General features: G+C 38.1%; 67 protein-coding genes and 1 riboswitch (1 of these 68 cut by a window edge). Of the genes, 44 read left to right on the top strand and 23 right to left on the bottom strand.

The features are described 5' to 3' along the window. The 3 genes in view from V3Z67_RS15140 to V3Z67_RS15130 are tightly spaced (at most 11 nt apart) and all read left to right on the top strand, a layout consistent with a single transcriptional unit that may run on beyond the window. Positions 1-664 carry the 3' portion of a phytoene desaturase family protein gene (locus V3Z67_RS15140; protein WP_330444112.1) on the top strand. The gene continues 848 nt to the left of window position 1, outside the view, so 664 of the gene's 1,512 nt are visible here — the last part of the coding sequence; its start codon lies beyond the left edge, outside the window; it ends in the stop codon at positions 662-664. After that, positions 648-1,487: a phytoene/squalene synthase family protein gene (locus tag V3Z67_RS15135; RefSeq protein ID WP_330444111.1), complete on the top strand. Its 840-nt coding sequence runs from the start codon at positions 648-650 to the stop codon at positions 1,485-1,487. Before V3Z67_RS15140 ends, V3Z67_RS15135 begins: the two co-directional genes overlap by 17 nt. Before the next feature lie 11 nt (positions 1,488-1,498). After that, complete coding sequence (locus V3Z67_RS15130; protein WP_330444110.1) at positions 1,499-1,942, top strand: sterol desaturase family protein; 444 nt, start codon at positions 1,499-1,501, stop codon at positions 1,940-1,942. Between the two features lie 61 nt (positions 1,943-2,003). On the opposite strand, the gene V3Z67_RS15125 is transcribed toward V3Z67_RS15130, so the two are convergent. Genes V3Z67_RS15125 through V3Z67_RS15105 form a run of 5 tightly spaced genes read right to left on the bottom strand, consistent with a single transcriptional unit; the run spans position 2,004 to position 4,502 of the window. Beyond that, the gene (locus V3Z67_RS15125; protein ID WP_330444109.1) at positions 2,004-2,561 is read right to left on the bottom strand and encodes a DUF4252 domain-containing protein; all 558 of its coding nucleotides are present in this window, start codon (positions 2,559-2,561) and stop codon (positions 2,004-2,006) included. A 5-nt stretch (positions 2,562-2,566) separates the two neighbouring features. Next, complete coding sequence (locus V3Z67_RS15120) at positions 2,567-3,091, bottom strand: DUF4252 domain-containing protein (RefSeq protein WP_330444108.1); 525 nt, start codon at positions 3,089-3,091, stop codon at positions 2,567-2,569. 33 nt (positions 3,092-3,124) lie between these two features. Further along, positions 3,125-3,565: a DUF4252 domain-containing protein gene (locus V3Z67_RS15115; protein ID WP_330444107.1), complete on the bottom strand. Its 441-nt coding sequence runs from the start codon at positions 3,563-3,565 to the stop codon at positions 3,125-3,127. Positions 3,566-3,568: 3 nt separating this feature from the next. After that, positions 3,569-4,006 carry a hypothetical protein gene (locus V3Z67_RS15110; RefSeq protein WP_330444106.1) on the bottom strand — a complete coding sequence of 146 codons (438 nt, stop codon included), beginning with the start codon at positions 4,004-4,006 and terminating at the stop codon, positions 3,569-3,571. Then, positions 3,987-4,502: an RNA polymerase sigma factor gene (locus tag V3Z67_RS15105; RefSeq protein WP_330444105.1), complete on the bottom strand. Its 516-nt coding sequence runs from the start codon at positions 4,500-4,502 to the stop codon at positions 3,987-3,989. The genes V3Z67_RS15110 and V3Z67_RS15105 overlap by 20 nt, the downstream gene beginning before the upstream one ends. Before the next feature lie 115 nt (positions 4,503-4,617). On the opposite strand from V3Z67_RS15105, the gene V3Z67_RS15100 reads away from it, so the two are divergent. Further along, positions 4,618-6,081 carry a S41 family peptidase gene (locus V3Z67_RS15100; protein ID WP_330444104.1) on the top strand — a complete coding sequence of 488 codons (1,464 nt, stop codon included), beginning with the start codon at positions 4,618-4,620 and terminating at the stop codon, positions 6,079-6,081. 75 nt (positions 6,082-6,156) lie between these two features. Here the strand turns inward: V3Z67_RS15100 and V3Z67_RS15095 are convergent, their stop codons facing one another. After that, positions 6,157-7,194, bottom strand: a complete 1,038-nt coding sequence (locus V3Z67_RS15095) for a YncE family protein (RefSeq protein WP_330444103.1) — start codon at positions 7,192-7,194, stop codon at positions 6,157-6,159. Positions 7,195-7,213: 19 nt separating this feature from the next. Next, a complete protein-coding gene (locus tag V3Z67_RS15090) occupies positions 7,214-9,046 on the bottom strand; it encodes a TonB-dependent receptor plug domain-containing protein (protein ID WP_330444102.1) in 1,833 nt (610 codons plus the stop codon). 32 nt (positions 9,047-9,078) lie between these two features. Then, positions 9,079-9,281, bottom strand: a riboswitch (cobalamin riboswitch). Between the two features lie 48 nt (positions 9,282-9,329). On the opposite strand from V3Z67_RS15090, the gene V3Z67_RS15085 reads away from it, so the two are divergent. The 6 genes from V3Z67_RS15085 (at position 9,330) to V3Z67_RS15060 (ending at position 13,644) form a co-directional block, all read left to right on the top strand. Next, positions 9,330-10,469, top strand: coding sequence for an ABC transporter substrate-binding protein (locus V3Z67_RS15085; protein ID WP_330444101.1), 1,140 nt, complete (start codon positions 9,330-9,332; stop codon positions 10,467-10,469). Between the two features lie 5 nt (positions 10,470-10,474). Continuing rightward, positions 10,475-11,506: an iron ABC transporter permease gene (locus tag V3Z67_RS15080; RefSeq protein WP_330444100.1), complete on the top strand. Its 1,032-nt coding sequence runs from the start codon at positions 10,475-10,477 to the stop codon at positions 11,504-11,506. Between the two features lie 12 nt (positions 11,507-11,518). After that, the gene (locus V3Z67_RS15075) at positions 11,519-12,298 is read left to right on the top strand and encodes an ABC transporter ATP-binding protein (RefSeq protein ID WP_330444099.1); all 780 of its coding nucleotides are present in this window, start codon (positions 11,519-11,521) and stop codon (positions 12,296-12,298) included. A gap of 100 nt (positions 12,299-12,398) precedes the next feature. Then, on the top strand, positions 12,399-12,659 hold the full coding sequence (locus tag V3Z67_RS15070) for a hypothetical protein (protein ID WP_330444098.1): 261 nt from the start codon (positions 12,399-12,401) through the stop codon (positions 12,657-12,659). Position 12,660: 1 nt separating this feature from the next. Continuing rightward, positions 12,661-13,170, top strand: a complete 510-nt coding sequence (locus tag V3Z67_RS15065; protein ID WP_330444097.1) for a hypothetical protein — start codon at positions 12,661-12,663, stop codon at positions 13,168-13,170. A 78-nt stretch (positions 13,171-13,248) separates the two neighbouring features. After that, positions 13,249-13,644, top strand: a complete 396-nt coding sequence (locus V3Z67_RS15060) for a hypothetical protein (RefSeq protein ID WP_330444096.1) — start codon at positions 13,249-13,251, stop codon at positions 13,642-13,644. Between the two features lie 30 nt (positions 13,645-13,674). On the opposite strand, the gene V3Z67_RS15055 is transcribed toward V3Z67_RS15060, so the two are convergent. Then, a complete protein-coding gene (locus tag V3Z67_RS15055) occupies positions 13,675-14,211 on the bottom strand; it encodes a YceI family protein (protein WP_330444095.1) in 537 nt (178 codons plus the stop codon). Positions 14,212-14,513: 302 nt separating this feature from the next. On the opposite strand from V3Z67_RS15055, the gene V3Z67_RS15050 reads away from it, so the two are divergent. Then, a complete protein-coding gene (locus V3Z67_RS15050; protein ID WP_330444094.1) occupies positions 14,514-14,660 on the top strand; it encodes a hypothetical protein in 147 nt (48 codons plus the stop codon). Positions 14,661-14,696: 36 nt separating this feature from the next. After that, complete coding sequence (locus V3Z67_RS15045) at positions 14,697-14,933, top strand: hypothetical protein (protein ID WP_330444093.1); 237 nt, start codon at positions 14,697-14,699, stop codon at positions 14,931-14,933. Positions 14,934-15,042: 109 nt separating this feature from the next. Here the strand turns inward: V3Z67_RS15045 and V3Z67_RS15040 are convergent, their stop codons facing one another. The 6 genes from V3Z67_RS15040 to V3Z67_RS15015 form a co-directional block, all read right to left on the bottom strand. After that, positions 15,043-15,474, bottom strand: a complete 432-nt coding sequence (locus V3Z67_RS15040) for a DUF6526 family protein (RefSeq protein ID WP_330444092.1) — start codon at positions 15,472-15,474, stop codon at positions 15,043-15,045. Positions 15,475-15,480: 6 nt separating this feature from the next. Further along, positions 15,481-16,095 carry an N-acetylmuramoyl-L-alanine amidase gene (locus V3Z67_RS15035; RefSeq protein ID WP_330444091.1) on the bottom strand — a complete coding sequence of 205 codons (615 nt, stop codon included), beginning with the start codon at positions 16,093-16,095 and terminating at the stop codon, positions 15,481-15,483. An 89-nt stretch (positions 16,096-16,184) separates the two neighbouring features. After that, on the bottom strand, positions 16,185-16,745 hold the full coding sequence (locus V3Z67_RS15030; protein WP_330444090.1) for a YdeI/OmpD-associated family protein: 561 nt from the start codon (positions 16,743-16,745) through the stop codon (positions 16,185-16,187). Between the two features lie 10 nt (positions 16,746-16,755). After that, positions 16,756-17,445 carry an HAD family hydrolase gene (locus tag V3Z67_RS15025; RefSeq protein WP_330444089.1) on the bottom strand — a complete coding sequence of 230 codons (690 nt, stop codon included), beginning with the start codon at positions 17,443-17,445 and terminating at the stop codon, positions 16,756-16,758. Between the two features lie 56 nt (positions 17,446-17,501). Beyond that, positions 17,502-18,059, bottom strand: a complete 558-nt coding sequence (locus V3Z67_RS15020; protein ID WP_330444088.1) for a putative glycolipid-binding domain-containing protein — start codon at positions 18,057-18,059, stop codon at positions 17,502-17,504. A gap of 96 nt (positions 18,060-18,155) precedes the next feature. After that, positions 18,156-19,154: a hypothetical protein gene (locus V3Z67_RS15015; RefSeq protein ID WP_330444087.1), complete on the bottom strand. Its 999-nt coding sequence runs from the start codon at positions 19,152-19,154 to the stop codon at positions 18,156-18,158. A gap of 199 nt (positions 19,155-19,353) precedes the next feature. On the opposite strand from V3Z67_RS15015, the gene V3Z67_RS15010 reads away from it, so the two are divergent. Genes V3Z67_RS15010 through V3Z67_RS14990 form a run of 5 tightly spaced genes read left to right on the top strand, consistent with a single transcriptional unit; the run spans position 19,354 to position 24,309 of the window. Then, complete coding sequence (locus V3Z67_RS15010; RefSeq protein ID WP_330444086.1) at positions 19,354-19,977, top strand: TetR/AcrR family transcriptional regulator; 624 nt, start codon at positions 19,354-19,356, stop codon at positions 19,975-19,977. Next, positions 19,967-21,316: a TolC family protein gene (locus V3Z67_RS15005; protein WP_330444085.1), complete on the top strand. Its 1,350-nt coding sequence runs from the start codon at positions 19,967-19,969 to the stop codon at positions 21,314-21,316. Before V3Z67_RS15010 ends, V3Z67_RS15005 begins: the two co-directional genes overlap by 11 nt. An 11-nt stretch (positions 21,317-21,327) precedes the next feature. Continuing rightward, positions 21,328-22,407: an HlyD family secretion protein gene (locus tag V3Z67_RS15000; RefSeq protein WP_330444084.1), complete on the top strand. Its 1,080-nt coding sequence runs from the start codon at positions 21,328-21,330 to the stop codon at positions 22,405-22,407. A 1-nt stretch (position 22,408) separates the two neighbouring features. Next, entirely contained in the window at positions 22,409-23,998 is a 1,590-nt protein-coding gene (locus tag V3Z67_RS14995) for a DHA2 family efflux MFS transporter permease subunit (RefSeq protein WP_330444083.1), read from the top strand. A gap of 20 nt (positions 23,999-24,018) precedes the next feature. Then, a complete protein-coding gene (locus V3Z67_RS14990) occupies positions 24,019-24,309 on the top strand; it encodes a DUF3861 domain-containing protein (RefSeq protein WP_330444082.1) in 291 nt (96 codons plus the stop codon). 105 nt (positions 24,310-24,414) lie between these two features. On the opposite strand, the gene V3Z67_RS14985 is transcribed toward V3Z67_RS14990, so the two are convergent. The 4 genes from V3Z67_RS14985 to yaaA form a co-directional block, all read right to left on the bottom strand. After that, positions 24,415-24,858 carry a hypothetical protein gene (locus tag V3Z67_RS14985; RefSeq protein WP_330444081.1) on the bottom strand — a complete coding sequence of 148 codons (444 nt, stop codon included), beginning with the start codon at positions 24,856-24,858 and terminating at the stop codon, positions 24,415-24,417. Between the two features lie 61 nt (positions 24,859-24,919). Continuing rightward, positions 24,920-25,366 (bottom strand): hypothetical protein, encoded by a 447-nt coding sequence (locus tag V3Z67_RS14980; RefSeq protein WP_330444080.1) that lies wholly within the window; start codon positions 25,364-25,366, stop codon positions 24,920-24,922. A gap of 61 nt (positions 25,367-25,427) precedes the next feature. Then, positions 25,428-25,880, bottom strand: a complete 453-nt coding sequence (locus tag V3Z67_RS14975; RefSeq protein WP_330444079.1) for a hypothetical protein — start codon at positions 25,878-25,880, stop codon at positions 25,428-25,430. Between the two features lie 6 nt (positions 25,881-25,886). Continuing rightward, positions 25,887-26,645, bottom strand: a complete 759-nt coding sequence (yaaA, locus tag V3Z67_RS14970; protein WP_330444078.1) for a peroxide stress protein YaaA — start codon at positions 26,643-26,645, stop codon at positions 25,887-25,889. A gap of 112 nt (positions 26,646-26,757) precedes the next feature. Here yaaA and V3Z67_RS14965 point away from each other — a divergent pair, with 112 nt between their 5' ends. The 8 genes from V3Z67_RS14965 to V3Z67_RS14930 all read left to right on the top strand — a co-directional run bounded on the left by V3Z67_RS14965 (position 26,758) and on the right by V3Z67_RS14930 (position 33,769). Next, positions 26,758-27,663, top strand: coding sequence for an ABC transporter ATP-binding protein (locus tag V3Z67_RS14965; protein ID WP_330444077.1), 906 nt, complete (start codon positions 26,758-26,760; stop codon positions 27,661-27,663). A gap of 26 nt (positions 27,664-27,689) precedes the next feature. Next, on the top strand, positions 27,690-29,903 hold the full coding sequence (locus tag V3Z67_RS14960; RefSeq protein ID WP_330444076.1) for a redoxin family protein: 2,214 nt from the start codon (positions 27,690-27,692) through the stop codon (positions 29,901-29,903). 17 nt (positions 29,904-29,920) lie between these two features. Continuing rightward, a complete protein-coding gene (locus tag V3Z67_RS14955; RefSeq protein WP_330444075.1) occupies positions 29,921-30,397 on the top strand; it encodes a response regulator transcription factor in 477 nt (158 codons plus the stop codon). Between the two features lie 122 nt (positions 30,398-30,519). Next, positions 30,520-31,041, top strand: a complete 522-nt coding sequence (locus V3Z67_RS14950; RefSeq protein ID WP_330444074.1) for a DUF4199 domain-containing protein — start codon at positions 30,520-30,522, stop codon at positions 31,039-31,041. 2 nt (positions 31,042-31,043) lie between these two features. After that, positions 31,044-31,421, top strand: a complete 378-nt coding sequence (locus V3Z67_RS14945; RefSeq protein ID WP_330444073.1) for a VOC family protein — start codon at positions 31,044-31,046, stop codon at positions 31,419-31,421. 183 nt (positions 31,422-31,604) lie between these two features. Further along, entirely contained in the window at positions 31,605-32,195 is a 591-nt protein-coding gene (locus tag V3Z67_RS14940) for a Crp/Fnr family transcriptional regulator (protein WP_330444072.1), read from the top strand. A gap of 116 nt (positions 32,196-32,311) precedes the next feature. Further along, complete coding sequence (locus tag V3Z67_RS14935) at positions 32,312-33,187, top strand: pirin family protein (RefSeq protein ID WP_330444071.1); 876 nt, start codon at positions 32,312-32,314, stop codon at positions 33,185-33,187. 51 nt (positions 33,188-33,238) lie between these two features. Beyond that, positions 33,239-33,769, top strand: coding sequence for a YceI family protein (locus V3Z67_RS14930; RefSeq protein WP_330444070.1), 531 nt, complete (start codon positions 33,239-33,241; stop codon positions 33,767-33,769). 199 nt (positions 33,770-33,968) lie between these two features. Here the strand turns inward: V3Z67_RS14930 and V3Z67_RS14925 are convergent, their stop codons facing one another. Next, complete coding sequence (locus V3Z67_RS14925; protein ID WP_330444069.1) at positions 33,969-35,009, bottom strand: RluA family pseudouridine synthase; 1,041 nt, start codon at positions 35,007-35,009, stop codon at positions 33,969-33,971. A gap of 37 nt (positions 35,010-35,046) precedes the next feature. Then, positions 35,047-35,637 (bottom strand): PASTA domain-containing protein, encoded by a 591-nt coding sequence (locus V3Z67_RS14920; protein ID WP_330444068.1) that lies wholly within the window; start codon positions 35,635-35,637, stop codon positions 35,047-35,049. Between the two features lie 104 nt (positions 35,638-35,741). On the opposite strand from V3Z67_RS14920, the gene V3Z67_RS14915 reads away from it, so the two are divergent. From V3Z67_RS14915 to V3Z67_RS14900, 4 genes are all read left to right on the top strand, one after another. Beyond that, positions 35,742-36,719 carry a D-alanine--D-alanine ligase gene (locus tag V3Z67_RS14915; protein ID WP_330444067.1) on the top strand — a complete coding sequence of 326 codons (978 nt, stop codon included), beginning with the start codon at positions 35,742-35,744 and terminating at the stop codon, positions 36,717-36,719. Between the two features lie 4 nt (positions 36,720-36,723). Next, complete coding sequence (gene coaD, locus V3Z67_RS14910; protein WP_330444066.1) at positions 36,724-37,179, top strand: pantetheine-phosphate adenylyltransferase; 456 nt, start codon at positions 36,724-36,726, stop codon at positions 37,177-37,179. Between the two features lie 5 nt (positions 37,180-37,184). Beyond that, positions 37,185-38,912 (top strand): hypothetical protein, encoded by a 1,728-nt coding sequence (locus V3Z67_RS14905; RefSeq protein ID WP_330444150.1) that lies wholly within the window; start codon positions 37,185-37,187, stop codon positions 38,910-38,912. Positions 38,913-38,983: 71 nt separating this feature from the next. After that, a complete protein-coding gene (locus tag V3Z67_RS14900) occupies positions 38,984-39,688 on the top strand; it encodes a hypothetical protein (protein ID WP_330444065.1) in 705 nt (234 codons plus the stop codon). Here V3Z67_RS14900 and V3Z67_RS14895 read toward each other — a convergent pair. Beyond that, complete coding sequence (locus tag V3Z67_RS14895) at positions 39,675-40,283, bottom strand: NUDIX hydrolase (protein WP_330444064.1); 609 nt, start codon at positions 40,281-40,283, stop codon at positions 39,675-39,677. The two genes, V3Z67_RS14900 and V3Z67_RS14895, sit on opposite strands and share 14 nt — an antisense overlap. 7 nt (positions 40,284-40,290) lie before the next feature. Here V3Z67_RS14895 and pyrE point away from each other — a divergent pair, with 7 nt between their 5' ends. The 5 genes from pyrE (at position 40,291) to V3Z67_RS14870 (ending at position 43,495) form a co-directional block, all read left to right on the top strand. Continuing rightward, entirely contained in the window at positions 40,291-40,932 is a 642-nt protein-coding gene (gene pyrE, locus V3Z67_RS14890) for an orotate phosphoribosyltransferase (RefSeq protein ID WP_157482476.1), read from the top strand. A 33-nt stretch (positions 40,933-40,965) separates the two neighbouring features. Next, complete coding sequence (locus V3Z67_RS14885) at positions 40,966-41,358, top strand: SRPBCC family protein (protein WP_330444063.1); 393 nt, start codon at positions 40,966-40,968, stop codon at positions 41,356-41,358. 86 nt (positions 41,359-41,444) lie between these two features. Continuing rightward, positions 41,445-41,984, top strand: coding sequence for a hypothetical protein (locus tag V3Z67_RS14880; RefSeq protein WP_330444062.1), 540 nt, complete (start codon positions 41,445-41,447; stop codon positions 41,982-41,984). Continuing rightward, complete coding sequence (locus tag V3Z67_RS14875; RefSeq protein ID WP_330444061.1) at positions 41,984-42,730, top strand: metallophosphoesterase family protein; 747 nt, start codon at positions 41,984-41,986, stop codon at positions 42,728-42,730. The genes V3Z67_RS14880 and V3Z67_RS14875 overlap by 1 nt, the downstream gene beginning before the upstream one ends. Before the next feature lie 66 nt (positions 42,731-42,796). Next, entirely contained in the window at positions 42,797-43,495 is a 699-nt protein-coding gene (locus V3Z67_RS14870; protein WP_330444060.1) for a DUF4241 domain-containing protein, read from the top strand. Here V3Z67_RS14870 and V3Z67_RS14865 read toward each other — a convergent pair. After that, complete coding sequence (locus tag V3Z67_RS14865) at positions 43,492-44,220, bottom strand: biotin--[acetyl-CoA-carboxylase] ligase (protein ID WP_330444059.1); 729 nt, start codon at positions 44,218-44,220, stop codon at positions 43,492-43,494. The genes V3Z67_RS14870 and V3Z67_RS14865 overlap by 4 nt on opposite strands. A gap of 95 nt (positions 44,221-44,315) precedes the next feature. On the opposite strand from V3Z67_RS14865, the gene rsfS reads away from it, so the two are divergent. From rsfS to V3Z67_RS14825, 8 genes are all read left to right on the top strand, one after another. Then, the gene (rsfS, locus tag V3Z67_RS14860; protein ID WP_035135710.1) at positions 44,316-44,687 is read left to right on the top strand and encodes a ribosome silencing factor; all 372 of its coding nucleotides are present in this window, start codon (positions 44,316-44,318) and stop codon (positions 44,685-44,687) included. A 12-nt stretch (positions 44,688-44,699) separates the two neighbouring features. Then, positions 44,700-46,634 (top strand): ATP-dependent zinc metalloprotease FtsH, encoded by a 1,935-nt coding sequence (gene ftsH, locus V3Z67_RS14855; protein WP_330444058.1) that lies wholly within the window; start codon positions 44,700-44,702, stop codon positions 46,632-46,634. Positions 46,635-46,739: 105 nt separating this feature from the next. Then, on the top strand, positions 46,740-47,342 hold the full coding sequence (locus tag V3Z67_RS14850) for a lactate utilization protein B/C (RefSeq protein ID WP_330444057.1): 603 nt from the start codon (positions 46,740-46,742) through the stop codon (positions 47,340-47,342). Between the two features lies 1 nt (position 47,343). Beyond that, entirely contained in the window at positions 47,344-48,156 is an 813-nt protein-coding gene (locus V3Z67_RS14845) for a phosphatidate cytidylyltransferase (RefSeq protein WP_330444056.1), read from the top strand. Next, positions 48,146-48,799, top strand: coding sequence for a phosphatidylserine decarboxylase family protein (locus V3Z67_RS14840; RefSeq protein WP_330444055.1), 654 nt, complete (start codon positions 48,146-48,148; stop codon positions 48,797-48,799). Before V3Z67_RS14845 ends, V3Z67_RS14840 begins: the two co-directional genes overlap by 11 nt. After that, on the top strand, positions 48,799-49,062 hold the full coding sequence (locus V3Z67_RS14835; RefSeq protein WP_035135699.1) for an acyl-CoA-binding protein: 264 nt from the start codon (positions 48,799-48,801) through the stop codon (positions 49,060-49,062). Before V3Z67_RS14840 ends, V3Z67_RS14835 begins: the two co-directional genes overlap by 1 nt. 133 nt (positions 49,063-49,195) lie before the next feature. Continuing rightward, positions 49,196-49,840: a superoxide dismutase gene (locus V3Z67_RS14830; RefSeq protein WP_231749077.1), complete on the top strand. Its 645-nt coding sequence runs from the start codon at positions 49,196-49,198 to the stop codon at positions 49,838-49,840. A 123-nt stretch (positions 49,841-49,963) separates the two neighbouring features. After that, positions 49,964-51,034, top strand: coding sequence for an RHS repeat domain-containing protein (locus V3Z67_RS14825; protein ID WP_330444054.1), 1,071 nt, complete (start codon positions 49,964-49,966; stop codon positions 51,032-51,034). An 80-nt stretch (positions 51,035-51,114) separates the two neighbouring features. Here the strand turns inward: V3Z67_RS14825 and V3Z67_RS14820 are convergent, their stop codons facing one another. After that, the gene (locus tag V3Z67_RS14820; protein WP_330444053.1) at positions 51,115-53,745 is read right to left on the bottom strand and encodes a valine--tRNA ligase; all 2,631 of its coding nucleotides are present in this window, start codon (positions 53,743-53,745) and stop codon (positions 51,115-51,117) included. Between the two features lie 165 nt (positions 53,746-53,910). Between V3Z67_RS14820 and V3Z67_RS14815 the strand changes: the two genes are divergently transcribed. Both V3Z67_RS14815 and V3Z67_RS14810 read left to right on the top strand, forming a co-directional pair. Then, positions 53,911-54,339: a DUF1573 domain-containing protein gene (locus V3Z67_RS14815; RefSeq protein ID WP_330444052.1), complete on the top strand. Its 429-nt coding sequence runs from the start codon at positions 53,911-53,913 to the stop codon at positions 54,337-54,339. A gap of 161 nt (positions 54,340-54,500) precedes the next feature. Continuing rightward, the gene (locus V3Z67_RS14810) at positions 54,501-55,691 is read left to right on the top strand and encodes a pyridoxal phosphate-dependent aminotransferase (protein WP_330444051.1); all 1,191 of its coding nucleotides are present in this window, start codon (positions 54,501-54,503) and stop codon (positions 55,689-55,691) included. Positions 55,692-55,894 lie beyond the last annotated feature (203 nt).

Below are 55,894 nucleotides of genomic sequence, written 5' to 3'. Positions count from 1 at the left end.
TTTAGATAAAAAACACAGGCAATACAGTGAGGGTTACTGGAAAAGGAAAACCTTCGCCCCCTCTTCCCTACTGTTTTATGTTGGTTTCAACAAGCCTGTGGAAAATGTAGAACATCACACTCTGTTTTTTGACACAGAATTTGATCAACATGCTTCTGATATTTATGACATACCAAAATGGCCTGAAAAACCCTTGTTTTATGCCAGTTTTTCGGCAAAAACCGACAGTGATGCTGCCCCACAGGGAATGGAAGCCGGAACTTTTTTAATTCCGCTTGCCCCCGGGCTAGATGACACTCCTGAGTTAAGAGAACAATATTTTGAAAAAATAATGACAAGGCTTGAACAACTTACACAACAAAGCCTTAAAGACAGTATACTTTTTAAAGAGTCGTTTTGTGTAAACGATTTTGTGAACGATTATAATTCCTACAAAGGAAACGCATATGGCCTTGCCAATACCCTGTTGCAAACCGCCTTTTTAAGGCCGGGGCTTAAAAGCAACAAAGTAAAAAACCTGTTTTTTACGGGACAGCTTACCGTTCCCGGACCGGGTGTTCCCCCTGCATTAATATCGGGGAAACTGGTAGCGGGACTCATAGAAAAACAATTATACAAACAATCCAAACAAACTTTTACCAAACGTTATGAAATCAATATTTGATAAAGTTTCCTTTGATTGCAGCAAGAATGTAACAAGGTCATACAGTACCTCGTTCTCCTCTGCCGTTAAAATGCTGTCACCCCGCATAAGACAGGATATTTATAATATTTATGGCTTTGTACGCTTTGCCGATGAAATTGTAGATACCTTTCACGACTACAATAAGGAAGAGCTTTTTGAGCTTTTTGAAAAAGACCTTAATAACGCCCTGCGTGATAAAATTAGCCTGAACCCTGTACTGAATTCTTTTCAGCATACGGCTAACCAGTACAATATACCTAAAGAACTGATTAATGCTTTTATGAAAAGTATGAAACAGGATTTGGTTAAAAAAGAGTATAGCTCACTTGCCGAATACAACGAATACATTTATGGATCTGCAGATGTGGTGGGATTGATGTGCCTCAAGGTTTTTGTGAATAATGATGATGCCCGATATGAAGAACTGAAAGGTCCGGCTATGCGATTAGGTTCGGCATTTCAAAAGGTAAACTTCTTAAGAGATATTAAAGCTGATACCGAAGAACTGGGCAGAAGTTATTTCCCTTCGCTAAACCTTACAGAAATTACAGACGATGTAAAACAACAGATAGTAGAGGAAATTGAAGCCGATCTAGCCGAAGGTTATAAAGGTATTTTAATGTTGCCCGTAGAAGCTAAGTTTGGTGTATATACTGCTTATGCCTACTACAAAAAACTGCTTAAAAAGCTAAAGGCTACTCCTTCTCCCGAAATTAAAACCCGAAGAATAAGAGTACCTAATTATCAAAAATTTGGCTTACTGGCACAGTGTTATTTAAATTATCGTTTTAACTTTATATAAAATTCAAAACCATGTTAGTTTATATACTGGTATTTATATTAACCTTTTGCATTATGGAGTTTATGGCGTGGTTTACTCATAAATACATTATGCATGGTTTTTTATGGAGTCTGCACAGGGATCATCACCGCAAAGATCACGACTCGTGGTTTGAGCGTAACGATGCCTTTTTTATATTTTATGCCTTAGTAAGCATTGGGTTCTTCCTTTTATGGAAATATCAAATACTGGATATCGGGCTTGCTATTGGGCTTGGTATACTAGCCTATGGTATAGCTTACTTTTTTGTCCACGATATTTTTATACACCAGCGATTTAAGTTTTTGCGCAATGCCAACAACCGTTATGCAAAAGCGGTAAGGAGAGCACATAAAATGCACCACAAACATTTAGGAAAAGAACACGGCGAATGTTTTGGTATGCTCATTGTTCCGTTTAAATATTTCAGGAAATAAAAAAATCCGCTGCAAGAGCGGATTTTTCGTTTTAAGAACTATTATTTATATCAAATTAACCTTAATTATTATTATTTACATTCATTGCATTAAGAGCCGGTTGCAACTGCGCTATATCCAATCCTGATTTTTGTATCAGCTGTACTACAGTAAACACATCACCTGGAGTCATATCGTCACCTAAAACCCTTATAAGCCCAAAACTGTCTCCGTTTTGATGTAGGTAAACCACAAACTCATCTATATCATCATTTTCACCAAGCATGCTTATACTGCCTCCGCTTTTACCCGAACCGAAACGTATAAGCTCCTCATAGCCTCCTGTTTTAAGCAGTCCTTTTACATTTTTAGCTTCGGCTGTATACAGTTGGTCGTTCTCATTCCCGCTTTTAAAAATCAGGATATTGAGTTTTTTAACTGCATCGAGCGCTTTTGTCTCCTTTTGTGATAAATCAAATTTATCCCCTTTTATAATACTGGTCCCTAAATCAAAGGCAAGGAAATCCTGAGACTCTGATTTTTCAACAAAGTATTTTTGTAATGACGGACCCGAATCGCAAGACACTAAGCTTAGCATAAGGGCAAGCATGATCCCGAAAAGATAATGAATGGTTTTCATGATTTTTATTTTTTACCTGAAGCTTTTTTTAGTTTATCACCTCCCGGTATCTTCATATAATCGGTAAGGAAAGATATTTCCTTAAGATCAAAAGTACCTGTAAGCGACATTAAAACGGTATCATCACCTTCTCCGCCGTTGATAAACATAAGCAGTTCTTTAACTTCAGATGCTGTTGCTCCGGTTTTTACATAAATCTTAATGGTTTGCCCGCCTTCGCTAATACGCATTAGTTCTTCTAACGGATATTTTTTAAGGTAAGCATCCACTGTTTTTTTCATTTCTCCTTTGAACTTAGCATTTTCGGTAGTGAATACCTTTAGGTTATCCAGTCTTTTTATAAGACTGAAAAGCTGTTTGGTATTCGGATCACTTGAGTCGGCTTTCACCTCACTCATAAGTTCAAACATTTTTTTATTAACCAATATAGATACTATCTCATCTTCATCCTCAAACTTGTCAAACATTGACTGTGCGAAGAACAAAGTAGGCATTAGCACTAATACAAAGGTTATAATCAGCTTTTTCATTTTGTGGTAATATATTAAGTTTATGGTACTTTATTACAATTTTACTTTGCCGGTAAAGGTAACAACTAATGTCTCATCACCATCACCGCCGTCAACAAATACGAGTACTTCATCTAAAGTATCTGAAGATGTTTGTTTAGCATACACTTTTACTTCCTCGCCGTCGTCTTTTACGCTTATCAGCGTTTTCATGTTATTATCCCTAAGATAATCTTTTACCGCAGCTTTAAGTTGTTTTTTATACTTTTTCACTTCGGTACTGTATACTTTCAGGTTATCAAGCCCTTCGGTAAATTTAGTTACCAGATCCTGTTCATCCTTACCTACTTTCATTTCTCCGGCAAGGTCTATCATACTTTTATCAACAACAATAACATCTATACCGTCTACGTCGTCAAATTTATCAAATGCTCCCTGTGCATAAAACAACACCGGTACCAGCATTACTACTAAGGTTACTATAAGCTTTTTCATTTTTTACTTTTTAAAGATTGTTTTTCTTGATGATTCATACTCTTCGAGATACCCTATAGTGCTTGCCCCTTTATTTACATTTTGCGACAGTAAGTTTAATGCCTTTTGTGTTTCCCTTAAAGCCACTTCGGGATCATCAAAGGTACCAAGGTCATTATCATTAGGCTGCCTGTCAATAAAGGTAAACACCCCAAATAAAATCACCACGCTTGCAGCAACCGATAGCCATGCAACATTTCGTTTTCTGGTTTTTAATGGTATCGTTTTTTCAAAGCGCTGGTTTTTCTCATGGGCAAAATACCCAAACATTGACCTGTATTGCTCCAGATGAGGCGCCACATCGTGTGAAGAAAAGTACATCTTAAGCTGGTTTTCTTCAGCAATACTGGTTTCTGCGTCAAAGTATTTATCTATAAGTATTTCAATTTCTCTTAATTCCATAATTGTGCATTTTTGTTAATTCGTCCCTCAGTGCTTTCCTGGCACGGGATAAGGCTACCCTCACTGCTGTTTCGTTCATTTCCATTATTTTGGCAATCTCTTCAAATTCGTATTGCTCTACATCCCGCATTTGCAAAATAAGCCGCTGCTGCTCGGGGAGCGTATTCATTATTTTTTCTGCCCACTGCCAGGTATCACGGTCTTCGGTTTGCTTTTGCAGTCCCGGTTCACGATCACTGTAGTTGGAGTGTACTAACCGAAGCTCGGTAGCCCTTTTAGACTTTAACTGATCCAGGCAGTAGTTTTTTGTTATGGTCATGGCCAGGGCTTCCACACTCGAATAGTTATCCAACTTAGCCTTGTTTTTCCATAATCTTACCAAAACTTCCTGAGTGGCATCTTCGGCTTCTTCGTTACTAACTAACAGCCGTTTTGCCAGCCTGAAAACACGGTCTTTAAAAGGAGTAATAATATTTACGAACTCCGTTTGATTCATAATAATTTGCTATCGTTGTTTGCGGTTTTATAATAGGAAGACGAATACCCCTGTTTTTTGTTACAAATAATATTAAAAATATTAAATTTACGTTTTATACTTAAAACTGCTATACATGAAAAAGATAAGTATTGCCATTTGCTTACTGCTCATTTCTGCTTTTGCCCTGCAAAGCTGTGAAGATATGGACGATAATGCCGTTCCGGTAAACGATTTTATATGGAAAGGACTTAACCTGTATTATTTGTGGCAACCGGAAATTCCAAACCTTGCAGACAACAGATTTGGTAACCAGGGAGAACTAAATGCCTTTTTACAAAGCTACTCCAGTCCCGAAGCCCTTTTTAACAGCCTTTTGTATGTAGACCCTACAAACCCTGCAAAAAGTGATAGGTTTAGTGTTTTGGTTTCCGACTATAACGTACTGGAGGCTACCCTACAGGGTGTAGCTAAAAGTAACGGTGTGGAATTTGGACTTGTGTATACCGATGCTTCACAAACCAGCATATTTGGATATGTGCGTTATATATTACCCGATAGTGATGCCTCTACTAAAGATATTCAGCGTGGTGATATATTTTATGCTGTAAACGGAACTCCGCTTACACCTTCTAACTATAGAGGGCTTTTAGCTGCCGACACTTATACTCTAAACCTTGCCGATTATAATGATGGAACTATTACCCCAAACGGTGAAGAGGTTAGCCTTACCAAGTTTCAATATGGTGAAGACCCGGTTTATTTTGCCGATGTGGTATATAACGAGGGAGGAAAAACTATTGGTTACCTTATGTACAATGGTTTTTTTAGCAGCTATGACAACGAGCTGAACACTGCTTTTGGTAATCTTGCCGCACAGGGGGTTAACGAACTAGTACTTGACCTGCGTTATAACGGAGGCGGATCTGTACGTACAGCGACCTATCTTGCCAGTATGATTACAGGGCAGTTTGAGGGACAGCTACTGGCTAAAGAACAATGGAACCCTAAACTACAGGATTACTTTGAAAACAATAACCCAAATGCACTGGTAAATAATTTTGCAGGAGCATTAAACGACGGAACAGGCATTAATCACCTTAACCTTAATAAAGTATATATACTTACAACAGGTAGTACGGCTTCTGCCAGCGAACTGGTAATTAACTGCCTTAAACCCTATATTGATGTGGTGCAGATAGGTACTACTACCATTGGTAAAAATGCAGGATCGGTTACATTATATGATTCTGCTGATTTTTCTAAAAATGATGTAGACCCAAGCCATCGCTATGCTATGCAGCCACTGGTACTTAAAATAGTAAACAAAAATAACTTTGGCGACTATGAAGAAGGCATTAACCCTGATATTGAAATGCCTGAAGATTATGATAACCTTGGCCAAATAGGAAACCCAAGTGAGCCTTTACTGGCAACTGCAATTGGCCAGATTACAGCAAACGGAAGAATGATGCCGCAACAGCCTTCAAGGGAACATAAAATATTTAAAACATCTAAAACCATGCAGCCATTTGGCGATGAAATGTATATTGAAGAGGTACCGCAAAATTTAGGTCATCTTATAAAAGAGTTACCATAATAAAATTCGAAAGGCTTCCCTAGGGAAGCCTTTCTTTTAAACATAAACAAAATTACTTTATTTTTAGCTAGTAATTTAATTGTTAAAGTAGAAACTGTTTGGTCCAACTCCTACTACGTGTGTGTTTACTAATGTACCATCGGTACTGTAAATATAAATCTCGCTGTCTGAAGCAAAATCACCGCCATCAGCAATGTATACCTTACCTTCACTTACATTAAACCCATACATTGCACCATATTGAGAATCTGACTCATAGCTAAATAAAGCTTCTGTAGGTAATGTATTTGAGTTCAAAGGTAAGCTATAAACGCTGGTTCCAACAGTATAGTATATAGAATTATCAGAAATTGTAAGATTTTTTGCACCAGACATCTCAGCAGTAAGCTCAATAGTACCGCTAACGGTATTGTTTGCAAGGTTTATTCTGCTTATTTGAGTATCACCCATTACATATAAAGCGCCATCTTCTTCATCAAATGAATTTGGAGAATCACCAAGTTCAATAACTGCCTCAACAGTATTGTTTGCCGGGTTGAATACAGTTACCGATGTTCCGCTACCGTAGTATCCGTTAGCAATGTAAAGCTTACCGTTTTCTGTAAGTACCCTTTCAGCATAGTTATTAAGTTCTACTGTAGATGTAGTAAAGCTTGTAAGATCAATCACTGTTAGGAAATCATCCGGATCTGTATAATCAGATGTGTTAGTGATATAAGCTTTACCGTTAATAACCGCACCATAACGAGGGTTACTGAAACCTGTTTCGATACTTGCAACAAACTCAAAAGTATTTCTGTTTACTACAGTTACTTTATTTGCCTGACCAGAGATGATAAATGCATAATCATCACTAAAAAACATTGACTGCAGGTAAGTACCTATAGCAGGAGCATCAGGGTTTACAGCAGTAAATATATCCTGTTCTACAGTACCGTCGTTACCAATAAAAGAAACAGTACCTGTAGACGGGTTGCTGTTACCTTCGTTTAGTACAAAAGTTCCGTTCTCATAAGCACCCGAAGCAACAGATACGTTATCGTCGTCACTGCTACAGGATACAAAAAATAAAGAACCGGCCAATAGGGCAAATAATGAATTCTTAAGTTTCATAATAGTTGTTAAGTTTAAGTTAGAGTTTTAAAGTGAAATAAAAATTAAAGTTTCTGCCTGGCATTTGCCTGCTGTCTACACTAACATAATCAGCATTCCAAATATTAAGCACCTGTGCTCCCAGTTTATAAGTAGTCGTTTTTCCAAAAGTATATTCGGCACCAAAGTTACCTGTAGTATAGGCATCTATATTGTACCTCGAGTTGTTGTCCGATCTTGTAAACACCTCTCCGGTATATAAAAACTGATAGTAGGCAGTAAGTTTTTTATACCCGTAAGACAATGCCCCCGATGCCTTGTGGTAAGGCACATAAATAAGCTGATTGCCTGTATCTTCGTTCTCACTACGGGTATAACCATACACTGCGGTAAGCCCCAGTTTGTGTGCATTAAACTCCCTGTTGTATTTAAATACCGTTTCTATACCGTAGGTTTTAACCCTATCGGTATTTTGTGGTCGCCACACACTACCTGTAGGCAGCCAGCGCAGCATATCCTTAAGTTTTATATAATAGCCAGTTACGCTTAGGCTAGCATTTTTAATGGTAAACTCGTTACCTATTTCTCCCTGTATTGAACTTTCGGGTTTCAAATCGGTATTACCGCTACCCTGCCAGTATAAATCCTGAAAGGTAGGTATCCTGAAGTTTTTAGATCCGTTTACCCTTAGCATATAAAAATCGGAAAAACGGTATTTTGCTCCTGCCGAATACAAAAACGGACTCTCATAATTATTTGTAGCCTCTTTTCTTATACCCGTCTCATACATTAATTTACCAGTAACCGAATGACTAAACAGTACACTTGCCGAACCTATATGCCTTTCGGCACCTTCAAGACTGGAACCATATCCTTTGGTTTGGGTAAAATTCAATACCGAGTTCAGTTTCATCTTACTGTTAATCTGGAAGAGCAGGTCGTACTTCCCTATTATGGATTCTGATTTTCCGTAGGTATAACTGTCTCTATAAATATTATCAAAGTATTTGTACTTCTCACTCAGGTAAGCTGCCTTTAGTTTTGAGGTAAACCTGCCATAATAGCCTGTCCACTCCAGCATGTTCCTGGTGTCAAAATTATCATACTTCGTTCTTGTTTCCGATGGAAATATGAGTGAAAAATGCCTCTCCCCCTCAAACAAGTAGCTATAATAGATAAGGACATTTTTTTGATTGATTTTATAACCCACAGTAGCCGAAGCACTGTTGTTATAATACTGCCCGTTAAGATTATGTCCATCCTTACCTACGTAATCATAGTCGTTGTCAGAGCTGTTTCGGGTAAAGCTAAGCGATGTACTAAACCTATCACTAGCTATAGTCCCTGCATAATGCAGCCCCAGTGTATTAAAGCTGCCGTAGTTTGCCCTAAGCTCGTTAGTGAATTTTTCTTTATACTCAAGTTCATTGTTCAGGTGAATACTCCCCCCTATGGCGCTACTACCATAAATAACGCTTCCGCCCCCTGCCCTTACATCTATGGCATTAAAGTCGCGGGTATTTATTACGTTAAAGTCGGTTTGCCCGTTTAACTGAGAGTTTATATTTATACCGTTCCATATCACAGCGGTTTGCTGAGCGGTTGTTCCCCTGAATGACGGAGACGACACCATACCCAGTCCGTTTTCCTTAAAGTAAATGGTGGTATTGTAATTTAAAAATGAGGTAAGCGATGCCTGATTGATCCCAATAACCGAATCATTTAACACCAGTACCTGCTGTGTATTGGAGAAATCGCGTAGTTGCGTGTCTGATATTATCAGCTCTTTCAAAGGGACAATAGTATCCTGTTGCGCCCATAACTGGTGGCACAATACAAGAGTTAATACAAAAATGAGTCTGTTAAATGTCATAATTTCCAGAACCTTTTTTCCCGAAGGTTCGATAATTGTTAACACTAAAGGCAGGTCTCCTGGCTTGCGTACTGTTGTTTACCTTCCCGCCTATACAGGCAGTGGCTCGCAGTTAACAACAGCCTCCCGAAAGGGATATAGCTTACAGTTGCGGGAACAGCTCAGGTATTGCACCTGATTCCCTTTTAATACAGTGTGCGGCCGGCACACTATAACCTAAAGTTGGGTGCAAATATAGGATTAATATTGAAATTTATACATTTGCAGCAGCTTAATATTTGTTATGAAAATCTTACACTACCCTATTCTTCTTTTTTTATTACTGACAGTAACAGGCTGTAAAAAACAGGAAAAAGCACACGAAGAAACTACCGAAACTGTAGAAAATTCAATAGTTTACGCCAAAGGGCTGGAACTATATAAACATCACGGTTATACTGTAGTAAAAGTGACTAACCCGTGGCCTGATGCTACGGAAACCTTCACTTATGTGATGCAGCAAAAAGATGCTGTTGTGCCCGATAGTCTTAAAAAATATACTACGTTACAGGTACCTTTACAGTCAATTGTGGTAACCTCAACAACACATATACCGGCACTGGAAATGCTTGGTGTGGAAAACACTTTGGTAGGCTACCCCGGTACTGATTTTATTTCAAGTGAAAAGACCAGAAAACGTATTGATACTGGACTGGTTAAAGACGTAGGTCAGAATGAAAGGCTGAATACAGAGATTATGATTGACCTCTCCCCCGATGCTGTTGTGGGCTTTAGTATAAGCAGCAACAACAAATCCATGAACACCCTGCAAAACAGTGGGCTAACCGTTTTATACAATGGTGACTGGACAGAGCAAAGCCCGCTGGGAAGAGCCGAATGGATTAAGTTTTTCGGGGCACTTTACAGCAGGGAAAAAGAAGCCGATATTATTTTTAAACAGATAGTAAAAGATTATAATGAAGCTAAAAAAATAGCCCAAAACACTACCGAAAAACCTACAGTTATGGCAGGTGCAATGTTTCAGGATCAATGGAACCTGCCACAGGGAGGAAGCTGGGTAGCACAGTTTTTAAAAGATGCTAATGCCGACTATCTTTGGAAGGATACAGATGGGACAGGAAGCCTTAGCCTATCATTTGAAACCGTACTGGATAAAGCCGAAAATGCCGAATATTGGATTGGACCAAACAGCTATACCTCTCTTAACGAAATGACAGATACCAATCCGCATTACGGACAGTTCCAGTCGTTTAAAAACAAGAAAGTATATTCCTTTGGTACTAAAAGAGGTCCTACGGGCGGATACATTTATTATGAGCTTTCGGCAACAAGACCCGATCTTGTTTTAAAAGACCTTATCAAGATATTTCACCCGGAACTGTTACCGGATTACAAACTTTACTTTTTCGAAAAACTAAACTAATCACCGTGCTGTACACCAAACGATATACACTGATTTTTATACTGCTGGGCATTAGCCTTGTGGCACTGTTTCTGGTTAATATCAGTTTGGGTTCGGTAAGTATTCCGCTTAAGGAAGTATTCAATAGCCTTATTGGCAAAGGTGCTTCAAAATCGGCATGGGAATACATCATAATCAACTACAGGCTCCCTAAAGCCCTAACTGCAATTATTGTGGGCATGGGGCTGTCAATAAGCGGATTACTTATGCAAACGCTCTTCCGCAATCCATTGGCAGGGCCTAGTGTTTTAGGCTTGAGTTCGGGAGCCAGCCTTATGGTAGCCATTGTTATTTTAGGTGCCGGGATTGTACCTGCCGTAGGTCGTTTTTTCTCATCGTCATACGGACTCGTACTTGCCTCTACCCTTGGTAGTTTACTGGTATTACTGGCTGTATTGATAGTAGCACAAAGGCTAAAAGATACAATGGCAATACTGATTGTAGGCTTAATGTTCGGGAGTTTTGCAGGGGCCATTGTAGGTGTACTGTCTTACTTTAGTAATGCCGAACAGCTTCAAAAATATACGTTTTGGGCACTGGGAAGCTTAGGTAATCTTTCGTGGGAAAACATAACCATACTATGCGGAGCCAGCCTACTGGGACTTGCCATTGCCGTTACCTGCATCAAACCGCTTAATGCCATGCTGCTTGGCGAACGTTATGCCAAAAGCCTTGGTATCAACTTTAGCCAAACACGCTTTATAATTATACTCGCAACCAGTATTATTACAGGTTGTATTACTGCATTTACGGGACCTATATCGTTTATAGGGATTGCCGTACCACATATTGTAAAACTACTGTTTAAAACCAGTAGCCATTTAGTATTGTTTTGGGCAACCCTGCTTGCAGGTGCTGCCATAATGCTAATTTGCGATACGGTAACCCAATGGCCGGGAAGCAGTTTCGTATTGCCTATAAACGGAATTACATCTATAATTGGTGCACCTATAGTGATATGGCTGTTGTTCAGGAAAAAGAAAGGGGTATTCAGTTAAAATGAAAAAGTGATGAAAACAGTATTAGCTGCAAATAATCTTAGTATTGGTTATCCTGAAAAAAAACAGGAATCTATTATTGCACAGCATATTAACCTCAACCTTAAAAAAGGTACGCTTATCGCATTAATAGGTGCCAATGGTATAGGTAAATCTACCCTGTTGCGTACCTTAACCGGAATTCAGCCGCCTATTAGCGGGATTATTGAGCTTAACGGAATTAACCTCACTCAGCACAACCCTAAGGAACTGGCGCAAAACCTAAGCGTGGTACTTACCGAGAAGCTTCCGCCAAGTAATCTTACGGTTTACGAACTGATTGCATTAGGAAGGCAGCCTTACACCAACTGGCTGGGCTCACTTACCGAAGAAGATAAACTACAGGTAAACAGGGCGCTTCAACTTACCCAACTGGAGCATCTTGCCAACAAAAAATACTATGAAATAAGTGACGGGCAGTTACAAAGGGTACTCATTGCCCGTGCCCTGGCACAGGACACGCCTTTTATTGTACTGGACGAACCTACCACTCACTTGGACCTACTGCATAAGGTTAGCCTGTTAAGACTCCTGAAAAAGCTCACGCAGGAAACCGATAAGTGCATACTCTACTCTACTCACGATCTCGACCTTGCCCTGCAATTAAGCAGTGAAATTGTTGTAATGACACAACAGGAAGTAATACAGGACTCCCCTGCTAATTTAATTAGCAACAAGGTTTTTGACAGGCTATTTAATGATGACAGTATAACTTTTGATGCTGAAAAAGGCGGTTTTACCGTTAAGGAATAAGCACTTTGAGTTCGGCTTTTTCTTACGCATTTAACAAAAGGTAAACACAGCTCTCCCTTATTATTGTGTAACTTTACAGTAAACCAATACCTAAATAATCATGGCTAATCAGTTTACAATAAGTTATCCGGGCGATAAAACAAGTCTGCTTAACAAGATAAAAAGTTCTATAGGCGACAAGGGTAATCTTGCCGGAGACGACCAGCACGGAAATTTTGAAGGCAGTACCCCTTTGGGAAAATTCTCGGGTTCCTATAGTATAGATGGAGATAATATTACCATAACCATTGATAAAAAACCAATGCTGATATCCAACAGCAGGATACAGGAAGAGTTTGAAAAAGCCTTAAACGACAAATAATATGCGTAAAATTACCTTACTTATACTATTTATATGTACAACTATAAAGGCACAACCTCCTTTAATGGAACTACACTCTAATGGTTTTGATCCTGTAGAGGTAAGCATCCCATCCATACCTGTTGAATTATTCATAAAAGGGACCGATACATGGGCTTATGAATATAACCGACTTAAAAGCCCGGTGGATGTTACTAATGTAACTGCAAATACTATAACCATTAGTGCTTATAAGAAAAACGCCTTTTATTACCGTAACCGTGGCGAAGCTTTCTTTTACAAAATACATTATACCATGACCATTACTTTTCATGTTAATAGCTACACTCTTGACTTTAAAGTAGGTGATATTTATACCGACGGAGACGTACTGGTTGAATACAAACTTCCTGATTATTTTGCCTCATCGGGCAAGCTGAAGGACGGTTATAACATGCTGGACGAATCCCTGCAAAAAACAGTAAATGACATAGTGAACTCGCACTATAATTTTATTATAAAGTACCAGTAGCTAAGGCTTTGTTAAACCTTTTTGTTTTATGGTTCATTAGTAGTAATATTATAATAACAACCTAAAAAACAAAAAGCTATGTCACAGGAAAAACCAAACGACCCTAAGGATTTAGGTTCGAAAAAAATAAACGACCATCAAAAAAACGAAGGCTTTAGCGGAGAAAACCTGCCCAATAATTACAATCCAGGCAGTCGCTTTTTAAATCCTGAAACCGAAAAAGATGAAGAAGGCAATAAGGAATTACAAAAACGTGCCCGCGATGTAAATGAAGGAAAAGCTGTACCGGTTAGCCAAAGCGATAAAACCGTAAATGATAAAGGCGAAGTGGTAGACAAAAACCGTGGTACTAAAAACGAAGCAGAAGATAAAGAAACTGCCGAGAACAGGGATTTCAATTCGGATATTAAAAAGAACCGTTATCCGCCGTCACATCCAGAAAACAAAAGAGATCGAGGAAATACAGACGAATAAAAAAGGCAGGTTATACCTGCCTTTTTTTATTTAATCTTCTTCCTTAATAAACTGTATATTGGCATGCAGGTGAATTTCCTCTCCCAGTACCAGTCCGCCTGCCTCTGTAGTATCATTGGCATGGATGTTAAAATCATTTCGGTTAATCTCTCCGCTTATATCAAAACCGGCTCTCATATTGCCAAATCCGTCTCTGGCTTCTCCGCCAAACAAAACTTTGAATATAACTTCCTTAGTGACATCCTTAACGGTAAGATCCCCTTTTAAATCATACTTATCGCCATCTATATGGTTAAATGCTTTTGAGACGAACTGCATTTCAGGGTAAGAATCGGCATTAAAGAAGTCGGCCGACTTCAAATGCTCGTCCCTTTGCTCATTATTGGTATCCACGCTGTACACATCAATAGTCAGTTTAAAGTCGGCATCGGTAAAATCATCCTTTCCGGCATGCATAGTCCCCGAAAATAACCTGAAATACCCTGTAACATTAGCAATAAGCAAATGCCTTATTTTAAACTGTATATCTGAGTGAGCTAAATCGAGCGTCCATTTTGCTGTTTTCATAATTATGTGTGCTTTAAAAAATTGGTTAATAGTGATAAATGTTTTTTTATAAGTAATACCTTATAATACACTACTAATTTACTCACTATTACAACCTGTTTTACAACTCATTGCGTGAATTGTTTGTTAAACTTTCCTTTATATATGCTAATAGATAAAGTGTTAACTGGCTGCTATTATTGGGAGTTAAGCGTTTTGTTAAAGCTTTTTATAACATTTTGTATAAAAATGAGTGTTAATTAACTTCAATATCAGCGAGTTATAACTGAACTTTGTATACATCAACCTAAAGGAATAATATTATGAGTAATAAAGATAAAAACCAAACCCCGGCACCTAAGGTATCAAGCGGTAAGGATTTGAGCGAGAAGAAAACTCCTGAGTTGAAAAAGAATTTTAAAAATGCCGAAAAAGGTGCTTCAAAAAAAGAAAATCAACCTGACAATTAAAATTAAAACCAGTATTAATATTTAAATGTAAGTGTTATGAGTACCGAAAAAAGCAACAACATATATACAGGGCAAATGGGAAACAGGCCAAGCGAACCTATAAGAGCCGGTGGGCGTAATGCTGACAGGAGTTATTATAAGGACCAAATGAACAGTGGGGCTTTTATTGCCCATAATATAAGCCAGGGAAGGGATGTACGTTCCAGAACGTATAACGAAGCCGAACAGACCTGGAAGGAACAGCAAAAGCCCAACCCTGATAATAAACAATAATACAAAGCCCTTAAGGGCTGCAACATAGGATATAGGATAAGAGAGTTTTTTTGTGTGGTTCTAAACTATCTATTTCTAAAGAAGCCTGCTGTTTAGCAGGCTTCTTTTATTATACGCGTTGATTATCGGCTTTCCAGTTTTTTATTGATTTTTTAATTGCTTTAGAATCGAGGTTATCGGCTATTGCTTTTTCCAGCAGTGCCGGCATTTCCTCATCGGGGGCAAAACGCAGGGCAAACAACTGCCCTTTGCTTAGCTTATCTTCATAAGGTTCAAGGCGCTGCCCTGTAGTAGCAAAATAGCGGTAACGCAGTTCCTGTAGTACAATCCTGTCCTGTAAGGTTAAGGCATAGTGCTGCCTTAGCATAAACGACAATAGGGTAACCGAAAAGAAAGCCAGAAACAGGAATACCCATATAAGCCAGTTCTCATTATCAAATGAACGCCCCACACAAAATCCCATCACTAATAACATTACAGGGTAAAATACAAAGTGATGCGGGACATAATACCTTACATGGTTTTTATAATTCTGTTCCATTTTATTTTATTCTATTCCTTTAAGGAAGTTTACAATGCGTGAAGCGATTTCCTTCTGTCCATCCTGTGATGTAAGATATTGCCTGTCGTTTTCATTTGAAAGGAATCCCATTTCAAACAGTATACCCGGTGCTTCTGTATTTTTAAGTATATAAAATCTTGCTTCTTTTACAGGAGTCACTTCAAATCTGTCGCTCATTACTTCTGATAGTTTTGCAGCATATTCCTTTGATTTCTGATTTTGGGCAACATCCTGACCAACAAAAAATTCCATTCCTGATTTATCCGATTTATCGGTCATATTAATGTGCAGGGATAAAACCAAATCAGGCTTAATATTATTGATAGTTTCAACCCTGTCTGTCAGTTGTTGGAACTCATCATTATTTCTGGTAAAGTGAATTACCACTTCTTTATCATCGTTAAGCTCCTTTACTTTTTGGGCGATAGATGCTACAATATCTTTTTCTAAAAAGTCATCATGCTTAGCTCCAAAATCTTTACCACCGTGACCGGCATCTATAACAACATTGATTTTTTGGGTTTCAGTTTCCGGTAATGCAAAAGCAAAACAAACAATTACTGCCATTGCAGCAAGGTTTCTGACAAGGTGTTTTTTCATAAGTAGTTGGTTTTTATGGTTACTATATATACAGTACAACATCAAAAATAACGAAAAAATTGTGTACAACTGTAGGAAATACAATACTTTTAACGGAGCCTTATACCATTTTCGCTAGCATCCATAAGCTTTTCAAGTCTTGATATTTTGGTTTTTTCCTGCTTGGCAGATGTAACCCAATGCCTCATAAGGTTTTTATAATAAGGTGGCTGATCGTTAAAAAACGTCCATGCCTTTTCGTTCTTTTCAAAAATACTCACCTGCTCTGCAGTAAACTCGGCAGGAGCTTTCCGTTCATGTGAGTATATTTTGGATCTGTCCTCATTAAGCTTTTCATAGGCTGCAATCCCCATAGGGAAAACCCTCCCTAACTGTAGTTGTTCTTCCATCTTCTTAACGTTTACAGCACTCCAAACGCTGTTGGGACGGCGTGGCGTAAACCTTATGGAATAAGCTTCTTCACTTACTGTACGTCTTATACCGTCTATCCAGCCAAAACATAAAGCCTCATCTACCGATTCCGGCCAGGTAATACTTGGTTTTCCTGTACCCTTTTTATAATAGCCCAAAAGTAGTTCAGTTTTTACCTCATGGTGTTTTTCAAGCCATTCCCTAAAGTGGGCAGGTGTTTCAAAAAAGTGTAATTCCATAGCTTTGTTATTAGGAAAGTATAGGTATGATTTCGTTAAGCTTTTTAATTTCGTAGAAATTATCATGCTCAATTTCGTGGTCTATCATTTCGTGTGCCCACGTAGTTTTAAACGGAACATGACAGGCATATCCGCCTATGTTAAGCACAGGTAGCACATCTGACTTTAATGAGTTACCAATCATGAAAAACTCATGTGGTTCTATATCAAGCCTTGAAAGCAGTTTGTTATAATTGAGTTCCTTTTTATCAGCCATTACTTCTATGTGGTGAAAATAATGCCCCAGTCCGGAATCGTGTAGTTTACGCTGTTGATCTTTAAGGTCACCTTTTGTGGCCACAACCAGCCTGTACTTGCCCTGTAAGGCTTTAAGAGTCTCTTCTACCCCATCCAGTAACACAATAGGTTTTTGCAGGAGTTCTTTCCCAAGGTCTATAATTTTTTGAATGTGCTTTACACTAACCGTCCCGTCTGATACTTCAATAGCGGTTTGTATCATGCTCAGTATATAACTTTTTATACCGTAACCGTAAAGCGGAAGATTATCTACCTGATGTTTAAAAACGGCTGCCGAAAGGCTTTGATGGGACAGGTAGTTTTCCATCAAACCACAAAATTTCTTTTCGGTTTCCTCAAAATAGGGTTCATTAATAAGCAGAGTGTCGTCGGCGTCAAAAGCGATTACTTTTATGGATTTCATGGCGTATGATAAGGGTTTTCTACAAATTTACAGATTTTAACCTCATCACACCACACTTATCTCACCCTTATAAGTTCAAACATACCGGGGTACTCCACTACCAGTCCATTATCATCAACAATAATCTCTGCCTCAAAGTCTTTTAGGTTATCAAACCTATACAGCCTGCTGCCTAAACGGGTATACTTTTGCCGCTCACGGCGTACTTCATTTTGCAGTACATCAATATAAATAACACTTAGTTCGGTAGTTTCGCCCTCGGCAAGTTGCAGTCCGTTTACGGGAAGTGTATTGGTAAACGGCGAAATAGAAATATCTACATAATTACAGCCCTCAAAATTAAAATGAGGCAAATTCTTTTTACACTTCCAGTGTCCATTTTTATCCAGAGAAAGCGCATGTTTATAGTTGTTATCGGCAATACTGGCACTTATTTCAAAAGACTGTACCTGCCAGTCCCTGTTAAGCTGTAACCAGTATTCAACATATATGGGCTTGTTTTTCGCCCAGCCTTCAATTTCAGAATGTACCATGATACTCGCATCATGATAATTTACGGCACAGTATTCATCTGTGTCATACATCAACCCCTTCCATAAAATACTCAACTGCATAACCGTAAAAATTAAAAAGCGGTTTTGACATGTGTATCAAAACCGCATCTAATTTACTATTTTTCAACCAGATAATCAATGAGAAAAGTCACAGAATTACCTCCTTGCCCTTAGAATTCCAACTTTATTCCCCGAATCATTCATTAGCACTCCTCCATGACCTATATACAGGTTAGTATCGGCATTATCAGTAAGCATCATTTTATAGCCCGCTTTGTTAGAACGCACCAGTTTTGCTATCATATACACCTTATCCTTATCCACCTGTACAAGGTTTCCTTTTTTGGTTAGGTAGTACTCTCCTTTGGGATCTGAACTAAAGTAGGCATCACTGGCTATATTATTATTGTATTTAGCACTTTGCTGAATCTTCTCGGCTCTTGTTGGCTGCGTTTTTATTTCTACCTGCTTAGACTTAGTAGGTGCTTTTACTATAGGTTTGGTTTCCGGTTTTTGCTTTCGGCTGGTTGTTTTCACCTGTGCAACTGCTGCCGTATTAGCCTGAGAGTTTCCGTTTGCCCTTGTCCAGCCTGTTGCTATGGCAACCAACCTGTCTCTTTTTGGCGGATGCGTATGCGAACCCTTTATGCTGGCTATGGTTTCCATAACTGCCTGCGCATCGGTAAGGCTTGCTCCCAGTTTGTTAAGTACAAAGCCCGAAAACTCATCGGCATCCAGTTCGGTTTGGGGCCTGCTGCCTACCTTATCAAGGGTATGCCCGTTAAGGTGGTGCCCTATTTCGTGTGCAAGTATACTCACAGCTGCCCAGTCACTACCGCTTACGGTATTGATGCTCGACATGAATTTAGGATTGTATAAAATGTATCTTTTACCTTTTAGTACTACCGCAGCTGCATTAGGTACGTTAGCAGCACGCAGTTCAAAATTGGCTTTTAACCCAATTACCGACATGATGTTTTTTATAACCGTTTCGGCTTTTGCATCGGGTTTAAAGGCATGTATATCGCCCGTAACCTTTTCGCCATAATAACTGCACATTTGAGTATATTTTGCCGATGCAAATACCTTTTGTGCGTGTACTCCGGCGGCATTACATAAGGCTACGATAAGTAGTAAGGCTTTTAAAATCTTCATAGGCCAGAGAGAAAATAAATTTAACATTTGGTTATCAGCTACATAATAGTAACGCTATATTTTTAGCTGTTAGTATGAATTTTAACACCCTTACATACTAAAACGTTTTCTGTTAACGACATGTTAATTTAATAATTAAACAAACGTTTAATTTAAACAAGTGTTTAACTTTGTGTCAGAATTTTGAAATTGGAAAACAATGACAGAATACAACGAAAAACAACTTGATATACTCATGGCTGCAGAAAAACTGTTTGCCAGCGAAGGTTTTGACGGGACATCAATAAGAAGCATAGCAAAAGCCGCAAAGGTCAATATTGCTATGATTTCCTATTATTTTGGGTCTAAAGAGAAAATGCTTGAAGCACTTATTCTGCACCGTACATCTGACATGAAAATGCAGTTAGACAATATTTTCAAGGAAGACCTTACCCCGTTAGAAAAAGTAGAACGCCTTATAGACCTTTACATTTCGCGTATTAACAAAAACAAATGCATGTACCAGATTTTGCACTTTGAGCTTTCTACAAAGAAAAGGCTGATGGATATGAAATCGTATGCCGAAGTTAAGCAGCAAAATATGGCGGCTTTTAGAAAGATAATACAGGAAGGACAGGAATCAGGACTGTTTAAAACAAACATAAACATTGAGCTTATCCCTCCTACCATTATGGGCACCCTTGTGCATTTCCAGATGAACAGACCTTTTTTTGAGGCAGAACTGGGTATTAAAACAGATGAAGCCTACGAAAACTATATAAAAAACGAATTAACGAGTCACATTAAACAAACAATTAAAGCCCTTTTAGTTCATGAAAACTAAGAATTTACTATTGGGAGCCACACTGTTTATATCGGGGTTTGCAACACTGCAGGCACAAGAGAAAAAACAGTTAAGCCTTGATGATGCCATAGGCATGGCGGTTACCCAAAGTACAGAGGCAAATCTTGCCGATACAAAAGTTTCCACTTCAAAATTTGAAATGGAAAGCGTAAAAAACAACATTTACCCTGAAGTAAAACTTTCGGGTCAATATCAAAGGTTAACTAATCCTAATGTTACACTTAGACTACCTACCGGCGACAGTAATGATGGCGAAACAGCATCGGGTTCTCCAAAAGTAGACCAGCTTATGCTGGGTATGGCTACCGTGGGTATGCCTTTGTTCTCTGGTTTTAAACTTAAAAATAGTGTAGAGGCATCTAAAGATGCTTACAATGCAGAGACTTTTAATGCTGCCCATACCAAAGAGCAAATTGCCATGCAAACCATAGTACTTTATTCTAACCTGTATAAGGCACAGGAGTCGGTTAAGCTTATAGAGGAAAACCTTAAGAGTGCTAACCAGCGTGTTACCGACTTTACAGCTATGGAGCAAAACGGTATTATTGCTCGTAACGACCTTCTTAAAGCACAGCTGCAGGCATCAAACATTCAACTGTCTTTAGAGGATGCTAAAAAAACGGTTTCTACTATTAACTACCAGCTTGTAACTATGCTAAAGTTACCTGAAGGAACACAGGTAGAACCTAACCCGGCTTACTTTGAAAACTCTGAAGAGATGGTTACCGCAGTTACTGCCGAAGAGGCTATTAGCCAGCGAAATGATCTTGAAGCCCTTAGATGGGAACAAAAGGCAAGCGAGGCTAACATAAAAATAGCTCAGGCAGACTACTACCCTACCGTTACACTTTTAGGAGGATATGCAGCGGTAGATATTAAAAATGTTTTCCAGGTTACCAATGCCATTAACTTTGGTGTAGGTGTATCATACGACCTATCTAACCTGTTTAAGAACAGCAAGCACGTAAAATCGGCTTCAAGCCGTGCCGAAGCTACCAAGCAACAGGTAGAGTTACTTACCGACAGGATTAAAGTACAGGTACAGGAATCTCTTGAAAACTATAATCTTGCTATTAAGCAAAACAGAGTGTACACCGAAGCTGTTACACAAGCCGACGAAAATTACCGTATTGTAAAAGATAAATATGATAACGGCCTTAGTGATACTAACGACCTTTTAGAGGCCGATGTACAACAGCTACAGGCAAAACTTAACGAAACATTCTCAAGAGCAGATATAACACAACGTTACTACGAACTGCTTAACGTTTCAGGAAAATTAATCAATTCATTCAACATTACTCAACAAAATAATTAATATACCTCCTCATGGAAAAAAAGAAAACAAACAAGAAGTTTCTTATCATACTTATAGTACTTGTTGCCGTGGGTGCTACATATGGTACTTATAAATATTTACACTCCCTTGCTCACGAAACTACCGATGATGCACAGGTAGAAAGAAACATGAGCCCTATTATACCGCGTGTTACAGGTTACATCACTAAGGTATATGTAAAAGATAACGATTATGTAAAAAAAGGTGATACCCTTTTTGTTATAGATGATAAAGATTACATTATTAAGGTGGAAGAAGCTAAAGCCGCTCTTTTGGCTGCCGAAGGTAACCTTGCTGTCGCAAAGGCAGATGTGGGAAGTGCTACAGCAAACGTATCGGTATCTGATGCTAATTTACAATCTACAAAAGGTAACATTGAGGCTGCTAAAGTAAGATTATGGAGAGCTAATAACGACTTTGAACGTTATGAGAACTTATATAAAAACCACTCTATAACTAAACAGCAATTTGAGCAGGCTCAGGCTGCTAAGCAGGAGGCTGAAGCCCAACTGAAAGTACTTGAGCAACAACAGGCAGCCAGCAACTACCAGAAGAATGCGATTATTTCAAAATCAAATGTGTCCAACAAGCAAACGGAAGTTGCTGCTGCCAATATTGAGCGTGCTAAGGCTGCGCTTGAAGCTGCTAAACTTAACTTAGGCTATACAGTGGTTACGGCTTCTGTAAACGGACAAATATCGGCTGTTGATATACAACCGGGTCAGCTTGTAGCTCCGGGACAGGCATTATTCTATATTACAGATCACAGCGAAACATGGGTAGTGGCTAACTTTAAGGAAACTCAGCTTAACAAAATGAGAGCCGGACAAAAAGTAGGTATTAAAGTAGATGCTTATCCTGATATTGAGTTTGAAGGGATTATTACATCATTCTCGCCTGCAACAGGAGCAAAATTCTCTCTATTACCTCCGGATAATGCTACGGGTAACTTCGTAAAAACGGTACAGAGACTACCTGTAAAAATCAATTTAACTGAAAATAACACGAAAGAAAAAGTAGACCTGCTTCGTCCCGGTATGAACGTAGAAGTAGATGTACACTTAAAATAATATGGCAGCAACAGTAACACAGGATGACAGCCTGGTAGAATATGGCTTTAGGCGGGTAATTATTACCATTACCGCGGTACTGTGTGCCCTGCTTGAAATTGTAGATACTACCATTGTCAACGTAGCGCTAAATGAAATGCGCGGTAGCCTTGGGGCAACGCTTACTGATATTGCCTGGGTAATTACCGCTTATGCCATCGCTAACGTAATTATTATACCAATGACGAGCTGGCTGTCACAGCAGTTTGGCCGTCGAAATTATTTTGCCGTATCTATTGTAGTATTCACCATATCATCGTTTTTATGTGGTAATGCTACCAATATCTGGGAACTTGTATTTTTTAGGTTCATACAGGGTATGGGTGGTGGTGCACTACTTGTAACGGCACAAACTATTATTACCGAGAGTTACCCTGCCGAGAAAAGAGGTATGGCACAGGCCATATATGGTATGGGGGTAATTGTGGGGCCTACATTGGGTCCGCCACTGGGAGGTTACATTGTAGATAACTACTCATGGCCTTATATATTTTACATTAACGTACCGCTGGGTATTATTGCAACCCTGCTTACGCTGATTTATGTAAAAAGTCCTAAGTATGGCGAAAAGATGAAAGCCAATCAGGTAGACTGGTGGGGTATTATTTTCCTTGCCTCCTTTATCGGGTCGCTGCAATATGTACTGGAACACGGACAACAGGATGACTGGTTTGCCGATGGCACAATAGTTACACTGAGTGTTGTAACCGTATTTGGTTTACTCGCCTTTATATGGAGGGAAATGACATACAAGTTTCCTATTGTAAACCTCAGCGTATTAAAAGACAGTAACCTTCGTATTGGTACCATAATGTGTTTTATACTAGGTTTCGGTTTATATGGTTCTACATTTATAGTACCTATATATACCCAGTCTGTTTTAGGATGGACAGCACTCGAAACCGGTTTATTACTTATACCAAGCTCATTGACAACTGCCTTTATGATGCCTATTATTGGTAAGCTTATACAAAGAGGTATACCGCAAACTTACATGGTAGCATTAGGTTTCCTTATCTTCTTCTTCTTTACGTTTTGGATGCACAACATCATCACAAACGATACAGGGGCAGAACACATGTTTTGGCCACTTATATTAAGAGGTATGGGACTTGGGTTACTTTTTGTACCTATTACTACCCTATCGCTTTCTACCCTACAGGGTAAAAGTATTGGTGAGGGTGCTGCCTTTACAGGTATGATGCGTCAGTTAGGAGGTTCGTTTGGTATTGCAATTATTACCACTTTTATCTCACGTTTCAGTCAGCAGCACAGAGTAGATTTAATATCTCACTTAAACGGAGCCAGTTTTGAGGTACAGCAACGTGTACACCAATATCAGCTTAAATTTATGGGTAATGGTTTTTCTGCCAGTGAGGCATTGGCAAAAGCACACCAACTACTGGACCTTAATGTTACAAGACAGGCAACCATATTGTCGTACATGGATGTGTTTATGTACCTGGGAATCCTGTTCCTGCTTTGTATACCATTCATACTGCTTGTAAGGCGTGGTAAGGGTAAAGTAGACATGAGCGAAGCCATGCACTAAAATTTTAAAACAGCTAAAAAATGAATTCAAAATATAATCATTATAAAGTAACGCTGGAGCACACGCACAACCCAAAAGGTGACGAACTGCAGGAAGCCGTTAGTGTTGAATTTGATAATCACGATAACATTTTCAACATTATCAAAATACTAAAGGAAAAAAACCTTTTTAACAGTGATAGTGAAACAGCCGAGTTTGCCATAGGACTTAAAATGTTTGGGGAAGTAATGCTAAGAAACAGAGAAAACCCTTTGTTTAGCGAGCTATCTCCGGCTTTTAAAGAGTTCATGATGAAACTCAAATCAACATAAGAAAGGTTAATTGTTTGATTATATATAAATTGTTTTGGTTATTACACCTTTGCCGGGTGTGTTCAAACAAAAAACTCCGAAGACCTGTCTTCGGAGTTTTTTTATCTATAAGAATTTTATAAATCCTTGTGTAATACTTTCTGTTTTTGAACCTATCCATATATCAAAAATCCATTTGCCATCTCTAAAAATAAGATATGTGTAACCTCTTACATATGGTCTTTTTGGCATACGTCTTAAATCGGGGTATTTATAATTATACCATATTACTAAAATATCTTCTTCTTCGGGCTCATAGTCAAAATCAAAACAATAATCATTATTAAGTATATCCAATAAATATTCTACAGATAAATCTTGTACCATTTCTGAAGGTCCAGCCGGAGAAATATCTAAACTTGAATCCCACTTGCCTATATATCTGGATAAACCCCATACATATTCGGTTTCGAGATAAGCCTCATTAAAAATAAGCTTCTCCTCTTTAGTATTTCTTGGATACTTTACAGGCGCAAAATTTTTATCCCTTTCAACAAATAGTATTTTCATGTTACACTACTTTATAAATACCGGCTTATCCCCAGATTTTTTTTCAAAAAGCTTATCGTTTTCAACTTACTATTTTTATAAATCCTTGTGTAATCCTTTTTAGTTTTACATCATAATACCTGTCAAAAATCCATTTGCCATCTCTAAACATAACACATGTAGAGCATCTTATAAAATACCTGTTTGGTATATGCCGTAAATCGGGATATTTATAATCATATTGTATATCTAAAATATCGCCTTCTTCGGGCTCATAGTCAAAATCAAAACAATAATCATTGTTAAGTATATCTAATAAATATTCTACAGATAAATCTTTTACCTTCTCTAAAGATGCAGCATGAGAAAAATTAAAATCTAAATCCCATTCACCTACATATCTGGATAAGTACCATTTATATTCAGCTTCAAGATAAATCTCTTTAAAAATAAGCTTCTCCTCTTTAGTATTTCTTGGATACTTTACAGGAACAAAATTTTCATCCCTTTCAACAAATAGTATTTTCATGTTACACTACTTTATAAATACCGGCTTATTCCTATATTTTTTTACAAAAAGCTTATCGTTTTTAACCTACTATCTTTAAAAATCCCTGCGTAATCCTTTTTAGTTTTGCATCATAGTGCCTTCCTAAAATCCACTTGCCTTTTGTAAAAATAAAAGCAGACCAACATTCTATATTTATTCTTTTGAGCATATACTTTGCATCGGGCAATTTATAGTTATATACAAACTCTAAAATATCGCCTTCCTTTGGCTCATAGTCAAAATCAAAACAATAATCATTGTTGAGTATATCCAATAAATATTCTGCAGATAATTCTCCTATGGTATGTGAAACACCTCTATACTGGGAAAATTCCATTGAATATAAGTCGCACTTGCCCAGGTATCCTGATAAAGTCCATGTATATTCCGTTTCGAGATATGCCTCTTCAAAAATAAGCTTCTGCTCTTTAGTTACTCTGTGATATGTTACAGAGGCTGAATTTAAATCCTTTTCAACAAATTGTATTTCCATAAGGAATTATCTGGTAAACACCAGCTTATTCCCTTTAGAGAGGCTGGCATCAAACTTATAGCCTTCGTAATCAAAACCTTTGAGTCCGTTTAGAGATCTAACGTTATTGTCTATTATGTAGCGTACCATCATCCCCCTAGCCTTTTTGGCAAAAAAGCTTATCATTTTTAGTTTACCGTCTTTATAGTCCTTAAACTCCGGAGTAATTACAGGGACTTTAAGTGCTTTTGTATCTACGGCATCAAAGTATTCTTTACTTGCCAGGTTAATAAACAATTCGTCGTCTTTAAGTTCATCGTTTAAAGCCTGTGTAATAGTCTTTTTCCAAAACTCATATAGGTTCTTACTATCCTCTACAGGCATTTGAGTACCCATTTCCAGTCGGTAAGGCTGTATCAGGTCGAGCGGTTTTAAAAGTCCGTAAAGGCCTGATAATATCCTTAAACTATCCTGAAGCTTATTTAGTTTGGACACAGGAATAGTATAGGCATCAAGCCCTGTGTATACATCTCCGTTAAAAGCATACACGGCGGGTCTTGCATTTTTTGTGGTAAAAGGCGTATGCCAGTCCTGATTGCGTTGCCAGTTCAAATCGGCAAGCTTTTTGCTTATACTCATCAGTTTACCAAGTTCATCAGGCGACTTTTCTTTTAACACATTATGTATCAATTCACTTTGCGGTAAAAAGGAAGAATCAGAATGTTTTCTTGTAGGAAGTTTTGTATCAAAATCCAGCGATTTTGCGGGAGATATAACTATTTTCATATACTAATTTGTTATCTTTCAAAGTTAGTAATTGTAACATTATCGGCAAAACATATACGTATAACATAAAGGAGTAGTTTAATGCTCCGCCAAACCATTAACCAACTAAAAAATGACAGATTACATTATAAGGACAGAGCACCTTACTTTTCACTATTCCAAAAACAGAAAAGCTCTCGACAATGTTTCTCTAAACATCCCAAAAGGTTCCATTTATGGCTTTTTAGGTCCAAACGGAGCAGGGAAATCAACCACCATGCGCCTGCTAACGGGCATACTGCCGCAACAGGACAAATCTATTTATCTTTTTAACCAGCCGTTAAACGAACAGCTACCTAAAGCCTTTGATCGTGTTGGGTCGCTTGTGGAAAGTCCTGCATTATACCTTCATCTTAGTGGGTATGATAACCTAAAGTACATAGCAAAACTGCGTAACGTTCCTGAAAGCAGAATTAACGAAGTACTGGAACTGGTAGACCTGCAAAGGGATGCTAAAAGAAAAGCTAAGGCTTACTCTCTGGGTATGAAACAACGCTTGGCCATCGCCATGGCTTTACTGGACGAACCGGAACTTTTATTACTGGATGAGCCTGTAAACGGACTAGACCCTAACGGTATTCAGGATATACGAAAACTACTGGTAAGGCTTAATAAAGAAAAAGGGGTTACTATTTTCGTATCAAGCCACCTGCTTGCCGAAATTGAGAAAATGTGTACTCATGTAGGGATTATCAGTAAAGGAAAAATTCAGTTTGAGGGTACTATGGAAGAGCTTTCCAAAAAATCAGGATTGTGTAAAATACGTATTACGGTTAAAGATGCCCAACGCTGGTATGATGAGCTGGCAAAGGAAAACCCTACCGTGCAAATGGATAATAATACTCAATTTTCCCTTGAACTTCAAAACCGCGAGGAGATTCCGGCATTTACAAAAGAACTTGTAAATAAAGGTGCCGAGATTTATGAGATTAAAATCCTTGACGGTCTTGAAGAGTGGTTCATGGCACTTGTAAACTAATTATAACCTTACCAACACATATAATAATGCAAAATTTTATAACTGCCCTAAAGGCAGAACATCTTAAAAGAAAAAAAACGGGAGTATATCTTACCGCCATTATACTTGGGGCATTTATTCCGTTAATATATGCGATAGCCTATATTATTCAGAATGAAACCCTAAAACCGGGCTTACCTTATAACATATATGTAAAAACACTGGAAATTATAACAGGATCTTTTACTGATTTCTTTTTACCGTTGCTAATACTTATTTCTGCCAGCAGGCTAACTCAGCTTGACCATAAAAACGGAGGCTGGCAGCTAATGGAAACACAACCCTTAAAGAAAACATCCATATACTTTGCAAAATACACTCAGCTAATTTTAGTGACTTTTGTTTCGATTTTAACCTTTATTGCTGCATCCTATCTTGGCTCGGTACTTATTAGCTTATTTATAGATATGCCTGAAAACGTTAGTGTAAGTTTTGATTTTGGTCTTTCTTTTTGGCTAATGATAAGAATGTTGCTTGCTGCCTTACTGTTTGCTTCTGTACAATATGCTGTATCAGTGTTACTGCCTAGCTTTATATGGTCTATGCTAATTGGGCTTTTCCTTCTGTTAGGTTACATGATCGCCGTTAACTTTAAAGCATTCCCAGACTGGTTCCCGCTGGAAACATTAAAAAAGGTAGGAACTTATCCTAAAGGAAGTGACTTGGGTTATTGGATTACCTATTCGGAAGTTATAAGTGTACTAAGCAGTTTTATTGTACTTTACATAGGCTTTATGTGGTATAAGCACAAAAGTATAAAAAGAGCTTTTGTAAGCCCCGCTGCAAGAATAGGAGCTTTAGCAGGAGTACTGATTATTTTTGGCGGTACAACTTGGTATATGACGACCTCAAATACTATGTCACCCTACTCAAAAACGGTAATTAGCGGTACGATAGAAAGTACTACCCCTATAGATAAAATATACCTGGCAGATAACTTTATGGGCGATACACTTGCTGAAATAAATATTAGTGATGGTAAATTTCATCAGGTAGTAGACAATGATTTCCCTCTTGATATCTATCACCTTAAAATAGGTCAAAGCGTAGCCAATGTTATTTTGAGTAACAAGGATAGTCTTTTTGTAAAGCTAAGAATTAATAAAGAAAAAGGAGAAATTGATTACTATGGCACCCGAATTGCAGAAAACCAATATGTTAAAAATAAAAGGGAAAACCTACCTTGGAGTTCTGTCGCTTATGACTTAGACCAAAACCGTAACCTTGACAAGCCTGCTAAGTTTATTGACGACCTGATTTCCGAATGGAAGGAAAGCATCAACAAATCGGATAATTTTAAAACGGTTGATAACTATGTTCCGCGTGAAGACTATAAACTTCAAAATAAAAGGCTGTTAACCATTACTTACCTTAACTACTGGAACGATTTTGTAAAAAAACGTAAGGCATTATACCCTGAAGAAAAAACAGAACCTACAGAAGAAATCAAAGAGATGATTGCTACTGTACCACTTAACGATGAAGGGTTATTAAGTAATGAAGATTATTTTAGGTATTTAAAATCACAAATAATTGCCAAAAATAAGGAGGAGGTTGATGAAAATACTAAAACGTTACAAGCCATAGAAAAAATGGAAAAAGGCAGTTTTAGGGATAAAATGCTGTACTGGCAATTAGACAAAAGTGTAAAAGAAGCGTCCGGCAATGAAGAAAGAAACAACACCCTGGCAAAATACAGTGGTTTGTTTACTCAAACCAACTATATTGCTAACCTAAATGCAACCAATAAACTTTATGCCAGCCTTGAAGCAGGAAAAGTAGCTCCACAATTTGAAGCTATTGATAAAGACCAAAAGGTATATACCTTAAACGACCTAAAAGGGAAATATGTGGTAATGGATGTTTGGGCTACCTGGTGCGGACCTTGTGAAAGGGAGCGCCCTAGCTTTGAGAAAATGTCCATTAAATACAAAAATGAACCTGTGCAGTTTGTTGCTGTAAGTATGGATCGAAGAATAGAAGACTGGTATGTAGAGGTTAATAACAGGTCTAAATCAGTATTACAGCTACATATTAATGATATTTCTAAATTCAGTAAGGAATACAACACCCAAAGCATACCTCGTTTTATACTAATTGATCCAGACGGGAATTTTGTTAACTCACAACTTCCTTTCCCTTCAGATGCCAACTTTGAAAAAATGCTGAGGGATGCCTTAGGCCTTGAAGAAGAAAAATAGTTTTTATCTTTGCCCTGATGATTAAGGCAATTAAAAAACATAAAGGTGCTATACTATACGGTTCCAGCCTTGCGTTGCTGCTTTTATTGCTACGCTGGCTGGAATTTCGTTTTTTGGTACTAAGCACTTCGCTTGATATCTACATTGGCATCATCGCTGTTATATTTACGGGGCTTGGAGTTTGGCTTACCTTAAAACTGTTTAAACCCAAAGCAAAAACAATTATAATAGAAAAAGAGGTAGAAGTATATGTTACTCCCTCCCCTCAATTTGAACGTAATCAAAAAGAACTGGACAACCTCAACCTTACCTCCCGCGAACTGGAAGTACTCGAACTTATGGCAAAAGGAATGAGCAATCAGGAAATTGCTAACGAACTTTTTGTTTCCCTAAACACAGTAAAGACACATTCGGGTAAACTTTTTGAAAAAATGGAGGTAAAAAGGCGTACCCAAGCCGTAGACAAAGCTAAAACACTGAATATCATACCTTAGTACATATCACCCAAAAGTCGTAATTTTATAAAAGACAGTAAAATCACCCGAAAGGATGAGGCAGTTTTGTGTGATATTATCCATTTTTGCACCATAAACAAACACTAAAAAACAATACAGGTATGACAAAAACTATTCTTACTTACGGTTTAATTGGAGGGGTAATAAGTACCATCGGGTATATTATTACTATACTAACCGGGCACGAGAACATGACCAATGCCATGATTATTGGCTTTGCCTCAATGTTCATTGCTTTCTCCCTAATTTTTGTTGCTATTAAAAGCTACAGGGACAAACAGGCTGGAGGTGTGATTTCATTTGGTAATGCATTCAAAATGAGCGTACTTATGTCGTTAATTACATCTTCCATTTATGTTATTGTATGGCTTATAGCCTTATATAACTTTTTCCCTGATTTTGCCCAACAGTATGGAGATAAGATTGTTGAACAGATGAGAGAGGCAGGAAAAACAGCAGAACAAATAAATGCTCAAATAGCTGAAAATGCAATATTAGTCGAGAATTACAAAAATCCTATAATGGTAATACTGTATACTTACATGGAAATTTTACCAATAGGATTACTGTTTTCGCTACTAGCCGCCGCAATACTTAAAAAGAAACCACAACCAGCTTTATAATTATGGGAAAAGTTACAGGAATAGGCGGATTGTTTTTCCGTTCAAAAGACCATGTTGCTTTAGGCAAATGGTATGAAAAGTATTTTGGCATTAAAACCGTAGGCAGTGGCGAAGTTTGGAAAACCGAAGCAGGTACTACAGTATTTGCTCCTTTTAAAGCCGATACCAAATACTTTAGCGAGCCACAACAGTTTATGGTAAACTTTAGGGTTAATGGACTGGATGAGTTTCTCGAAACACTAAAGGCAGACGGTATAAAGATTGACGAACACCGTGAAGAAATGTCTATGGGGAAATTTGCATGGGTATATGATCCCGATGGTAATAAAATTGAACTATGGGAACCAACTCCCGAAAATGAATGGCGTGACGACGCTTAAAAAAAAGTGCTGTCTTAAGAGTGTTGTCATTTTGAGCGAAACGCAGTGAAGTCGAAAAATCTCTAATAATGATTAAAGATTTCTCCGCAAGGTCAAAAATGGAAAACATTACATTTCGCTTTTAAGACAGCTCTTTTTTTGTACCTCTAAATCATCTATATTTGTTGTAAACACTACACATTTATGGATAGGTATTCCCAAATTAACGAGAGCATTAGCCGCTATGTAACCTTTAGCCAGGAAGAGCTGGATATTTTAAACTCCCTACTGGAATACAGGGAAGTACCTAAAAAAACCATCATGCTGCATGAGGGTGAAATGTGCAACTTTGAGGCTTTTGTAATTAAGGGCTGCATCCGTAAATATTATATTGACTCTAACGGACACGAGGTTATACTTCAGTTTGCCATAGAAAATTCGTGGGTTAGTGATATATCCTTCAGTATCTATGAAGACAGGCCCAGCCATACCTTTATAGAAACACTGGAAGATTGTGAGCTGCTTATTTTCTCTCCCGAGACAAAAGAAGAACTTTTTAAACAGGCTCCGCGCTTTGAAAGGGCTTTCAGGATATTGCTTTACCGCAACCTTGCCGTTACTCAGGACAGGCTCTTTAATACCATAGCAAAAACTGCAATGGACAAATACCTTGAGTTTTTAGACCACTATCCTTCACTGCCCCAGCGTGTGGCACAGCACTACATTGCTTCTTACCTAGGCATATCTGCCGAGTTCCTTAGCAAGGTAAGAGCCAAGATTGCCAAAACTAATTAGTACTTTAAGACTTTAAACCAATAAATTTCGGTTAAAATTCATTTCTTGTCCTAGTTCAATGTTTTGGGTTTTAGTATTACGCAACTTTGTACTGTAATATTAAAACAACCACTACTATGAACCGTAAAGATTTTATAAAAAAAGGACTGATGGGCACCGGGATGTTCGTTGCATCATCTGCCGTTGGAGATACACTTAATAACGATATAGATGAAATAAAACCATTAGATCCTATAGGTTATAACCATTTACCTAACGAGGAGGCTAAGGTTAACGAAAGTACCGTACTACATAAAGCCAATACCCGCGGGCATGCCAATCACGGTTGGCTGGACTCCCACCATACATTCAGTTTTGCCAATTATCATAACCCCGACAGGATGCACTTTGGCGTACTAAGGGTTTTAAACGATGACCGTGTAGACCCGGGAATGGGTTTTGGTACCCATCCTCACGATAATATGGAAATTATATCCATTCCGCTTGAAGGCGATTTGGAACACAAGGACAGTATGGGCAACACTGCCGTTATTAAAAACGGGGACATACAGGTTATGAGTGCCGGTACCGGAATTTACCATAGTGAATACAACAAAAATAAAGATAGGCTTACCAAATTCCTTCAAATTTGGGTATATCCTAACAAAAGAAATGTAACACCAAGGTACGACCAGATAACGCTTAAAGCGGAAGAAAGACACAACAAATTACAACAGATACTTTCCCCAAACCCGGATGATGCCGGAGTATGGATCCATCAGGATGCGTGGTTTCATTTAGGGAAGTTTGACAAAAACAAAACTGTGAAATATGACTTTAAGAAAAAAGGCAACGGTGTTTATGCTTTTGTGCTAAACGGTGACTTTAAACTTAATAATATATCACTTAACCACAGGGACGGACTGGGCATTTGGAACACCAATAACATTGCCATTGAGGCTTTGAGCGATGATGCCGAAATATTATTAATGGAAGTCCCAATGACAATTTAATTTTACGTAACTTAATAATACAAAATCAATAACAATTAAATATTAAAAATTATGTCTACAACAAAATGGGTAATAGACCCTTCACATTCAGAAATAGGATTTAAAGTAAAACACATGATGTTTACTAATGTTTCAGGTAGTTTCCAAAAGTTTGATGCTTTCATTGAAACTAACGGTGACGACTTTGAAAATGCTAAAATAGAGTTTACAGGAGAGGTTGATTCAATCACTACAGGTAGTGCCGACAGGGATGCTCACCTTTTAAGCGCTGACTTTTTTGATGCTGCACAATACCCGCAGTTAACCTTCTCGGCTACTTCATTCACAAAAGAAGACGAAGGAGAATACACACTTAAAGGAGACCTTACTTTACACGGTGTTACAAAACCGGTAAAACTTGATGTAGAGTTTGGCGGACTGGCTAAAGACCCTTGGGGAAATACAAAAACAGGTTTCTCTATTACAGGTAAAATAAACCGTAAAGACTGGGGACTTAACTGGAACTCAACTCTTGAAGCAGGTGGTGTTCTTGTAGGTGAAGAAGTAAAACTTGCTATCGAACTTCAGTTTATCAAACAGTAATTAGTTTACTTTTATATATGTTTCCTTAAACCTGCGGTCCCTTTAGAGGGACCGCAGGTTTATTCAATAAAAAAACTCCCAACTGCAATGGTTGGGAGTTTTATATTTTTTAGATTCTTATTTGAGATTTCTCCTTCGTCGAAATAACAGTTAGCATTAGCTATCAAATCAACAAATAACCAAATCCACAAACCACATACTATTCCTCTTCGTCAGCAGTATGCGATTTAGAGTAGGTTCTCCATTTATCAAGGCACTCTACCATATCTGCAGGTAGTTCGCTGTTAAAACGTATAAACTCTTTTGTGGTAGGGTGTTCAAAACCAAGTGTTTTGGCATGCAGTGCCTGTCTTGGTAATGTTTTAAAGCAGTTATCAATAAACTGTTTGTACTTAGTAAACGTGGTACCCTTTAGTATTTTATCTCCGCCATAACGGGCATCGTTAAACAGGGTATGCCCTATATACTTCATGTGTACACGTATCTGGTGGGTACGCCCCGTTTCCAGTCGGCATGACACAAGGGTTACATACCCCAGGCGTTCCAGCACTTTATAATGCGTTACAGCGTGTTTCCCTTGCTCTCCGTCAGGATAAACTGCCATTTGCATACGGTCCTTTAAATGCCTGTCTATATTCCCTTCAATAGTACCTTCGTCTTCGGCTACATTACCCCAAACCAGTGCAATATACTCCCTTTCAGAAGTCTTATCGGCAAACTGCTTGGTTAAGTGTGACATAGCCTGTTCGGTTTTAGCAATAACCAAAAGCCCCGATGTATCTTTGTCAATTCGGTGTACCAGTCCCGGCCTTTCGCTACTGTTCATAGGCAGGTTTTCAAAATGGTAAGCCAGTGCATTTACCAGCGTACCACTGTAGTTACCGTGCCCCGGGTGCACAACCATACCAGGCTCCTTATTTACTATAAGCAACTGGTCGTCTTCATACACTATGTTAAGCGGAATGTTTTCCGGCTCTAAAAGGTATTCGTAAGGCGGATGCTCCAGCAATACGCGAACCACATCATTAGCCTTAACCTTGTAATTGGATTTTACGGGAACATCGTTCACATAAATATTCCCTGCAGTAGCTGCCTGCTGTATTTTGTTCCTTGTGGCATTTTCCACAAGGTTCATTAAAAACTTATCTACTCTAAGCGGTGCCTGTCCCTTTCCTGCCTCAAAGCGATAGTGCTCATATAGCTCATCTTCCGGTTCCTGCTCTGTTATAACCTGACTCATTATTTATTTTTGGTGTATATTATTTATCTTGTGAAGTTCATGGCATGTTAGCCCTGTCTTCATCTGAAATGTGGTAACCGGTTTTACCGTCACCCAGTACAAGGTCAACCTTAGATGCCTTTTTAACCTTATCTCCGGCACTTAGCCTTTTACCTTTTTGCCTTACCTCAAGCACTACATCTTCAGCAAGGTATGGTTTGTAAGTTATCTCCCCTACTTCAAGACCAACACTTTTCAGGATAGATTCGGCCGAACGTTTTGTTTTCTGCACCAGTTCCGGCAGGTCAATATCGTTATACCCTCCGGCATTAAGCTTAATGTATATTTTCCTGTTTTCCTTTACGTTTACCTTAGGTAACGGATCCTGCTGTACAATAGAGTACGGAGGGAAATCAGGCCTGTAGTCTACAGTATCTAAAATCACATAGTTAAGTGTAAGCGCCTCAAGCTCTTTTTCTACCTTATCAACTGTTTTTTTGGTTAGGTCCGGCACAGGGATTTTCTGATCGTGATTGGTGTAATAATTAAGCCATTTCATAACGGCAATTACAAGCAAAACAGTAATTACAACGGCTATAATTATCTGCTTTAAAAATGCTTTACTGGTCAAAAAGTTTTTAAGGCTCATCTACTATGATTTTTGGCAAAGATATAAATAATACTAAACTTTATAAGTTTACACAAATAATGATATTTTTGTGTTAGCAAAACCTAATATTTAACGCAGTTAGAATGAAAAATGTTGCCATTATCATGGGCGGATATTCCAGTGAATATCAAATTTCCCTTAAAAGCGGGAATATTGTGTACCAAAATCTGGACAAAACAAAATACAATGCCTACCGCCTGCACATCCTGAAGGACAAATGGGTAATGGCTGATGAAGATGATAACGAATACCTGGTTAACAAGCACGATTTCTCTGTAGATTATAACGGAAAAAAAATTGTGTTTGATGTGGTATTCAATGCTATTCACGGCACACCGGGAGAAGACGGACTTATGCAGGCTTACCTGCAGCTGTTAAACATTCCGCAAACCTCATGCGAACCTTATCAGGCGGCATTAACCTTTAACAAAAGGGATATGCTTTCGGTTTTAAAACCATACGGAATTAAAACTGCCGTATCGCATTACCTTAATCTGGGCGATGAGATAAACGAGCAGGCTATTATTGATAAAGTGGGGCTTCCGTGTTTTGTAAAACCAAACCGATCGGGGTCGAGCTTTGGAATCTCTAAAATAAAAACCAAAGAGGAGCTTTTACCAGCTATTGAAACCGCTTATAAAGAGGATAACGAAATTATTATAGAAAGTTTTCTGGATGGTACCGAGGTTTCTGTAGGAGTAATTAACTACGGTGGCGTGGTTACCGTACTGCCTATTACCGAAATAGTATCTGAAAATGACTTTTTTGACTATGAGGCAAAATACCTTGGTAAGTCGCAGGAAATAACTCCTGCACGCATTTCGGACGAAATGGCACAAAAGGTAAGCAGTGTGGCAAAACGTGTGTACGAGATATTAAAGATGGATGGTTTTTCACGTAGTGAATTCATTATTGTAAATAACGAACCGCACCTGCTTGAAATGAATACCGTACCAGGCCTTACTGCCGAAAGCATACTGCCACAACAGGCATGCGAGGCAGGCATAACTTTACCACAGCTATTTGATAATGCCATAGAACAGGCTTTGGCAAAAAAATAAAAATATGAAAACAGCAGTATTTCCGGGGTCGTTTGACCCTATTACCCTAGGTCACTACGACATTATTAAAAGAGGCGTTAAGCTTTTTGATAAGGTTATTGTAGCCATAGGGGTTAATGCCGAAAAAAAATACATGTTCCCACTGGAAGAGAGAAAACGCTTTATTGAAGAGGCCTTTAAAGATCAGCCAAAAGTAGAGGTGACAACCTACGAAGGTCTTACCATAGACCTTTGCCATAAAGTAGGTGCCCAGTTTATACTAAGGGGACTTAGAAATCCTGCCGACTTTGAGTTTGAAAAGGCTATTGCCCATACCAACAGGGAGCTTTCTAAAATAGAAACGGTTTTCCTGCTTACGGCGGCAAAAACATCATATATCAGTTCGAGCATTGTAAGGGATGTACTGCGCAATGGCGGAGACTACACCATTTTGGTACCCGACTCTGTAAGAACAAAATAATCATGATGAAGAAATCGCTTTTACTCTTACTGATAAGTTTTCAGCTTATGGCACAAAAAAACAATATGTACTTAACTCCGTATGAAAAAGGCAATGGTAACCAAACGGCAACCTATGCCGAAACCATTGCTTATTTTAAAATGCTTGACGAAAGCTTTGAAACCATACAAATGCTCCCTATGGGATTAACCGATAGTGGCGAGCCTTTACATATTGTGATTTTTGACCCCGAGAAAAGTTTTGATTTCAACACCATTCATAAAAACAGTGCGGTACTGCTTTTAAATAACGGCATCCATCCCGGTGAGCCCGACGGTATTGATGCTACTATGATGCTATATCGTGACCTCGCCACAGGGAAACTAAAAACTCCTAAAAACACGGTTATTGTTAATATACCCGTGTACAACATAGGCGGTGCACTTAACCGTAATTCCCATACCAGAGCCAACCAAAACGGCCCTGAGAGTTATGGTTTTAGAGGAAATGCCCGCAATTATGATCTTAACAGGGATTTCCTGAAATCAGACACCCGAAACAGCAGGAGCTTTGCCGAAATTTTCCAAAAGGTTAACCCTGATGTGTTTATTGATAACCATGTTAGTAATGGTGCCGACTACCAATACACCTTTACCTACATCGCTACCCATCACCAGAAACTGGGCGGAGAACTGGGTCGGTTTTTTAAGGACGAGATGATGGCAACCATACTGGCCGATATGAAAAAACAGGGAACCGAAGCTACTCCCTATGTAAACATACACGACCAAAAGCCCGATGGTGGTTTTGAACAGTTTATGGATTACCCAAGGTATTCTACCGGATATGCCTCTATGTTCAATACTGTAGGATCTATGCCCGAAACGCATATGCTAAAAGATTATGCTCCGCGCGTTAAGGTTACTTATGATTATATGGTGGCATCTATAGATTATATAGAAAAGAACTATAAAAAGATTAAAAAGCTACGTGCCGATAACCTGAACCTTTACAAACCGGGCATGAAATATACCCTGTTTTGGGAGCTTGATACAACCAAAGTTACACAACTGGATTTTTTAGGATATGAGGGCGGCTACAAGCCTAGTGAAATATCAGGACAGTCAAGGTTGTTTTACGACAGATCCAAACCGTTTAAAAAAACTATTCCGTACTATCAGGAGTACAATCCGGTAACTGAAGTAGTAATACCGCAGGCGTATATTATCCCAAAAACATGGTGGAACGCCATAGAACTTTTACAACTCAACGGTATTAAAATGCAACAACTGGAAAATGACACTGTAATTGAGGTAGAAAGCTACCGTATAACCGATTACAAAACAGGTAAGACTGCTTATGAAGGACATTACCCACATAACAGTACTGAAGTTACGGTAACCACCGAAAAAGTACAGTTTCATAAAGGAGACTTTTTAATAAGTACACAGCAATCAGGCGTTAAATACCTGCTGGAAACATTAGAACCACAAGCACCGGATTCCTATTTTAACTGGAACTTTTTTGACCCTATACTACAGCAAAAGGAATATTTTTCGGCCTATGTATTTGAAGACACTGCTGCCAAATTACTAAATGAAGATGCTGCACTAAAAGCAGCTTTCGAAAAAAAGAAAGCAGAAGACAAAGCCTTTTCTGAAAGTGGTGAAGCCCAACTGGACTGGATTTACAGAAACTCTGTTTACTACGAAAAATCACATTTACAATACCCTGTATACAGGAAAGTAAAATAAAAAACAGGCCTTGAGCCTGTTTTTTATTTGTACGAAATATTTTTCTTTATTTTTATAGAAACTTCTGTTTCATGACTTTCACCTTACAATTCCGTTTATTTATTTATCTCGTTTTAGGATTTATTGCCGCTACCGTAATAGGTGCTGTTACACATGAAGCCGGACACTACATGGTTGCTAAAAAACTGGGTTATGAAGCAAAAATAAGATATGCTTCAATGCAATATAAAAATACAGATTATAAAGCATTTCGTGATTTTCATTTTAAAAACAAAGAGGCTTTAAAAAGCAGAACAGACAAGGTTGTTATGAAAAAATATTCTGTTCTAATGCATAAGGCTCGTAAAACAGATGTCCTTGTAACACTTGGTGGTCCAATTCAAACAATAATAGCGGGAACTTTAGGTTTTTTTCTGCTATGGTTTAACCGAAAAAAAACAGGAAACAAACTAACATTCTTACAATGGTCGTTTGTTTTTATGGCTTTCTTTTGGTCAAGGCAGGTAGCCAACTTTTTTATCGGGCTATACTTTTTGGTTATCAGAGGAGAATGGACTTCTCAGGGAGACGAAACCAACATATCAGAATACTTTAGGCTACCAGCATGGTCCCTTAACCTTATTACTGCTACAATAGCTATAGTACTGCTTTTAATTGTGGTATTAAAATTAATACCAAAGCAGCAACGATTCACTTTTATAGTAGCCGGGCTTACAGGGAGCATTATTGGTTTCCCTTTATGGATGAAACTACTTGGGCCTGCTATCCTTCCGTAGGTACCTTTATGTTTTCAAACAACAGTTTTATGTTCTCGTATGAGTTGGTTAGTGCTTCCTTAATCTGTTCAGGGTTAAGCCATGCAACCTTTTCAATACCTTCGTTTTCCTGTCCCTGTAGCTTACCCTTATAATCGGTTTTCATTTCATACCAATGGGTAACCTTTAGCTTATAGCTACCATTCCTTTTAAAAACATGATATGTTTTTTGTAGTTTTTGTGTAATCTTAAGGTTTTTTACGCCGGTTTCTTCCTCCACCTCGCGTATGGCAGCATCTTCAATACCCTCACCTTTTTCAATTCCGCCCTTAGGCAGGTCCCATTTTCCATTCCTGAAAATAAAAAGCACCTCCCCTTTTTTGTTGTATACGAGTCCGCCTCCGGCCTTCGCTACCGGAATTTTCTCTTTAAGCTTCTTTAAAGTCTCCTTTTCATCAGGGTGATATAAAAAGGCTTTTTTAACCTTGTTATTAAACATACTTATAATAAGTTGCTCAATATCAACACTCTCTAAAAGAAACATTTTAAAGTCGGTTTCTTTTTCCACCTGGTTAGTTAAAAAAAGTGGCTTATCGTTAACAAAAACTTTATACATTTGCACTATGATTTTTAATACAGATACCGCTAAAAAAACAGCAGAATTGCTTTTACAAATAAACGCAATTAAATTAAATCCTAAAAATCCTTTTACATGGGCTTCAGGATGGAAGTCTCCAATATATTGTGATAACAGGATTACGCTGTCATTCCCACAGATTAGAAACTACATCCGTGAGGAATTTGCAAAACATATAGAAAAAGAATATGGCAAGCCCGATGTTATTGCCGGCGTTGCAACAGGAGCTATTGGTATAGGTATGCTTGTTGCCGATGTAATGGGGTTACCGTTTGTATATGTTAGGCCAGAACCAAAGAAACACGGTCGTCAAAACCAAATTGAAGGATACCTTCAGGAAGGACAGAACGTTGTTGTTGTAGAAGACCTTATCAGTACCGGAAAAAGCAGCCTTATGGCAGTTGAAGCCCTTAAAGAGGCTGGTGCAAACGTAAAAGGTATGGTAGCTATTTTTACTTATGGCTTTGATGTTTCTGTAGAAAACTTTACAAATGCAGGTGTTAAGCTAAATACTCTTGGTAACTACGACACGCTTTTAGAGCTTGCCGTTTCTAAACAATACATTACCGAAGAGGAGCACGATACCCTTAAAGAATGGAGAAAAACCCCTGATACCTGGGGACAGTAACAGCCTTAAATTAATTTCATACACAATACCACTATGAATTTAGAAAGCCCTAAAGTAACAGTTGAAAAATCGGCACAGTATATTTTTGACGCGCTTAGCGATGTTAGAAATTTTGAAAAACTAATGCCCGAAAACATAGCTAAGTTTGAGGTAACAGGAGATGAATCGTTCATCTTTGCCCTTAAGGGAATGCCTGAAATCAAACTTAAAATGAAAGAAAAATCAGCCCCAAACAAAATTGTTCTTGGTGCTGCAAGCGATAAACTTCCTTTTACCCTTACAGGTGATATTGATGCTGTATCTGATACTTCGAGCGCAGTACAGTTAAAGTTTGAAGGTGAATTTAACGCCATGATGGCCATGATGGTTAAAGGGCCCATCAGTAAATTTATTGAAACATTAGCCGCTAATATGCACAAGCTGTAGTTGCGAAAAAGCATAAAACCAAAAGCCTTTTAGTTGTCTAAAAGGCTTTTTTTATTAATTTTATCAGGACTAAACATTAATCCTGAATGAAAAAGTTTTTATACACATTACTACTCTCCATAAACATAGTTTCAATTTCTGTTGCACAAACTCCCGAACAATCTGTTCTAAAACAGGCTAGTGACATGGGGCAGTCTTTCCTTGATAAGGATTATGACACCTTTGCTACATATACCCACCCTAAAGTTATGAAAGCTATGGGAGGAAAAGACAACATGGTCAAAAATCTGAAAAGAAGCTTCGACGGTTTTGAAAATGAAGGAGTCTCATTTTTAGGAACAGACTATTCAGCACCTTCAAAAATCATAACGGTGGAAGACGGTACTATGCAGTGTACGCTTATACAAATGATTGAAATGAAGGTTAAGGGCGGTAAACTAACTTCCCAAAGCTGTTTGCTTGCCATATCTGAAAACAAAGGTAAAAACTGGTATTTCCTGGACACAGCAGGATACAACCATCCTACCATGAAAACGCTTATACTTAATCTTAGTGACGAAATAGTTATTCCGGGACGAATAGACCCTGTTTTTGAACCGGATGAAAAAATACCCGATCAGGAATAATGTCTAAAATAATAGTACACATTACAGATACACACCTTGGGGATCCTTCGGCTTTAGACCGTGGAGCAAACCCCAAAAAGAACCTTAAAGCTGTTTTGGAAAACATCGCTTTAGATAAGTTTGATGATCTTGTTATTACCGGAGACTTAGCAGTAAAAGAAGATTTGGAATGGCTATTCTCAAAACTGGAAGATTACAAGCCAGGCTTTAAAATTACGTTAGGAAACCACGATGTATTTAAGGATGTAATCCCTTACTACCACGGTACGCGCTCTCAAAGCGAAACCGAACTTTACTTCACTCACGAAGATGAGTTTTATAAATATATTTACTTGGACTCCTCATCGGGAGAGATAAGTGAAGCCCAAATGGCATGGCTTACTTCCGAAATAAATACACTTAAAAAGATAATTGTTTTTATACATCACCCCATATTGGGTTTCCCTACAGGAGTAGATACAGCCTATCCGCTTAAAAACCGCGATATGATTAACGAAATCTTACAGGAAAGCAGGCAACCCGTTACCGTGTTTTGTGGTCACTACCACATGCCCGACAAGCGCACAGAAAGGAAAATAACGCAGTATATAACCCCTTCTGTAGCTTTTCAGGTAAAAAAGAACTCCCCTATAATAGAGATTAATGTCAACTCATTTGCCTATCGTATAATTACTCTTGAGGAAAACAGTATAAAAACCAGCCTGGTAACTAATTTTTATGACAGGTTCACAAAAAAATCCGGTTAAAAAATTTATAAAACCTTTGCCTTATCACACGGTTTTTAACTAACTTACCATAAAAACTCACCAATTATGGAAAACTCAAACGACTTTGAATTTGAATACAATCTGGATGATGATATGGACATGCATGAGTTGGTTGAAATTCATGTAGGCGACCTCAATTTGCCTACCGGAAAAATTATTGCAGCCGACCCATTTTTCACCTACGACCAGCGTCCGTTTAAACGCACGGTACTACCCGATAAGTATCCTGTTTATGTATATGTTACCGAAATAGATGAAGAACATTTCCGTATCGCTTACGCCAAAATTAAATTTAGGAGTGAAAATGCCTCAAAATGGGTACTTGCTATTACAGATGACATTACTAAGGAAGAAATGGACGAACTTACAGATGATGAGTTCTTCGGCTTCCCTGTAGATTCAGGACTTGCCTGTTTTCTTGATGAAGAAACCAATGCTGCACTTAACGCCAAAATCGACGCATTGCAAGAAAAAGATCCCGAAGCTAATTATTATGACGAGGTACTGGCAGAGGAGTTTAAAGCCTATTCATCTAAAAACAAATTCTCAAGAGAGTTGGGCGACTGGAACGACCACCGTCCTGACAGGGAGTCTGACAATAATGTCATAATGTTTGCCTCCGGATGGGGTGACGGCTACTACCCTGCCTACTGGGGACTGGATGAAAGCGGTGAAACCATTGAGTTGGTTATTGATTTCCTTATCAACGACTTTGAAGACAATAAAGATGAGGATTATGATTAATACAGTATTTGCAGCTCTTTAATCTTAAACTCTGCCACAGTGTCGTCTTCAAGTAATAGTAAAAGGTTACCGCTACTGTTCACATCCTGTATGATACCCATAAACCTTTGTCCGTCTTTTTCAAACGGCATAGGCACCCCTTTTTTATAAAGTTTTTTATGGTATTTAGTCCATATTGGAGCAGCGTTTTTGTGAAGTAGTGCCGCAACATTACGTTTAAGGTTTTCAACTATAGCCTTAAGCAGTACTGTTTTATCATGCTCATAACCTGTAACCACTGCTACAGATGACGCTTTAGGAAGCCCTTCAAAATCAGTTTGATTAACATTTAAACCAATACCCACAACCGAAAATATCTCACCATTGTTTTTAATGCTGTTCTCTATGAGTACCCCTCCTATTTTCTTATTCCCTGCCAAAATGTCGTTAGGCCATTTTATAGCAAGTTCTTTTATATTATTTTCTTCAAGAGCTTCAATAATACTTACGGCTACTGCAGCGTTTAAGTTAAATATCTCATTGATTCCAAGCAGCAAATCTTTAACTAAAGCACTAAAGGTAAGGTTTTTACCTGGTTGCACATCCCATTTTGCACCCATTTGCCCTTTACCGGCTGTTTGGTGTTCGGCAACAACAATGGTAAAGTTTTCCAGATACTGGGTGGTTGACAATGATTTTAAATAGTCGTTAGTAGACGCTATGGCACTGAGTTTGATAATATTCATTAAAAGGATGGAAAATAAAGTCTTTTTTAATAACTTAACAAAGTCAAAAGTAAATACAAAAAATGGTAACTTTGTAGAATATATTAAAATATTAAATGGCAAAAAAGAATATAAGTACAGATGTATTGCTAGCAAACATCATTAAAGGAATCGAAGAAGTTAAGGGAAATGATATAGATATTCTTGATTTAAGAGCAATCGATAATACCGTATGCGACTATTTTGTAATATGCAACGGTACCTCCAATACACAAGTTAACGCTATTGTTAACTCCGTTCAAAAAATAGTTTCCAAAGAGTTAAAAGACAAACCATGGCATGTTGAAGGAACTGAAAACGGCGAATGGGTACTTATGGATTATGTAAACATTGTTGTTCACGTTTTCCAGAAACACATACGCGAGTACTACAACATTGAAAGCCTGTGGGGAGATGCCAAGATAACATCAATTGGAAACAACTACTAATAAAAGAAATTCATGTCAAAAGATAATAAACCAGATAATAAATTTAAGGTAAGCCCCTGGCTTATATATGCCGGAATTTTTTTAATGCTTATTGCCATCAATTTTGTAGGTGGCGGGTCGTTTTTAAATGGACCTGAAAAGCTTTCCATATCAAAATTCTACGAATATCTTGATAAAGGAGAAATAGAAAAAGTTGTTACAAACAACTCTTCGGCTAAAATATATCTTAAAGAATCGGCACTGAAAAGTGACGAACATAAGGCTGTACAAAATGATATTTTTGGCAACTTAAATACTAAAGGACCTCAATACACAGTTACTAAAGGACCTAAAAATGAAATTTTTGACAAAAAGCTTTATGATGCCGAACAAAGTGGTAAGCTAAGTGAATATTCTGTTGAAGAGGATGGCATGATGGGCGATTTATTCCTTACGCTTCTTCCTATTGTTGTACTTGTAGCCTTATGGATTTTCATGATGCGTCGTATGGCAGGTGGCGGAGCTGCAGGTGGTGGCGGACAGATATTTAATATCGGAAAATCAAAAGCTAAACTGTTTGACGAGAAAAACGATATTAAAGTAACTTTTAAGGACGTTGCCGGACTTGAAGGTGCTAAAGAAGAGATACAGGAAATTGTTGAATTCCTTAGAAACCCAGAAAAATACACCAGTATAGGTGGTAAAATACCTAAAGGAGCACTACTTGTAGGACCTCCGGGAACAGGTAAAACATTACTTGCAAAAGCTGTTGCAGGTGAGGCAAAAGTACCTTTCTTCTCCCTTTCGGGTTCAGACTTCGTAGAGATGTTTGTAGGTGTTGGTGCTTCAAGGGTACGAGATCTTTTCAAGCAAGCTAAAGAAAAGTCTCCTGCTATCATTTTTATTGATGAGATTGATGCTGTAGGACGTGCACGTGGTAAAAACAACTTTTCAGGCTCTAATGATGAGCGCGAGAACACCCTTAACCAGTTACTTACAGAGATGGATGGTTTTGGTTCTAATACTAACGTAATTGTATTAGCAGCTACTAACCGTGCCGATGTACTGGATAAAGCCCTTATGCGTGCCGGACGTTTTGACAGACAGATATATGTAGACCTTCCGGACATCAGGGAGCGTAAAGAGATTTTTGAAGTACATTTAAAACCGCTTAAAAAATCGGAAGATCTTGACACCGAATTCCTTGCTAAACAAACTCCGGGATTCTCTGGAGCAGATATTGCAAACGTATGTAACGAAGCGGCTCTTATCGCTGCCAGAAAAGACAAAAAATCAGTAGACAAACAAGACTTTCTCGATGCTGTAGACAGGATTGTAGGCGGACTTGAAAAGAAAAATAAAATCATCTCTCCAGAGGAGAAAAGAGCTATCGCTATACACGAAGCAGGCCACGCAACAGTTAGCTGGATGCTGGAACATGCTGCTCCTCTTGTTAAGGTAACAATAGTACCTCGCGGGCAAAGCCTTGGTGCTGCATGGTACTTACCTGAAGAAAGACTTATTGTAAGACCAGACCAGATGATGGATGAAATGTGTGCTACAATGGGTGGACGTGCTGCCGAAAAAGTAATATTTGATAAAATATCTACCGGAGCACTAAGCGACCTTGAAAAGGTAACCAAACAAGCCAGAGCAATGGTAACCGTTTACGGTCTTAACGATAAACTGGGTAACATTACTTATTACGATTCATCAGGACAAAGCGAATACAACTTCTCTAAACCTTACTCTGAAGAGACTGCTAAGGTTATAGATAAAGAGATTTCCATCCTTATAGAAGAGCAGTACCAAAGAGCTATAAAAATTCTGGATGAAAACAGGGATAAACTTTTAAAACTGGCCGATATTCTTATTGAGAAAGAAGTTATCTTTAAAGATGACCTTGAAGATATTTTTGGTAAAAGACCATTTGAAAGACCAGATGCAGAAGTAGTTACAGAAGCATAAACCGGAATTTCATAATTTATAGTAAAAATCTTAATTCAGTACCCGTATTGAATTAAGATTTTTTTATCTTTGAATGAAACTACAGAAAAACGCGAATAATTAGGTATGAGTCTTTTCAGAAAAATTTTTGGTTCCCCCAATAATGATTCAAACGAGGATAAAAACATGGAAACCAGTCCGTTTTTGCCCGAAAAACAAGTACCCGCGGACGAACTGTTTACTCACAACTTCAGAAAAAACGGCGGAAAATTTTTATACTGCGACAATTTAACTGAGGTTCACGATCAGTTTTTGAACATTTTAGAAGAAAACGACTGGTTTGAATGTGAAGCTTTGTGTTTTGAACCAAAACTTTGCAGCTTACTGGAAGAAAATAAACTTTCTTACGATACCCCTAAAAATCCACGTTTTTTATTAGCCGGATGTGAAAACCTTATTGCAGACGAAGGATCGATTCTGTTCTCATCAAACCAGATAAAACAGAAAAAACCAAACGAGCTTCCTGCCAATATGGTAATTTTTGCAACAACCAGCCAAATACTTAACTCCAAAAGTGATGGGCTTAGGGAAATCAAAAGGAAATATGACAGGGAATACCCTACCAACATCACCACTATTAAATATTTTGAAAAGGCCAAAGAAGAGGATTTCCTGCATTATGGCAGCGTAGCCAAAAACCTGTACCTCCTTCTATTGGAAGATTTGTAAAATGAATGAAAGCTTAACCAGGGCACTATCAGGTATAGTATACATAATCCTGCTAATAGCCTCAACACTATATTCCGAAACCAGCTTTATAGTACTATTTGGGCTATTTATGTTCCTTTCGGTATTAGAATTCTGTAACCTTATAAACTTTAGCAAAATACAGGCACTGCTACTGGCAGCAGTATTTATGCTATATACCCTTTTTATCCCTAAAACTTTTCAAAACGACTTAATATTAAACTGCGGAGCTGTTTTTATAGGGCTAATACTGCTCAACGACTTATTTAAGCCGGGCAACCAAACCGGGCATTTAAAAAACTCGGCTAAAGTAGCACTGCTTATAGGTTATATCATTATCCCTTTTACCCTGTTAATGAAATACCCTTTCATATCAAATACAGAATACAACCCTTACCTTATAATTGGTGCATTTATAATAATATGGATTAACGACACCTTTGCCTACCTTACAGGAAGAGCAATAGGGAAACACAAACTTTACGAGAAAATTTCGCCTAAAAAAACCATCGAAGGGTTTTTAGGAGGTTTGGTTTTTGCCCTTATAGGCAGTTATATCCTTAGTCGTTTTTATACATTCCAGTCGGCAACCGTATGGATGACAGGAGGTACCATACTTGTAATATTCGGTACATTAGGCGACTTAGTAGAATCTAAATTTAAAAGGACAGCAGGCGTAAAAGACAGCGGAAACATAATGCCCGGACACGGAGGCATACTTGACAGGCTGGATAGTATTATTTTTGCAATACCTTTCTTATTTTTGTATTACCAAATAATCAATTATGTTTCATAAAGAAGGAGCTAAAATCATTTTAGGGTCGCTGGTTACAACCGTAGCTGTTGTATTACTGGCAGAAAAATTTATTGCCAACTATTGGCTTTTAAAGTTTATTCAGGTATTTGCACTGGTATTCATAGTGCTTATTCTTCAGTTTTTCAGAAACCCTAAACGTCCTGTAAATGCTGCAGACCATACCATTATTGCACCGGTAGACGGTAAGATTGTGGTTATTGAGGAAGTATATGAACCAGAGTACTTTAAGGATAAGCGCCTACAGGTATCTATCTTCATGTCACCTATCAATGTACACGTTACACGTTATGCCGTTAACGGACTTGTAAAGTTTAGTAAATACCATGCCGGTAAATACCTTGTAGCGTGGCACCCTAAAGCCAGCGAAGAAAACGAACGTACAACTGTAGTCATTGAAAACAGCGTATTTGGCGATATTTTATACAGGCAAATTGCCGGTGCATTAGCAAGACGTATTGTAAATTATGCCAAAGAAGGTATGCATGTGGTACAGGGTACTGATGCGGGCTTTATTAAATTTGGGTCGAGAGTAGATTTATTCTTACCTTTAGGTACAGAAATAGATGTGGAGCTTAACCAAAAAGCTATAGGCGGTAAAACCATAATAGCGAAGAAGGCCTAATGCAGGAGAAAAATTTAGATACTCTGTTTCAGGAAGCTTATGAGAAAGCTTCAAATATGACGCAGGCTTTGCCTCAGGACGTCATGCTAAAAATTTATGCCTACTACAAACAGGCAACTCTTGGCGATGCTAAAAAAAGCTATTACCAGTCCTACGATTTGAGAAGCGCTTTTAAGATGAATGCATGGATGCAAATAAGACACTTAAGCGCAGACGAAGCCAAGCAGCATTATATCGATTTAATCAATTCTCTAATTAAATAAAATTACTATCATGAAAAACGTAAAGATGTTCTTTTCTGCTTTAGTACTGGTTGCATCACTGCAATCGTGCAAAGAAAAAAATAATCTGGAAGAGGTACAGGTACCTGAGCCGGAAAAAGCAGAAGCACCAGCAATGGGAAATCCTGACGATGTAAAGGCTGAAGGTAAATTCCAACTGGTTAAACTAGGCTATGCTTACGATGCTCTAGAACCATATATCGATGCTAAAACTATGGAAACCCACTACTCAAAGCACCATGTGGGATATGCAAACAAATTAAACAAAGCCATTGCCGGAAGTGATTTGGAAAACAAATCAATCGAAGAAATTCTTAAAGGCATGGACATGAATAATAAAGCCCTTAGAAATAATGGTGGCGGTTACTACAACCACAACCTTTACTGGGAAATAATGGCTCCAAATGCAGGTGGACAACCAACAGGCGCTCTTGCAGAAGCTATTAACAAAGACTTTGGTTCGTTTGAAAACTTTAAAGACAAGTTTAGCGAGGCAGCAGGTACTCAGTTTGGTTCAGGCTGGGCTTGGCTATATGTAGATGCATCAGGAAAACTTGCAGTGGGTCAAACTCCTAACCAGGATAACCCTTTAATGCCGGGTGTTGGTATATCAGGTACTCCGGTACTTGCTATAGATGTATGGGAGCATGCTTACTACCTACATTACCAAAACAAAAGACCAGACTACATCTCTAACTTTTACAACGTAATTAACTGGGATGCAGTTGCAAAAAAATATGAAGCAGCTATAGCTAAATAATATTTTTAGCCTTAAATAGTAAATCCGCTCTTATGGGCGGATTTTTTTATTTAAAAAATGATTCTCTCAATTGACTTTTTGAAAAAAAAAGCAGACTTTTGAAACTCTTAACACAATCTTAAAATGAAACGTATATTTTCTCTTGCATTACTGCTGATACTGGCCTCTTGCCAAAAGGAAGAAAAAAAAGTAACAGACCGATCAAAAGCCGACTGGGATAGCTATGAGCTTCTTGGAAATGTTGAAAGCATAAGCGAGAAATCGTATGCTCTTAACGGATCTGAAAAAGGCGAACACAAGCGCGAGGTAAAATACAGCCACGATTTTGACCTTGTGTTTAATGACGAAGGTAAGCTTGTAGTAGAAAGAAAATGGATTAAAGGCGATACTCCTTATGAAGAATCTATTTATGAAGGAAAAGATAAACTTATAAGCACTACCCAGTACATGGCAGGTAAACCGTTTATTAAAACCGAATATACCTGGGAAAATGGTAACAACACAAACATTATTAAAAGAAATGCAGATGGTACTCAGCTTAGCAGGACATTACAGCGTTTTGAAGGAGATAAGGTAGTTGATGTAACCAAATATAATGCTCAGGATATTTTACAGGACAGGACTGCTTTTATTTACGACGAAAACGGTAATGTAAAAGAAGAAGATTCCTATCTTAAAACCGAAAGCATTCAGTTTAAAAATATTTATGAGTATGATGAGAACGGAAATGTAACTTCTATTTCACGCTATAATAAAAACGGCGATATTGAATATATTACCAACTCTAAATACGATGGTGACAAGCTTGTAAGCAAAGAGACTATTAATGCTGATAAAACGCTGGGGAGAGTTCAAAAATTCACTTATGACAACAACGGAAATTTAATAATTGAATACCTTAAAGATGGTGATGAGGGTGTTGAACATGTAACCGAATACCATTATGACAACAATGGCAACAAACTGGGCATGGTTGTTAAACAGGACGGCAATATTGTATACAAAGCAGGATATGCTTATGATGACCACAACAGCATAACTGAATTTAATGTAGCCGATGATAAAAACGCCATTAAAGATTCTAAGTTTTACAGATATGAATATGATGATAAAGGAAACTGGATTAAAAAAACCATATCAATAAACGGTGTGGAAACTTTTGTTGTAGAGAGAATAATTACTTACCTGCCATAAGCAGTATATTTTAATTTTAGGTTATATATAAAAAAACGGGAGCTTATCAGCTCCCGTTTTTTTGTTATCATATATCTTAATTATTTAAGACTTTCAAGACTTTGCTCTATAGTAGCAATTTTAGCAAGGGCATCAGCCTCTTTTTGGCGCTCTATGGCAACAACTTTCTCTGGTGCACCACTTACAAACTTCTCGTTAGAAAGTTTAGCCTGAACCGATTTAAGGAAGCCTCTGTTATATTTAAGCTCCTCTTCCAGTTTAGCAATCTCCTCTTCAATATTTACATTACCAGATACCGGAATAAAGTACTCATTTGATTTTACCCTAAAAGTAAGCGCTCCGTTTACCTTCTCGGTCACATATTCAAAAGAAGAAACATTACCGAGCTTCTCAACAATAACATCAAAATAGTCTGACGAATTATCATTGTTTATCACCTTAACCTCAATAGCATCTTTAAAAGGTATGTTTTTATCTTTCCTTATGGTTCTTATCCCCGAAATAACTTCAGCAGCAAGATCAAAGTCAGCAATAAGTTTTTCATCAACCTGTTTAGCTTCCGGCCATGTAGCTACGATAAGCGCATCTTCCGGAGTCCTTTCGGCAATATGCTGCCATATCTCCTCTGTAAGGAACGGCATAAACGGATGAAGCAGCTTAAGGTTATTTTCAAGCATTTCGATAGCCTTATTAAAAGTAGACCTGTCTATAGGCTGCTGATAACCCGGCTTAATCATTTCAAGAAACCATGAACAGAAATCATCCCATACCAGCTTATAGATAGCCATAAGCGCATCTGATATTCTGTATTTCTCAAAATGATCTTCAATTTCAACTAATGTTTTTTGCAGTTTAGCCTCATACCACTCAATAGCTTTTTTAGCATATTCAGGCTGCTCAATATCGCTTACCTCCCAGCCTTTTATAAGCCTGAAAGCATTCCATATCTTGGTTGTAAAACCTTTACCCTGATTACAAAGCTCTTCGTCAAAAAGAATGTCATTACCTGCAGAAGCACTTAACAGCAGTCCTACACGTACACCATCGGCACCAAATTTCTCAATCAAATCAAGCGGATCCGGTGAGTTACCTAATGACTTAGACATTTTTCTTCTCTGGCTATCCCTAACAAGACCTGTAAGATAAACATTGGTGAACGGTTTTTCACCCGCATACTCATATCCTGCAATAATCATTCTCGCCACCCAGAAGAAAAGAATATCCGGCCCGGTAACAAGATCGTTAGTAGGATAGTAATACTTAAAGTCTTCGTTATCCGGATTCATAACCCCTCCAAAAACAGCCATAGGCCATAACCATGAAGAGAACCATGTATCCAGCGCATCCGGATCCTGTTTCAGGTCGGCTACCGTTAACGCAGCATTACCTGTTCTTTGCTTAGCCAGCTCTAAAGCTGCGTCGGCAGTTTCGGCAACAACAAAATCTTCTTTGCCCTCACCATAGTAGTAAGCAGGTATTTGCTGCCCCCACCATAACTGGCGTGATATGTTCCAGTCACGAATGTTTTCCATCCAGTGACGGTATGTATTTTCAAAACGCTTAGGGTAAAGCTTAACTTCTTCAGTCTCTAAAACTGCTTTTATAGCAGGCTTAACCAGGTCTTCCATTTTAAGGAACCACTGGTCAGAAAGTCTTGGCTCAATAACAGCCTTAGTCCTTTCGGAAGTACCTACCTTATTAAGGTGGTTTTCTATTTTTTCAAGGCTGCCAATAGTTTCAAGCTCTTTAGCTATCTCATCCCTTACTACAAACCTGTCCTTACCTTCATAATGAAGCCCGAAACTGTTAAGTGTAGCATCCTCATTAAAAATATCAATAATTTCAAGGTTATGTCTTTCACCTAGTTCCTTATCGTTAACATCGTGTGCAGGTGTAACCTTAAGGCATCCTGTACCAAACTCCATATCAACATACTCGTCAAATATGATAGGGATTGCACGGTTAGCAATAGGCACAATAGCCGTTTTACCTTTTAAGTGAGTATAGCGTTCATCATTTGGATTAATACATATAGCAGTATCCCCTAAAATAGTTTCGGGACGCGTAGTTGCAATGATTACAAAATCCTCGCTGCCTTCAATTTTATATTTTAAATGATACAGTTTACCCTGTCTTTCCTCATAAATAACCTCTTCGTCAGAAAGGGTTGTTTTAGCCTCAGGGTCCCAGTTAACCATACGGTACCCTCTATATATCATCCCTTTGTTATACAGGTCTACAAACGACCTGATTACAGAAGCCGACATATCGGGATCCATAGTAAACTTAGTGCGTTCCCAGTCGCATGAAGCACCCAGCTTTTTAAGCTGATCAAGGATTACGCCACCATATTTATCGGTCCAGTCCCAGGCATGTTTAAGGAACTCCTCGCGGGTAAGATCGCTTTTGTTTATACCCTCTTCTTTAAGTTTGGCAACAACTTTAGCCTCAGTAGCAATAGAAGCATGGTCAGTCCCAGGGACCCAGCAGGCATTAAAGCCCTTAAGCCTTGCTCTTCTTATTAATACATCCTGAATAGTGTTGTTAAGCATGTGCCCCATGTGAAGCACACCCGTAACATTTGGCGGAGGTATTACTATAGTGTACGGTGTCCTGTGATCAGGTTCTGAATGAAAATAATTGTTTTCCATCCAGTAATCGTACCATTTTTTCTCTGCTGCCTTAGCATCAAATTGTGCAGGTATAGTCATAACTATCTGAAATATAATAATTTAAAAAATTATGGTCTGATTTTTGTAAAATGTATGCAAAAGTAACCATATAAGTACAAATTAAAAAAAAGAGCAGTGAATATTTGCTCTTAATTTAAATCTAATTATTTTTACTAAAATTACTAAAACTAAAATACACACCAAATGAAAAAGTTTTTAGGACTAATTGCTGTATTACTTATAACTATCACAGCAAATGCTCAGTCAGGTGCCAAAATCGAATTCAAAGAGGATACGATTGACTATGGTACTGTGAGTAAAGAAACTGATGACGGATTACGAATTTTTGAATTCACCAATACCGGAGATGCCCCTCTTATCATTAAAGATGTAAAATCTACCTGCGGATGTACCGTACCTACAAAACCAAAAGAGCCTATTATGCCTGGTAAAACAGGAAAAATAGAGGTTAAGTACAACATGCACCCGGGACCGATAAGAAAAACCATTACTGTACAGTCTAATGCTGTTAACTACCCTGACGGAGTAGTTGCCCTTAAGATAAAAGGTAATGTAGTTAAGAAAGAAGAAGTTAATATACTGGAAAAGAAAAAAGCAATTCCAAACCAGTAAGCTACAAATTAAGAATATAGCAAAGCCCTGCCATTTGGCGGGGCTTTTTTATTACTATTAGCCTAATAAATTACAAAACTGTGAATTAGATGAATTTTATATTATAAAGTTTATAAAAAAAGTCGCAAATTTGCGCATCAAAAAAATTAAAATTCAATACAATGCCTAAAGTATCAAATAAGGGACAATTAATGCCTGAGTCTCCTATAAGGAAGTTAGTTCCTTATGCTGAGGGAGCTAAGAAAAAAGGTCACAAAGTATACCACCTTAATATTGGCCAGCCGGACATCAAAACTCCGGATGTAGCGCTTGAAGCTATAAAAAACAACTCCATCAAAATATTGGAGTACAGTCATTCTGCAGGTTTCGAAAGCTACAGAAACAAGTTAGCTGATTATTACCAAAACCACGGAGTATCTGTTAACGCTGCCGATATTATTATCACAACAGGTGGTTCTGAGGCATTATTGTTTGCTATGGGAAGTACTATGGACGATGGTGACGAGATCATTATCCCAGAGCCTTTCTATGCTAACTACAATGGTTTCTCTACTGCTTCGGGAGTTAAGGTTGTACCGGTAATCTCTACAATAGACGAAGGTTTTGCTCTTCCTCCTATTGCTGATTTCGAAAAACTTATCACTCCTAAAACAAAAGCAATACTTATTTGTAACCCGGGTAACCCAACCGGATACCTTTATACACAGGAAGAAATACAGCAACTTGCCGAACTGGTTAAGAAGCATGATCTTTTCCTTATTGCAGATGAAGTATACCGTGAGTTTACTTACGATGGAGACAAGCACTACTCTGTAATGAATGTACCGGGTATTGAACAAAACGCCATAATGATTGATTCTGTTTCTAAAAGATACAGCATGTGTGGCGCAAGGATAGGATGCATTGTTTCTAAAAATAAAGAGGTAATGGCTACTGCCATGAAGTTTGCTCAGGCAAGGCTAAGCCCTCCTACTTTTGCTCAGATTGCAAGCGAGGCTGCCCTTGAGACTCCTCAAAGTTATTTTGACGAAGTTATTAGCGAATACAAAGAACGCAGAGATACTTTAATCACCGAACTTAATAAGATTGAAGGTGTAAAAGTTGCTACTCCTAAAGGTGCTTTTTACTGTATAGCAAAACTTCCTGTTAAAAATGCTGATGATTTTGCTCAATGGCTTCTTGAGAAATTTGAGCTTAACGGAGAAACCATAATGGTGGCTCCTGCAGCAGGTTTCTACTCTTCTCCTAATGTTGGATTAGATGAGATAAGAATCGCCTACGTACTTAAAAAAGAAGACTTAGTTCGCTCTGTAGAAATACTTGCTGCAGCATTAAAACAATATAACAGCTAATCATTACAGTTGTAAAAGAAGAGGGAGGCTAATGCCTCCCTTTTTTTATACCTTATAATTATATATTTATACCCAAAAGAAAAAGGCAGCCATTGGCTGCCTTTTCTGTTTTATAGTTTGTTAAAGATATTATCTCTTCAGTGAGAAGTGAGCTTTAAACTCTTTCTCTACAGGTTCTCCGTTTACCAGTTCACGGTAGGTTA

The sequence above is a fragment of the Flavobacterium sp. C4GT6 genome (assembly GCF_036347315.1).
Lineage (GTDB): Bacteria > Bacteroidota > Bacteroidia > Flavobacteriales > Flavobacteriaceae > Flavobacterium.
The sequence above is the reverse complement of the archived record's forward strand: the minus strand, read 5'-3'. Positions and strand labels throughout refer to the sequence as shown.

Coding starts and splice junctions, on each gene's coding strand:
- V3Z67_RS15135 (WP_330444111.1), top strand. CDS start 648: ATGAAATCAATATTTGATAAAGTTTCCTTTGATTGCAGCAAGAATGTA.
- V3Z67_RS15130 (WP_330444110.1), top strand. CDS start 1,499: ATGTTAGTTTATATACTGGTATTTATATTAACCTTTTGCATTATGGAG.
- V3Z67_RS15125 (WP_330444109.1), bottom strand. CDS start 2,561: ATGAAAACCATTCATTATCTTTTCGGGATCATGCTTGCCCTTATGCTA.
- V3Z67_RS15120 (WP_330444108.1), bottom strand. CDS start 3,091: ATGAAAAAGCTGATTATAACCTTTGTATTAGTGCTAATGCCTACTTTG.
- V3Z67_RS15115 (WP_330444107.1), bottom strand. CDS start 3,565: ATGAAAAAGCTTATAGTAACCTTAGTAGTAATGCTGGTACCGGTGTTG.
- V3Z67_RS15110 (WP_330444106.1), bottom strand. CDS start 4,006: ATGGAATTAAGAGAAATTGAAATACTTATAGATAAATACTTTGACGCA.
- V3Z67_RS15105 (WP_330444105.1), bottom strand. CDS start 4,502: ATGAATCAAACGGAGTTCGTAAATATTATTACTCCTTTTAAAGACCGT.
- V3Z67_RS15100 (WP_330444104.1), top strand. CDS start 4,618: ATGAAAAAGATAAGTATTGCCATTTGCTTACTGCTCATTTCTGCTTTT.
- V3Z67_RS15095 (WP_330444103.1), bottom strand. CDS start 7,194: ATGAAACTTAAGAATTCATTATTTGCCCTATTGGCCGGTTCTTTATTT.
- V3Z67_RS15090 (WP_330444102.1), bottom strand. CDS start 9,046: ATGACATTTAACAGACTCATTTTTGTATTAACTCTTGTATTGTGCCAC.
- V3Z67_RS15085 (WP_330444101.1), top strand. CDS start 9,330: ATGAAAATCTTACACTACCCTATTCTTCTTTTTTTATTACTGACAGTA.
- V3Z67_RS15075 (WP_330444099.1), top strand. CDS start 11,519: ATGAAAACAGTATTAGCTGCAAATAATCTTAGTATTGGTTATCCTGAA.
- V3Z67_RS15070 (WP_330444098.1), top strand. CDS start 12,399: ATGGCTAATCAGTTTACAATAAGTTATCCGGGCGATAAAACAAGTCTG.
- V3Z67_RS15065 (WP_330444097.1), top strand. CDS start 12,661: ATGCGTAAAATTACCTTACTTATACTATTTATATGTACAACTATAAAG.
- V3Z67_RS15060 (WP_330444096.1), top strand. CDS start 13,249: ATGTCACAGGAAAAACCAAACGACCCTAAGGATTTAGGTTCGAAAAAA.
- V3Z67_RS15055 (WP_330444095.1), bottom strand. CDS start 14,211: ATGAAAACAGCAAAATGGACGCTCGATTTAGCTCACTCAGATATACAG.
- V3Z67_RS15050 (WP_330444094.1), top strand. CDS start 14,514: ATGAGTAATAAAGATAAAAACCAAACCCCGGCACCTAAGGTATCAAGC.
- V3Z67_RS15045 (WP_330444093.1), top strand. CDS start 14,697: ATGAGTACCGAAAAAAGCAACAACATATATACAGGGCAAATGGGAAAC.
- V3Z67_RS15040 (WP_330444092.1), bottom strand. CDS start 15,474: ATGGAACAGAATTATAAAAACCATGTAAGGTATTATGTCCCGCATCAC.
- V3Z67_RS15035 (WP_330444091.1), bottom strand. CDS start 16,095: ATGAAAAAACACCTTGTCAGAAACCTTGCTGCAATGGCAGTAATTGTT.
- V3Z67_RS15030 (WP_330444090.1), bottom strand. CDS start 16,745: ATGGAATTACACTTTTTTGAAACACCTGCCCACTTTAGGGAATGGCTT.
- V3Z67_RS15025 (WP_330444089.1), bottom strand. CDS start 17,445: ATGAAATCCATAAAAGTAATCGCTTTTGACGCCGACGACACTCTGCTT.
- V3Z67_RS15020 (WP_330444088.1), bottom strand. CDS start 18,059: ATGCAGTTGAGTATTTTATGGAAGGGGTTGATGTATGACACAGATGAA.
- V3Z67_RS15015 (WP_330444087.1), bottom strand. CDS start 19,154: ATGAAGATTTTAAAAGCCTTACTACTTATCGTAGCCTTATGTAATGCC.
- V3Z67_RS15010 (WP_330444086.1), top strand. CDS start 19,354: ATGACAGAATACAACGAAAAACAACTTGATATACTCATGGCTGCAGAA.
- V3Z67_RS15005 (WP_330444085.1), top strand. CDS start 19,967: ATGAAAACTAAGAATTTACTATTGGGAGCCACACTGTTTATATCGGGG.
- V3Z67_RS15000 (WP_330444084.1), top strand. CDS start 21,328: ATGGAAAAAAAGAAAACAAACAAGAAGTTTCTTATCATACTTATAGTA.
- V3Z67_RS14995 (WP_330444083.1), top strand. CDS start 22,409: ATGGCAGCAACAGTAACACAGGATGACAGCCTGGTAGAATATGGCTTT.
- V3Z67_RS14990 (WP_330444082.1), top strand. CDS start 24,019: ATGAATTCAAAATATAATCATTATAAAGTAACGCTGGAGCACACGCAC.
- V3Z67_RS14985 (WP_330444081.1), bottom strand. CDS start 24,858: ATGAAAATACTATTTGTTGAAAGGGATAAAAATTTTGCGCCTGTAAAG.
- V3Z67_RS14980 (WP_330444080.1), bottom strand. CDS start 25,366: ATGAAAATACTATTTGTTGAAAGGGATGAAAATTTTGTTCCTGTAAAG.
- V3Z67_RS14975 (WP_330444079.1), bottom strand. CDS start 25,880: ATGGAAATACAATTTGTTGAAAAGGATTTAAATTCAGCCTCTGTAACA.
- yaaA (WP_330444078.1), bottom strand. CDS start 26,645: ATGAAAATAGTTATATCTCCCGCAAAATCGCTGGATTTTGATACAAAA.
- V3Z67_RS14965 (WP_330444077.1), top strand. CDS start 26,758: ATGACAGATTACATTATAAGGACAGAGCACCTTACTTTTCACTATTCC.
- V3Z67_RS14960 (WP_330444076.1), top strand. CDS start 27,690: ATGCAAAATTTTATAACTGCCCTAAAGGCAGAACATCTTAAAAGAAAA.
- V3Z67_RS14955 (WP_330444075.1), top strand. CDS start 29,921: ATGATTAAGGCAATTAAAAAACATAAAGGTGCTATACTATACGGTTCC.
- V3Z67_RS14950 (WP_330444074.1), top strand. CDS start 30,520: ATGACAAAAACTATTCTTACTTACGGTTTAATTGGAGGGGTAATAAGT.
- V3Z67_RS14945 (WP_330444073.1), top strand. CDS start 31,044: ATGGGAAAAGTTACAGGAATAGGCGGATTGTTTTTCCGTTCAAAAGAC.
- V3Z67_RS14940 (WP_330444072.1), top strand. CDS start 31,605: ATGGATAGGTATTCCCAAATTAACGAGAGCATTAGCCGCTATGTAACC.
- V3Z67_RS14935 (WP_330444071.1), top strand. CDS start 32,312: ATGAACCGTAAAGATTTTATAAAAAAAGGACTGATGGGCACCGGGATG.
- V3Z67_RS14930 (WP_330444070.1), top strand. CDS start 33,239: ATGTCTACAACAAAATGGGTAATAGACCCTTCACATTCAGAAATAGGA.
- V3Z67_RS14925 (WP_330444069.1), bottom strand. CDS start 35,009: ATGAGTCAGGTTATAACAGAGCAGGAACCGGAAGATGAGCTATATGAG.
- V3Z67_RS14920 (WP_330444068.1), bottom strand. CDS start 35,637: ATGAGCCTTAAAAACTTTTTGACCAGTAAAGCATTTTTAAAGCAGATA.
- V3Z67_RS14915 (WP_330444067.1), top strand. CDS start 35,742: ATGAAAAATGTTGCCATTATCATGGGCGGATATTCCAGTGAATATCAA.
- coaD (WP_330444066.1), top strand. CDS start 36,724: ATGAAAACAGCAGTATTTCCGGGGTCGTTTGACCCTATTACCCTAGGT.
- V3Z67_RS14905 (WP_330444150.1), top strand. CDS start 37,185: ATGAAGAAATCGCTTTTACTCTTACTGATAAGTTTTCAGCTTATGGCA.
- V3Z67_RS14900 (WP_330444065.1), top strand. CDS start 38,984: ATGACTTTCACCTTACAATTCCGTTTATTTATTTATCTCGTTTTAGGA.
- V3Z67_RS14895 (WP_330444064.1), bottom strand. CDS start 40,283: ATGTATAAAGTTTTTGTTAACGATAAGCCACTTTTTTTAACTAACCAG.
- pyrE (WP_157482476.1), top strand. CDS start 40,291: ATGATTTTTAATACAGATACCGCTAAAAAAACAGCAGAATTGCTTTTA.
- V3Z67_RS14885 (WP_330444063.1), top strand. CDS start 40,966: ATGAATTTAGAAAGCCCTAAAGTAACAGTTGAAAAATCGGCACAGTAT.
- V3Z67_RS14880 (WP_330444062.1), top strand. CDS start 41,445: ATGAAAAAGTTTTTATACACATTACTACTCTCCATAAACATAGTTTCA.
- V3Z67_RS14875 (WP_330444061.1), top strand. CDS start 41,984: ATGTCTAAAATAATAGTACACATTACAGATACACACCTTGGGGATCCT.
- V3Z67_RS14870 (WP_330444060.1), top strand. CDS start 42,797: ATGGAAAACTCAAACGACTTTGAATTTGAATACAATCTGGATGATGAT.
- V3Z67_RS14865 (WP_330444059.1), bottom strand. CDS start 44,220: ATGAATATTATCAAACTCAGTGCCATAGCGTCTACTAACGACTATTTA.
- rsfS (WP_035135710.1), top strand. CDS start 44,316: ATGGCAAAAAAGAATATAAGTACAGATGTATTGCTAGCAAACATCATT.
- ftsH (WP_330444058.1), top strand. CDS start 44,700: ATGTCAAAAGATAATAAACCAGATAATAAATTTAAGGTAAGCCCCTGG.
- V3Z67_RS14850 (WP_330444057.1), top strand. CDS start 46,740: ATGAGTCTTTTCAGAAAAATTTTTGGTTCCCCCAATAATGATTCAAAC.
- V3Z67_RS14845 (WP_330444056.1), top strand. CDS start 47,344: ATGAATGAAAGCTTAACCAGGGCACTATCAGGTATAGTATACATAATC.
- V3Z67_RS14840 (WP_330444055.1), top strand. CDS start 48,146: ATGTTTCATAAAGAAGGAGCTAAAATCATTTTAGGGTCGCTGGTTACA.
- V3Z67_RS14835 (WP_035135699.1), top strand. CDS start 48,799: ATGCAGGAGAAAAATTTAGATACTCTGTTTCAGGAAGCTTATGAGAAA.
- V3Z67_RS14830 (WP_231749077.1), top strand. CDS start 49,196: ATGGGAAATCCTGACGATGTAAAGGCTGAAGGTAAATTCCAACTGGTT.
- V3Z67_RS14825 (WP_330444054.1), top strand. CDS start 49,964: ATGAAACGTATATTTTCTCTTGCATTACTGCTGATACTGGCCTCTTGC.
- V3Z67_RS14820 (WP_330444053.1), bottom strand. CDS start 53,745: ATGACTATACCTGCACAATTTGATGCTAAGGCAGCAGAGAAAAAATGG.
- V3Z67_RS14815 (WP_330444052.1), top strand. CDS start 53,911: ATGAAAAAGTTTTTAGGACTAATTGCTGTATTACTTATAACTATCACA.
- V3Z67_RS14810 (WP_330444051.1), top strand. CDS start 54,501: ATGCCTAAAGTATCAAATAAGGGACAATTAATGCCTGAGTCTCCTATA.